This is a genomic window from Candidatus Neomarinimicrobiota bacterium (genome assembly GCA_022573815.1).
Classification (GTDB): Bacteria; Fidelibacterota; SORT01; order SORT01; family SORT01; genus JACZTG01.
The window spans coordinates 57,672-113,027 of the sequence record JACZTG010000007.1; the positions used below are offsets into that span (position 1 = coordinate 57,672).

The window sequence follows — 55,356 nt, forward strand, 5'->3', positions numbered from 1 at the left end:
CACTTTCAAAAATGCTTATCAGAAATATACTCGGAATTGCGAGAGCATTCGAGTGCGAAATAGATTCAAGAATCAAGGTTAAGCATTCTCTAAAAGAAATCCCTTCATTCAAACTCGGCACAACGTTACCCGGATTTGTAGGAGAATTTGAAACAAATTTTCAGATTCCGATTCATCTTGGGTTAGGAAATATGTCTGACAGAGGTTTCGGAAGCGTAAAATTAAAGTAAAAGTCAAGTGATTCTTCTTGCGGTGAGGGGTATAAAAACTTATATTCACCAGCTGTAAGGTAACGGAAAATGATAAAACTATCAGACAGAATAAATAATATTCAGCCGTCGAAAACTATGGCTGTAATGGCGATGGCGGCGGATTTAAAGTCGCAAGGTGTTGATCTTATTGATTTAGGCGCCGGTGAACCGGATTTTCCAACTCCTGAGCATATTAGAAACTTAGCCAGAGATGCAATGGAAGCGGGCTACACCAAATATACTAAAGTAGATGGAATTGTTGAACTCAAAGAAGCTATATCTGCGAAGTTTGAACGAGATAATTCCCTGAAATATTCTCTGGACGAAATAATCGTCACGGGAGGAGCAAAACAGGCAATCTATAATGGTATTATGGCGACTATTAATCCCGGCGATGAAGTGATTATTCCGGCTCCATATTGGGTATCATTTCCGGAAATCGTGAAAATGGCGGACGGGGTTCCCGTGATTGCGGAGCTTGACACGACCAATGGCTGTCGGAGTACAAAGGAAGCGTTTGAGAGCTATGTAACAGATAAAACAACCGCTGTAATATTGAATTCACCTTCAAATCCTGTCGGTTCGTTGCTTGATGACGATTTTATCGAAGATGTTATTGAAGCTGCACAAAAGCATAACTTGCTTATCATTTCAGACGAAACCTATGAGCGTATAACATTCGACAAGGAATATAAAAGTATCGCCTCATATGAGGGAGCATTTGATTTAACATTGACGGTAAACTCAATGTCAAAAACATATTCGATGACAGGCTGGAGAATCGGCTTTGCGGGAGGTGCGAAGAATTTGATCAAAGCAATGAGCAAAATACAATCGCAAAGTACGTCAAACGCAAACTCTATAGCTCAAAAGGCTTCCGAGGGAGCTCTAAACGGAGACCAATCTGTCGTTGAATCAATGAAAAACACCTATATGGAAAGACGAGACTTAATTTACAAGGGTCTGAGCGAACTTTCGGGAGTGGAAGTAATAAAACCCGAAGGAACTTTTTTCATATTTCCCGATATCAGCTCGTATTTCGGGAAGTCCGCTAACGGAAAAGTAATTAATAACTCAACAGATTTTTCAGAATTTTTAGTAGAACAGGCAAAAGTGGTAGTCATTCCCGGTGTGGCATTCGGTTCGGACAACAATATACGAATTTCATTTGCTTCACCGAAAAAAGTATTGACCGAAGGCGTCGCGCGAATAAGTGATGCTCTTAACTTATTGAAGTAATTACGGAGGAAGAAATTGAAAAAAGATATACATCCGGAATATAAATTGCAGACAGTAACGTGCGCTTGCGGAAATAGTTTTCAGACCCGCTCAACTGCCAACGATTTACACGTTGAAATCTGTTCTGAATGTCATCCGTTCTTTACAGGAAAACAGAAATTAGTTGACTCCGCAGGTAGAGTCGAAAAATTCCGACGGAAATATGGCATAAAAGAAGAAACAGAAGCTTAAGAGAAAAAATCATTATAATCGGGCGCCGGAATAGTTTATTTCGGCGCCTCTTTTGATATAATAAAATGGAAAAAAAGAAAAAAATACTCGTCGGTGGACAAGCGGTAATTGAAGGCGTGATGATGCGCGCTCCCGGCGCTTACTCTACCGCTGTCCGGAGAGAAAACGGAGAAATAGAGGTAGAACGGCACGAATTCACATCAATATTGGAAAGACGAAAAAAGCTGAATATACCTGTATTAAGAGGTATGATAGCGCTATTCGAAATGATGAAAATCGGTTTCGCAACGTTGCAGTGGTCAGCAGATAAAAATATGGAGGACTTGGAGCCGGATAAAGAAAATAAAGCGCCCGGCAAGCTTGCAAAAGCAGGTACTCTTCTGTTTGCCTTATCACTCGGGCTGGGGATATTTTTTATTCTTCCGCTGTTTCTGACTACAAAATTTTTTAATGTGGAAAAAGAAGCAATGGAATTCAATCTGGTTTCAGGTTCCATAAGGATCACACTCTTTCTGGTCTATATCGGTCTGATATCTTTGGTGAGTGACATCAAAAGACTATTTATGTATCATGGAGCAGAGCATAAGATGATTTTTGCGTTCGAAGCGGGATGTGAACTATTGCCATCTGAAGCGATGCCGTTTACGAGGTTTCACCCGAGATGCGGAACAAGTTTTTTGCTCATTGTGATGATAGTTTCCATTATAGTTTTTGGGATAATAGATACGGTTTTACTCGGTTATATCGGCAGAATTAACCTTGGAATGCGCTTACTTACACATTTACCGTTTATTCCTTTTGTGGCAGGAGTTGGATTTGAAGCGATTAAGCTTTCCGGCAAGTACGGCAGCACAAAGATAGGCAGAATAATAATAGCGCCGGGTCTGTGGCTCCAAAGGCTTACTACTAAAGAACCGGATGAATCACAATTAGAAGTTGCGGCGGCTGCGCTTAAATCCGCTCTCGGAGATAAATATGATGAATTCGTCGGTAATAAATTTGAGGCGGACGCTGTATAATGAGCTCGGTTCAAAATTTAGAACAAGTGTTAGAGAGATATGATGAATTATCAACTCTTCTGAGCGACCCGGCAGTGATGGCTGACAACAAACGATATCGCGACCTGGCAAAGGAGCATAGTGAAATTGCGCCAATTGCTAAAAAGGCTGAAGAAATCACAAAGCTCCGTAAGAAGATATTGGAAGACGAAGAAATTATCGAGGGAAAAGATGAGGAGCTGATAGAGCTGGCGACGGATGAACTCAAGGAATTAAACGGCTACCTAAAACCTCTCGAGGACGAAATTCGAGAACTCCTTTTACCGAAAGATCCTGATGACAACAAGCGTGCAGTATTGGAAATACGGGCGGGTACCGGAGGCGACGAAGCGGCGATTTTCGCGGCTGACCTATACCGGATGTATACGAGATATCTTGAAAGAAAGGGCACCAAAATTGAAGTCCTTTCAAGCAGTCCAACTAATATGGGTGGATTTAAGGAAGTGATATTTTCTGTATTGGAGGACAATTCATACGGTGACCTCAAATTCGAAAGTGGAGTCCATCGTGTTCAGAGAGTGCCTGCGACAGAAACAAGCGGGCGTATTCATACTTCTGCCGCGTCTGTGGCCGTACTTCCGGAGGCAGACGAAGTGGATGTGGAGATAAAACCCAACGAAATAAAGGTAGATGTATTCAGGTCTTCAGGTCCGGGTGGGCAGAGTGTCAACACTACTGACTCGGCGGTCAGAATAACTCACATTCCCACAGGGCTGGTAGTTTCGTGTCAGGATGAAAAATCCCAGCACAAGAATAAAGCTAAGGCGTTAAAGGTTTTGAGGTCTCGTTTACAGGAATTAATGAAAGAGGAGCAAGATAGCGAAATTGCTGCCGAACGGCGTTTGCTGGTAGGGAGCGGTGACAGAAGCGCAAAGGTGAGAACATATAACTTTCCGCAAAACCGGGTTACGGATCACAGGATAAATTTGACTCTTTATAGCTTAACTGAAATTATGGATGGTGATTTAGATGAGCTTATAGAGACCAACAAACGGGAAATGCGCGAGAGATTAATTCAAGAATTAGAGAAAGATAAATAATGCCTATGACGGATGCCCGACAAAAATGGAATATAAAGGAAATATTAGATTACTCGGAGGACTATTTAAAATCCAAGGGAATCGAGTCTCCCAGAGTCGAAGCAGAATGGCTTCTTTCGCACGCTTTAGGCAACAGAAGAATTGATCTATACCTCCAGTTTGACCGACTACTTTCATCTTCCGAATCAACACATTTTAAATCTTTACTAAAAGAGCGACTTGACCATAAGCCACTTCAGTACATCACCGGTGAGACAGAATTCATGGGGTTTTCATTACTGGTTGATGAAAATGTTTTAATCCCCCGCCCGGAGACAGAACAATTAGTGGAGAAAGCAATTGAGTTGCTTCAGAATGTGAACACGGCTCCGCTTAAAGTTCTTGATGTAGGAACAGGGAGTGGAAATATCGCCATCGCAATTGCTAAATTTTTACCCTCAGTTGAAGTTACCGCAATTGACATTAGCGAAGCAGCAATAAAGATAGCCAAAGAAAACGCCGAAAAAAATGGTGTAAGTGACAGCATCAAACTCCTGGTATATGATTTTAATTCCGATGGTTTCCCCGATGAAAAGTATGATATGGTAATTTCCAATCCACCGTATATTTCGATGTCAGATATGAATAATTTGCAGGATGAGGTCAAGAAATGGGAACCGGAAGCTGCATTAACTGATTATTCTGACGGCATCAAAATGATAGAAAAAGTTATAAATTTAGCCGCGAATTCAATTCAAAAAGGGGGGTATATTCTTATTGAGATTGGTGGGAATGAGCAGAAAAAGAGAGTGCAGAAATTGCTTTTGAATGCCGGTTTTTTGAACGTTTCTGTGGAATCGGATTACAATTCGCACGCGCGATTTGCCTTCGCGGAGCGGTAATAAAGGAAAAGGCTTGAGCAGGAAAGAAATAAAAGGATACATTAACCTGATTCGACCGCACAATGCCGCCATAGGCGGTTTTTCTGTTTTTATCGGAGCATTTTTAACTGGAAGCTTGGAACCTGTTTATCCTCTTATCGCCGCCTGCGTCAGCGGGTTATTACTGACGGCGGCAGCGAACACGATAAACGATTATTATGACGTGGAATCTGATAGAATCAATAAGCCGGAGCGACCGATACCCGCCGGTCAGGTAACTAAAACATCTGCCAGAAAAATAGCTATGATGCTATACATTTGTGGAATTGCAGCCGGTGCGCTCGTTAATCAGACGGCACTGATAATAGCAGTAATCGCAGCTATGCTAACGTATATTTATTCCGCCCGCTTGAAGCGCACTTCATTTTGGGGAAACCTTTTGGTAGCGTTGCTCACCTCATTGGCATTCATATATGGCGGAGTAGCAGTCGGAAGGGTAAAAGAATCATTGATTCCGGCGCTGTTTTCATTTTTTTTCCACTTCGGACGGGAGGTACTAAAAGACATAGAAGATATGGAAGGAGATGCCAAATTAGGCTTAAAAACATTCCCCTTGAAGTACGGAATCGAACCTTCTCTCAAACTTGCGGGATTTTCTTTCGGAATTTTAATCATTCTGACATTTTTACCTTTCCTTTATGAAATCTACAATCTAATTTATTTTATTGTGGTTTTACTCGGTGTTGACCTTTTGTTGGTTTACACCATGATATCCGCCCGGAGAAATTCTGGAAGTGCGAACCTGAAAAGATTGATTACGCTATTGAAATTTGACATGCTTATAGGGTTATTTTCCATGTATCTCGGTATAGCATGAGCAGTTTCGTTCATCTCCACAACCACTCAGATTACAGCTTACTTGACGGCGCTTGCAAAATTCATTCGTTAGTTGACGCAGCCGCAGAATTTGATATGCCCGCAGTTGCTCTCACTGATCATGGAAATATGTTCGGTGCGATAGAATTTTATAAATACGCCAAATCGAAGGGGATTAAACCTTTAGTGGGAATGGAGGCGTATATCGCCCCGCGCACCAGGCATGAAAAATCTTCCACACCCGGAAGAAGAGAAAAAACATCTTTTCATATTCTGCTGATCGCGGAGAATAAAACGGGTTACAATAACCTTATGAAGCTCTCCAGTTTGGCTTATTTAGAAGGTTTTTACTATAAGCCGAGAATAGACAAGGAAATTTTAAGAGAATACAGTGAGGGGTTAATTTGTTCTTCCGGCTGCCTCAACGGCGAATTGAATTATTATCTTTTAAAAGGTGATAATGATGCCGCTCTCGCAGTAGCGGAGGAATATAAATCCATTTTTAACGGGAATTACTATTTGGAAATTCAGAATCACGGGATGCCGGAAGATGAAATCATCCTGACCGAAGTCCCGAAAATTGCCGAGAAACTTAATATCCCGCTTATTGGGAGCAACGATTGTCATTATCTCCGAAAAAATCATGCGGAAGCGCATGACGTATTGCTATGCCTCCAAACAGGGAAAACTCTTGAGGATACAGACCGGCTGAAGTATAGCTCCGATAATTTTTATTTCAAAGACCCTGATGAAATGTCCGCTCTCTTTGAGAATCAGCCGGACGCAATAAAGAACACGTTGGCGTTGGCTGAAAGAGTTGATATTGATCTTGACACCAAAACATTTCATATGCCTAATTTCCCGCTGCCTGAAGGGGAAAAAACTCCTGAAAAATATTTGGAAAACTTGGTTTGGGAGGGAGTAAAGGAAAGGTATCCGGAGGTAACTTCCGAGATTAAGGAAAGGGTGGAACACGAAGTCGAAACAATTAATTCAATGGGTTTTGCCGGATATTTCTTAATTGTTAATGACTTTATCAGATATGCCAAAGAGCAAGGAATTCCAGTAGGTCCCGGAAGGGGTTCTGCCGCGGGAAGCGTAGTATCTTATGCTCTTGGAATCACAGCTGTTGATCCTTTACAATATGGATTGATTTTCGAGCGTTTTCTAAATCCCGACAGAATCAGCATGCCCGATATTGATATAGATTTTTGCTATGAGCGTCGAGGAGAAGTGATCAGTTATATTAAGGAGCGGTTCGGCCACGATTCAGTTACTCAGATAATTACATTCGGTACGATGAAAGCAAGAGCGGCTATACGGGATGTGGGGAGGGTATTGAATATGCCTTATTCCGAAATTAATTCTATCGCGAAGCTTATTCCATTGGGTCCGAATGTCACTCTTGAAGAAGCAATGCGAAAAGTGCCCGAGCTTGTTGAGATAGAGAAAATTGACGACACCCATCGTAAGTTAATCGAATATTCAAAACTACTGGAAGGGATGAGCAGGCACGCTTCTACTCATGCCGCTGGAGTGGTTATCACTCCCGGCGCTCTGTCAGATTTTGTTCCGCTGTACAAATCAGCCTCTGATGAAATCACTACTCAGTATGATATGAAGATGCTTGACTCAATCGGTCTGCTGAAAATGGATTTCCTTGGCCTGAGAACTCTTACCGTATTGCAAAAAACATTGGATATGCTTGAAGAAAAGGGAGTACATCTCGACCTTGAGAAAATAGATATGAATATCCCTGAGGTTTATGACCTCTTCACATCGGGGAATACCATAGGGATTTTTCAGTTTGAATCAGCAGGTATGCAGGATACGCTAAAAAAACTCAAACCCACACGGTTAGAAGATCTTATAGCTGTAAATGCTTTGTATCGGCCGGGTCCGATGGAGAACATTAAAGAATTTATTCAGCGGAAACACGGAAAGAAAAAGATAGAATATCTGCATCCCGATCTTGAACCTATACTAAAAGAGACTTACGGCATTATTGTTTATCAAGAGCAGGTTATGCGTATAGCCAATGAACTTGCGGGTATGACACTTGCTCAAGCAGATATAATGCGTTCAGCTATGGGTAAGAAAAAGAAAAAACTCATGGAGGAACAAAAAAAATATTTTCTCGAAAGCAGTAAAAAGAGTAATCTCGACGCTAAAATGTCGAAAGATTTGTGGACGCTGTTAGAAAAATTCGCTCAATACGGATTTAACAAGAGTCACTCTACCGCATATGCTTTCATTGCGTATCGGACGGGTTACCTGAAAGCTAAGCATCCAGCGGAATTTATGGCTGCTACTATGGCAAGTGAAATGACCGACACGGACCGGATCAAGATCTTGATAAAAGAATGTAAACGTTCCGAAATAGAGATAGCGCCTCCCGATATTTCGTTTAGCCAGACTGATTTTACGACAGGGGAAAATAAAATATTCTATGGCCTTGCCGCGATAAAAAGCGTCGGTGTAAAGGCTGCTAATTCGATTGTCGCTGCTGTAGCCGAACACGGTCCGTTTAAAACTCTTTACGAATTCGTGAAACATGTTGACTTGCGTTTAGTAAATAAAAAAGTACTTGAAGCGCTTGCCTGCTCCGGGGCGCTGGACTCTTTGGAAGGTAAACGCTCATCGAAATTTGAAAGTGTAGGCAGAGCTTTAGAATTCGCACAACGGCATCAATCTCAGCTGAGTCGTGGACAAACCAATATTTTTGACGCTGCTCCATCAGAATCTGCGGGAAATGAACTACCAAAACTTCTGGATACAGAGGAATGGAGCGAAGAAGAGCGTGTAGGGATTGAATTCGACTCTTTCGGATTTCATCTGAGAAAGCATCCACTTGAGAAGTATGAGTTAGAGCTAAAATCTTTCACGAATTATACTCCGGGAGAAGAACTTTCTAATGGGATTAATACTATCAGAACCGGAGGTCAACTAACCGAAGTCAAAGTGCATTTCGATAAGAAGAACAGACAGATGGCATTCTGTACATTGGAGGGAATAGAAGGCTCTACCGAACTGATCGTATTTCCTGATGTATATGAGCAATACAGAGAAATTATAAATAAAAAAGAAAGTCGTGTATTGGTCACCGGAAATCTTTCTACAAGGGATGAATCCGATGTGAAAATAGTGCCCAACAAATTCATTTCCCTTGATGGTTCGATGGAAACATTGACTACCTCAGTAATTATCAACGTAGATCTTTCTACGCACTCACCGGAAGCAATCGAACGTATTAAGGATTTAGCCGATAAATATAAGGGCAATATACGGATTGGATTTTCTATACGGATGGATGATAAAACGCTCGGAAATCTACTGTCAAGCAGCGTATCGGTAAAGCCGGATAAGAATTTTTTTAACGGTGTGTATGAAATACTTGGAAGCGACTCAGTCCGATTGAAGGGTTGATATTAGAAAGAAATGATAGCTTTATTGCAACGAGTCACCAGGGGCAAAGTAAGGGTAAAAGACAGTGTAGTAGGCGAAATTGGTATGGGATTGGTAATTCTACTCGGAGTCTTTCAGGATGACACAGAGAAAGAGTCCAAAATTCTTGCCAATAAGACCGAAAACTTACGGATATTCAATGACGCAGATGACAAAATGAATCTTTCATTATTGGATGTGAAAGGGGAAGCACTTGTAATCTCGCAATTTACTCTTTGTGCCGATTATAAAAAGGGAAGGCGACCGAATTACCTAATGGCAGCGGAGCCGAAAATGGCGGAAGAGCTATACTCCAAGTATATTGTTGAATTACAAGAATCAGGTACCAATGTTCAGGTCGGTGAGTTCGGCGCGATGATGGATGTGGATTTAATAAATAGCGGGCCTGTAACTATAACTCTTGATACGGAAAAATTTTCGAGAGCATAGGGAGAGAAGTGGGGAAAAAGATAAGAGTACTAATAGCAAAACCGGGACTTGACGGTCATGACCGCGGAGCGAAAGTTATAGCGAGCGCGCTTCGTGATGCCGGAATGGAAGTAATATATTTAGGGCTGAGGCAAACTCCTGAGATGATAGTAAACGCTGCGATACAGGAAGATGTAGATGTAATTTCTCTCAGCATATTATCAGGAGCGCATATGACGATCTTCCCGGAAGTACTTGACCTGATGAAACAGGAAAAAATTGACGATGTTCTCTTAACGGGCGGTGGTATTATCCCGGGGAAAGATATGAAAGAATTAGAGAAATTAGGTGTAGGTAAATTGTTCGGTCCGGGAACTCCATTGGCGGTAGGCGTTGATTATATTAAAGAATGGGTATCTAAGAACCGAAATATTTAAGAGCGGGGAATTGACAAAGACTGAAATAGATAAATTAAATAAAATGACTGCCCAGGCTTTGGAAGGCGGTGGTGAAGAGCGAGTAAAAACCCAGCACGCCAAGGGGAAGCTGACTGCCCGTGAACGTTTGGATATTTTACTTGACGAAGGAAGTTTTAATGAAATGGATATGTTTGTCAGGCACCGTTCACATGACTTCGGATTGGAAAAAAGGCGATATTTAGGTGATGGAGTTGTCACGGGTTACGGGAAGATCAATGGTAGATTGGTCTTTGTTTACAGCCAGGATTTTACCGTATTCGGCGGTTCGCTTGCCGAAGGGCACGCAGAGAAAATTTGCAAAATTATTGATCTTGCCGCGAAGGTAGGAGCGCCGATAATCGGATTGAACGATTCAGGGGGAGCAAGAATACAGGAAGGGGTCGTTAGCCTTGGCGGATATGCGGATATTTTCCTAAGAAACACTATGATGTCCGGCGTAGTTCCGCAGCTGTCGGCGATAATGGGTCCATGCGCCGGTGGAGCGGTATATTCTCCGGCTATTACCGATTTTATACTTATGGTAAGAAACAGTTCCTATATGTTCGTTACCGGCCCTAATGTAGTCAAAACCGTAACGCATGAGGAGATAAGCGCCGAAGATCTCGGCGGAGCGGACACTCATGCCACCAAAAGCGGAATCAGTCATTTCACATGTGAAGATGATACGGATTGCCTTCTTACGCTGAAGAAATTACTGAGTTACCTACCTCAAAATAATATGGAAGACCCGCCGAGATTAGAATCCGATGACCCTATTGACAGAGCCGATATGGAGCTTGATTCCATTATTCCCGAAAGAGCAGAAGAGCCATACGATATGAAAGATGTTATTAAATCGGTAATAGATGATGCGGATTATTTTGAAGTTCAAAGTGAATACGCCAAAAATATTTCTATCGGGTTCGCAAGATTAAATGGGCAATCAATTGGCATAGTTGCAAATCAGCCTGCGCATTTAGCCGGTGTTCTTGATTCCAACTCCTCAATAAAGGCAGCCCGGTTTGTACGTTTTTGCGACGCATTCAATATTCCGCTCATCGTATTTGAAGATGTACCGGGATTTCTCCCCGGAACTAACGAGGAGTGGAGAGGAATCATTAAACACGGAGCAAAATTACTGTATGCGTTCAGCGAGGCGACAGTCCCGAAGATAACCGTCATCACCCGTAAAGCGTATGGCGGAGCGTACGATGTAATGAATTCGAAACATATTAGAGGCGATTTTAATTTTGCGTGGCCTACAGCTGAAATTTCGGTTATGGGTCCAAGAGGCGCCACAGAAATTATTTTCAAAAAAGAAATTGCCGATGCGGATGATCCTGAAAAAGAAGAACAAAAATTAGAAGCTGAATATAAGGAAAAATTTGTTAATCCTTATTTAGCTGCTGAACGGGGATTTATAGATGAAATAATTCTTCCGCATAAAACAAGGCAAAAGTTAATAAGCTCTTTAGAAATATTAGAAAATAAGGTAGATTCTAATCCGAAGAGGAAGCACGGAAATATTCCGCTGTAAGCGGAGTTAAAATTTTGGAGCAACTATGAGTTTTCAAGATGATCAGGTCTTTTTAGAAAAATATCTCGACGAACATTTAAATACTGTCCTCGGACTAAGACTCGCAGAGAGGTATATTTCTACTGATAACTTAGAAGGCGCCCATCAAACGCTGACTGAGTTTCTCGAATCTAATTCCGATAACGCCACCGCAATGTTTCTGTTAGGAGAGATAGCGTTTAAGGAAGGTGACAACGAAAAGGCGCAAAACCTGTACGAAGAAACGATTCAAGCTGACCCTTCATATACTGCCGCATATCATCGTCTCGTAACAATAAGCACAGATGATAGAGATGAAGCGACCGTAAAGGATATATATGCTCTATTAAATCGCCTGAATCCTTTGGACAGTCGGGCTGCGGCAGAAGTTGGTGAGAAGGGAAGCGATGCTTCATTTAAGTCCGATTTTTCAAAAAAAGTTTTAAATCAATTCACGCTTACAACGGCTGATCCTGAAGAGAGTCTAATCAGCTCGGAAGCCTACACCGAACCCGCGAATATTCCGTTGGGTGGAGAAGATGCAAAAACTGAAATAGAGATAGAAGAGGTGAGTGACGAAGAAGGTTCATTCGATTTGGATTCGGCTGGGGAGACTGAGGAGGTTGAGTCAGCTGAATCCGGTGAAACTTCATCTGAAGATACCGGTATGACGGATTCCGAAGATTCTGACAAATTTGGAGTCCAAATAGAGCCTGATGAACCTGATAATGAAACTGATTCGGATACTTCGGAACCCGAAGAATCATCTGAATCTGGGATTGAAGAATCAGAGGAGGACAATCCCTTTGGGGTTGGCGGAGCAGATGAAGCCGATGAGAAACAATCTGAAGATGAAGAATCGGAGGAGGAACAGACCGGGGAAGAGAGTACGGAAGATTCTGAGGATGAGGCAGCTGAGGAAGAAGATAAATTAGAAGAGACCGAAGAAGATTCCGAGCAACCTGAAGATGAGACAGTAGAAGAGCCGGTAGTGGAAGAAATAGATTCAGATGATGAAACAGTGGATGAAGAAACAACTACTGAATCCTCCGATCAGGAAGAAGAACCGTTTGGAACTGAAGAATCAGAGGAGGAACAAACAGGGGAAGAAAGTTCGGAAGATTCCGAGGATATAGCAGCTGAGGAAGAAGATAATTTGGAAGAGTCGGAGTCTGCCGGTGAGGTTGAACAGGCTGAAGAAGACTCTGAAGATTCAGTATCTGACTCTGATGATACAGAAAGTTCCGATATAGATTCGATCCAAGAAGAAAGTGAAGCAGATTCAGAAGACTCGACCGAAGAGGAAGAAAAAGATTCAGATGACAATTTAGAAGAGACTGATTCGGCTGAAGAATCCGAACAGGTCGCTGAAGACTCTGAACAGCCTGAAGACGAGACAGTAGAAGAACCGGCAGAAGCCGATGAAACAGAAGCCGAAGAACTACCTGAAGAAGAAAATAACGAAGAAATAGAATCAGATGATGAAATAGCTGAAGAAGAAACAACGACAGAGGCCACCGATAAAGAAGAAGATCCGTTCGGCAGTGAAGATACTGAGGCGGAAGAATCATCAGCTGCTGAAGAAAGTCCTGATATGGATTCTTCCAAAGAAGAAGAAAGTGAATCAACATCAGGAGATTCGACCGAAGATGATGAAACAGCTGATGCAGATAAAAAGATCAGTGATTCTATTGTGGACCAAGATTCACGCGGTTTCGAGTTGCCGCCGTTCTCAAAAGAAACATTAGCGGATATACAATTAGATGATCAAGACGAATCTTCTGAATTGAACGCGGAAGAAGGCAACGATATTATAGGTCAAGATGAAGGGGCGGACGCTTTAAATATTCCTTTAGATTCTGATGATGATTCAGATAATACCGACAATTTGGAAACAACCACAGAAAATATGATTGATGATTCCGGTACTGAAGAACATAATATTCCTTTAGATGAAGAGACGGCTACTGAAGAAGCAGGGCTTGATACACCCTCTGATTATGAATCCTGGGTAGATAAAGATGTTACACCCGGGTCAATGACATCAGGCGGAAGTGATGATGAAAATAACATCAATAAAAATACCTTTGAGGGATTATTATCCGAACCGGATGTTGCTGTGGAAACTTTAGACAGTGAAAACCCGGAAGAAGAATCAGATGGAATTATAATAGAAGAAACTGAAGATTTTCAGAAAAAAATTGATAATATATATAATTTGGATGAAGAAGAGGAAATATCACCTCTTCAGGCGTGGTTTTTGGAAAAAAACTCAAGCGGGGCTGAAGAACAGGCAGACAAAGGAGAAACCAAATCTGAAAATGTCGATCCGCCGTTGACCGAACCTATGCCTGTGCCATTTAGTGAAGAGGAATCTCAAGACGGAAGTGATTCGGATAAATCTGAAGATAATGATAAAGAGTGGGACGACTTTGTCGAGACGACAAGCAAGAACAAGACAGATTCAGTGGTGGCGGACAAAACAGTGTCAAAAGATTCCGAATCCGTAGCTACAGAAGTTGACAGAGATCTTCAGAATATCTTCGATGATGTAGTAACAACAGACGGTGATGATACGGATAAGCAGGAAGATGATGCCGAAGAGTCAAAATCCGCATCTATCGGAGGGGTAAAACTCAGTAATGATCTTGCAACGTTTACACTCGCTGAGATTTATACTAATCAAGGGCAATATACAGAAGCGCTTTCTGTTTTAGATTTGCTTGAAAATAATGGAAAAGACCCTGATAAAATTTCATCAATGAGAGAGGAAATTAAGGAAAAAATAGAAGAAAAAAACAGGTAAGAACAGTGATAAATAATCGGATAGAAAAAATATTAACCTCTCTTGAGGATGCCGGTCTTGACAACTTTTACGTAACCGGTTTGATGAACGTTCGTTATGCGACAGGATTCAGCGGTTCCGCAGGTCAGGCAATTATTTCAAAAAGTAAGTCATATTTCCTCACCGACTTTAGATATAAAGAACAAATAAAATCTCAGGTGCAGGAGTACGAGCATGTAATTAAACAAAATATGCTCGAATGTTTAAAAACAGTTGATACACTAAAGGGAAAAGTACGAATTGGTTTCGAAGCGGATCATCTTTCCGTATCGGAACTGTCAATATTGAAAGAAAATTTCCCTGATGTTGAATGGATAGAAACCAAATTGATTGTGGAACGTATTGCTGCGGTAAAAGATAAAGATGAAATAAAAAACATATCTAATGCTTGCAATATAATTGACAATGTATTTCTCAGGATATTAAAAATTATCAAGCCCGGTATTACAGAAATGGATATATCCGCGGAAATTTCTTATCAGGTTAAAATGAGAGGTTCCGAAGCAGATCCATTTGAACCTATAATCGCCAGCGGACGGCGTTCTGCCTTGCCTCACGGAATATCTACGAGTAAAAAGATCGAAGAAGGTGATCTAATCGTAATTGATTTCGGGGCTACTACCGCCGGCTATGCCGGTGATATGACGCGAACAATTGTCGTAGGTGATCCGACGGAAAAACAACGTCAGGTCTATGATGCTGTTCTTGGGGCTCAAGAAGCCGCCATAAAAGCCGCGAAAGACGGGATTACCGGTTTGGAGCTTGACTCAGTGGCACGGGGTTATATTAATGGTCAGGAATACGGCGATTATTTCGGCCACGCACTTGGGCATGGGTTAGGATTGAATGTTCACAGCTGGCCGAGAGTTTCTGAGGCGAACAAAGAAAAATTACTATCCAATATGGTGGTGACGATTGAGCCGGGAATTTATATACCCGATTTCGGCGGGGTGCGGATTGAAGACGATATCGTGCTCAACAAAGATGGCTGCATTAATCTTACAAAATCCACCAAGGAGTTCATCTCCGTAGGATGATTGATCTTTCAGTTCTGATTCTTACATATAACTCTTCCTTATATATCGAAGAATGCGTTCAATCCCTTCTTAAAGAACTACTCGGGTTAAAAACAGAACTGATTTTCATTGAGAATAATTCTTCTGATAATACTCTGTCTTTAATAGAAAAAATCATCAATTCTCCAATCCCGGAGAATATTGATATAAAACTCATCAAGAATGAAATTAATAGAGGGTATGCGAGAGGAATTAATCAGGGGCTTGAAATTTCGTCAGGGAAACAAATTCTTCTGCTTCATCCTGATGTAGTTATGCAACCGGATAGTCTGAAAAATTTAATGAAAGTTTTGGAAGAGGATCCGAAAATCGGAATGGCGGCACCTCAATTTCTGTATCCAAATGGTCAGATTCAGCCCTCATGCAGAAGGTTTCCCGGCTACTGGAGCGTTATAAACGAAGCTCTCGGTCTCACGATGTTATTCCCAAAAAATAAATCCATAAACGGGTGGAAGATGGGGGATTTTAATCACACTTATCGCAAAAAGGTTGACCAGCCTATGACCGCTTGTGTATTATTGAAGCGAAAAGTATTGGATGAGGTAGGTGTTATGGACGAGCAATTCGTAATGTTTTTCAACGATGTGGATTGGTGTAAACGTATAATTCAAAAAGGGTGGGAGATTGTTTTTACTCCCGAAGCAAAAGTGATACACGTTCTTGGAGGCAGCGTAAAACAGATGCGCTCAAGAATGATATTGCAATCACACGTCGGGTTTTACCTTTATTTTGAAAAACATTTCAGAAAACCTATGCAGCGGCCGATGAATCAGCTAATGGGACTTATACTGTTTTTATCCGCACTGCCCAGGATATTGCTCCAAAATGTTCTATCTGTTTTAAGGATTAGGTAAATGGATGTCATTATACCGGATTCGGCACAAATAAGAGAAGTAATTGATCTATGGACCGAGTCACCCGAAAATGCTGCTCAGATGACAATGCGGAAGAATATAGCTGCTGTGGATGCGAAATATTCTGATACTCCCGAAGGTCTCAATCAAATAATCCTGGACACCCTGAAAGAGCGTGGAATCGAGCGACTTTATTCTCATCAATCTGAAGCTATAACGCATACGCTGATGGGCAAGAATGTGGTTGTGGTAACCCCCACGGCATCAGGTAAGACGTTGTGTTACAATTTGCCTGTTTTAAGCGAAATTTTGTCAGACGGGGGAAGAGCGCTATATCTATTTCCTACAAAGGCGTTAGCTCAGGATCAGCTTATGGAGCTGGCTCGCTGGGAAGAAAAAATCGCAAAACCGATTGACGCTTACACATACGACGGAGATACGTCCAGCGATAAACGCTCACAAATACGGGAAAAGGCAAAAATCCTTATTACCAATCCTGATATGCTTCATTTAGGCATTTTGCCTCATCATACCCGGTGGGCGACATTTCTATCGGAACTTAAATATATTGTGATCGATGAATTGCACATTTACAGGGGAGTATTCGGTAGTCATTTCGCGAATTTGTTGCGGAGATTGAAAAGGATTTCAAAATTCTATTCCGCTTCACCACAATATATCTGCTGTTCGGCAACCATAGCAAATCCTCAGGAACTTGCTCAGAATATCGTTGATGAGGATGTGGAGCTCGTTGATAACAATGGAGCCCCTTCCTCTGAAAAAGAAATTATTTTTTTCAATCCTCCTATTGTTAATCCTGAATTAGGGATAAGAGCAAATTATTTGCGAACTGCCAGAACTATCGCGCGGTTTTTCTTAAAGAATATGATTCAGACGCTTGTGTTCGCCACGAGCCGAATGAATGTGGAAATAATACTGAAATATTTGCGGGAAGACTTTGCGGGACTAAATGATTCAGATGATTTTGTTAAGGGTTATAGAGGAGGATACCTTCCCTCAACACGGAGAGCTATCGAAAAAGGACTTAGAGAAGGGTCTATAACAGGCGTAATAGCCACAAACGCTTTAGAACTCGGCATTGACATTGGAGGTCTTGACGCCTGTGTCATAGCGGGTTATCCCGGCTCAATCGCAAGTACATGGCAGCAGGCGGGACGAGTTGGGAGGAGGAGCGGAAATTCGGTTGTAATCCTTGTGGCTCGCAGCAGCCCGATAGACCAATTCATAATTAATTTCCCGGATTACTTTTTCGGAAGATCGCCCGAACATGGATTGGTTAATCCCGATAATCTCCATATTTTGGTAGATCACCTGATATGCGCCGCGTTCGAACTGCCAATTAATTCGTCTGAAAAATTCGGGAACGAAAACTTAGCGGATATTCTTCAATATTTAGAAGAAAAAGGGATACTTCATAAATCAGGAGAAAAATATCATTTCATTCAGGATAAATACCCTGCCGCAGGAATCAGCCTTAGGAATATCGGTTCTCATAATATTTTAGTCGTTGATAAAACGGAAAATGAAAAAGTTATTGCCGAGGTGGATAACAGCGCGGCTCACAGGACGTTATTTAAGAATGCGGTATATCTGCATGAGGGGAACAGATATCTTGTGGAAGAACTGGATCTTGAAAAGGGAAGAGCAACGGTCCGGCAATCCGGAGAAGATTATTATACTATTGCTATATCACAAACGAATGTAAACGTACTGGGCAGCTTCGATGTGGCTATGTACGGTTCTTCACCGGTAGAGCACGGTGAAATAGAATTGATTTCAGAAACGACCGGATTTAAAAAGGTGAAATTTTATACGGGCGAAAATCTCGGTGAGGAGGATTTGGATTTACCAATCCGCAAAATTCAAACAACTGCTTATTGGTTCACCGTCAAAGAAGAGGTCACCGATAAACTTGATTTTTCAAGAGCAGAAATCATCGATGGAATTATGAGTATCGGAAACGTGCTGGTCAATATAGCCGCATTAATTCTAATGTGTGACAGCAGTGATTTAGGAGTCAGTGTAGGAGACCGTTCTTCTGAGTGGTTCGTGAATAAACATTCAAATAAAATTCGAGTAACAAAAAATCTTGAAGAGAAAGAACGGCTGAATCTTGAGAAGATAGCCGTTTTTGAACCGGCAATATATTTATATGATAATCATCCGGGTGGAATCGGCTTCAGCCCCGTATTATTCCATGAGCATTCAGACCTACTGTTGAAATCAGCGAAGCATATTGAAAGGTGTCAATGTCTTGATGGATGCCCGTCGTGCGTTGGTCCGATGAATGAGATCGGTATGCGCGGTAAAGAAGCGGCACAGGAGCTGCTTAAAGCATTGTTAGGTAGTAAATAAGAATTGGTGAATAAACAGATATTTGAGGTAAACTAATGGATTACAGCTGTGGAAATTGTGGCAAGGATATAACTAATGTGGAGGCAGGAGTCTGTCCGCATTGTGATTCCGAGTTTGAGATTCCTGATAAATCTATTCCATGGGAGAATAGGAGCTCACTGGGTAATGTGGATGCGTTCAGCGCCACCTTTATGCTTTCAATGACGAAACCAACCAGTTTTTTTCGCAGACTTCCCGAAAAGGGCGGGTTTTTTAACCCATTAATTTATGCGCTAATATGCGGACTTGCGGGAACCCTGATCGACCTCGCCTGGCAGCTTCTCCTCCCTTCCATAGGATTTATTGAAGAAGAATTACAATCTGCCGACCAGAGCGATGAGTTTTATATCGTATTCGCATTATTATCACCTCTTATAATTCCATTAGCGCTATTAATAAATACCGGTATGCTACATTTATCATTGTTGCTTTTGGGTGTGAAGAAAAGTGACTTCGAAACAACATTCAGAGTAATTGGCTACGGCAGCGGCGCTAATCTCCTTGTGATTGTCCCGTTAATCGGCATTATAGTGGGCGTAATATGGAAACTCGCTTTAGAAGTAATCGGATTGAGGGAGGTATATTCTATTTCCTCACGGAGAGCCTTAGCTGCTGTATTGCTTCCTTTTCTAATACCAATGGGGTTATTATTCTTATCGGCTCTGATATAATCAGTGTAGAATAATGGGTAAAATCCGTATTAACAGAAATAAAGAGATTTATGGATCTGCGCGACAGGCTTGAATTACGATACGGTGAGAGGCAAAATGACACTTCTCCCAGCAAGAAGATCGAATCCTCACAAAAGAAATCCAAGTCACTTTCACCAAAAGACGATATATCCAAATATGTTACCGGTTCATTTATTCCAACCGCTGAGTGTGAGATTTTTATTGCCCGCCATACATACGATATGGATCATCAGCACGGAAAATATTCTCTTGCAGAGATAACTGATCTTGAAGGCGAGGATCTAAGAATTCTATCTACGGGTTCCACGAAAGTAAAATTTGAGTTAAACCGAATCCTGTTTCTTGATACGGAAACTACCGGACTCGCCGGCGGCGTCGGCAGTGCCGCATTTTTGATAGGCATAGGGTATTTCTACGAAAATAAATATGTAGTCGAGCAGTTCTTTATGAGGGACTATAACGAGGAAGCGGCTATGCTCAATTTGTTAGCTGAAAAGGTGACGAATTTTGATACGATAGTGACGTTTAATGGAAGAAGTTTTGACCTCCCGCTATTGGAGACACGGATGATATTGAATAGAATTGATCCCGCGTTCAGCAGGCTGAGAGACGTAGATCTTCTTCACCCGGCACGTCGGATCTGGGGTTTGCGCCTTTCCGATTGCCGACTCGGAACCTTAGAGAATGAGGTTCTGGGGTTTCAGAGGGCAGAAGATGATATACCCGGCTCATTAATTCCCGGAATATATTTTGATTATCTTCAGTTTGGAAACGCCGATAAACTTTATAAGGTATTTTATCACAATGAAAAGGATGTGGTATCTATGGTGGGTTTACTTCATAGCGAGTACCGATACTTTGCTGATCCTACGAAGGAAAAAGGGATGAAGCCGCTTGACTTATACCAGATGGGAAAATATTTCGAGCGAAACCGCGAATGGACTATGGCTTTAGCCTGCCTGGAAAAGGCATCCCCCAACTTGAATGATAGATACAGGATTGATTCGTTGATTCGTTTATCGATGATTCATAAGAGAAATGAACGCTGGACAGAAGCGGTAGGTATATGGAAAGATTTGATCACAGAGGATAATCCATTTACCTTACAACCATTTGTAGAATTAGCGATGTATTACGAACATAAAGAAAAAAACAGTGAAGCAGCTTTGAAGTATTCCACAAATGCGTTAGGAAAAATCTCCCGACGACGCAATAAAGACATATTTGCGCTCGAACATCGTATTGACAGGCTAAATAAAAAATTAGAAAGAAAAACCGCTAAGTGAAGATTATTTTGTCACTTTTTATGTGGATTTGGGGGCTGTCCCTATTGTTATTATTGTTGATTATGGCAAACGTGCTGATGTTTCTACCGAAAAAATCCTATGATCCGATTCTGAAATGGATGGCGAGAAAACTATTACTGTTGATGGGTATTCGGGTCAGTGTGGATTTTAAGGAAGAATTAAACCGATTCGGCACATATTTATTCATGGCGAATCATGTAAATATTTTTGATCCTCTTTTGTTGTATGGATATATCCCCACATTTGTACGCGGAGTTGAGCTGGCAAGTCATTTTAAGTGGCCTTTTTACGGATGGACACTTTCCAGAATGGGACATATACCTATCAATCGAGTAAACGCCAACAGCGCAATGAAAAGCCTGAGAAGAGCGGCAGAGTACCTGCATAAAGGCGTTTCGATTGTGATATTGCCCGAAGGTCACAGAACATTGGACGGTAAAGTTGCGAACTTCAAAAGGGGTTCATTTATTCTTGCAAAAGATGGAGGAAGGGACATAGTTCCTGTTGCCATTATGGGAGCGCTTGATATTAACCGTAGAGGCTCATGGTTAATTTCTCCCGGTAAGATAACCTTAAGATTCGGGAAATGTATTGCGGAGCAGGATTTTCGTTCGCTTGGAACTTATGAACTAAAAGAAAAATGCCAAAATGCGGTTAAAGAACTAATAGACTAAATAGAATTATTCTGCCAGACTCAGTGTCTTAATTTTTCCGAATGCTATTGCTGACAGAGATTTAAATTTTTCTCTGCTTTTATCGTCTGTCTTGATTATTTCCCATTGAGATTGTGATATAAGATACTGACCGTCTACCGGCGCGCATCCGAAATCGCAATCTTCAGGATGGGGACACACCACCAGGTATGCTCTGTTATGCTCACTATCCGCTACAGGAGTCAATTTCTGTTCCGTCTGTTAAAGGGTTTATACTCTTTAATTCCTTGGCGTAAAATACTTCATAAACAGAAAAAAATCAATATTAGCGGTGAGACTTTTATCTGAAATAAGATAACCCGATATTCAAATCAGAAGAGTAATCTTGACTTATCGTAAAAAAAACAATATCTTAACACGGTTCAATGTCTAAAATTAATCAGGAGACTGTTATGAGTAATTACGTGATTACGCTATTTTGGGTAAATCTCATCTTCGTAATGGGTATTTACTGGCACACGCTGAAGATTAACAAAAATATCCGCAAATTAGTCGAACATTTTGAATCAGAAAGCGGTTCAGGAGAATAATCGCAGTTAATTATTTTTTAGAACTAAAATAGATGGACAATAAAATAAGATTGTTGATGAACGCTCATGACGAGCTACAGGATCAGGTGCGGTTTGGCGACAGTAAAGCATTAGCGAGAGATTTTGCCACTCAAATTCATGTGCTTTCAAGAATTAGCGTAAAGAAATATGCCAGCATAAGAAAAAGTATAACATATTTTGGAATTTCCAATATATGCTTTTGGGGGGCGATACTAAGGGCAAGTCTGATTTAGTTTACCAGGGAATAATTTTTCTCTTTTTATAGAACATACCCGTTGGGCTGTCGTCAGGTTGCGTAGACAGCCACACTATCGTATCTGCGCCTTCTTCAACCGATAAAGAAGCGCCGGCACCTCCCATCTCTGTCTTCACCCAACCCGGATCAACCGAATTTATCTGAATATTATGGGAGTCGGTTTCGTTCGCAAGCACTTTTGTAATAGTATTTACGGCTGTCTTGGAAATTCTGTATGCAAGGTATCCGCTTCCCATATCGGCAAATTGTCCCATTCCGCTGGACATATTTATTATCCTGCCGTAATTATTTTTTATCATAAGCGTAATAATCTTTTGTGAAAGTAGAATAATGCCGTAAACATTAGTTTCAAGGCTAACCTGCAATTCCTGAATTTCTAACGATAATCCCGAACTACGCGCATCAGGAATAATAGCGGCGTTATTAACCAATACATCAATCCTGCCGAATTCCTCTGCGACGCGGTTATAAAAAGTATCAATGCTTTCGGCAGAGCTCACATCAAGCTCATAAAAAGTAACGTCTAATCCTTCACTCTGTAATATTTCCGCGGATTCCATGCCCTTTTCGCTATTCCGGGCGGTGAGAAGAACTTTAAAGCCTTTCTTGGCAATGTCACGGCAAACTTGGAATCCGATTCCTCTATTTCCGCCGGTTACGACCGCAATTTTCTTATCCATTAATAACCCTTTTATTATTCGTGTATAAATTTTACCAAAAGAATGTAATTATTTAGGACAATTTATCCAATCGGCATTACTGAAATGTCTTGACCGTATAAATGCTCTGAACTAAACTTGCATTAAATCAGATATCCTTAAATATATTAATAGTATGCGAGAAGAAAATAAAAAAAATAGACGTGATTTTATTAAATTAGCGGGTCTTGGTACAGTCGCTCTTTATTTGCCTATTAATCCATTTCAATTTGAATTCAATTCGTCAATTTTCAAACCGCCGAGGCTGAAAATAGGAGACACCATAGGAGTGGTAAGCCCTGCCGGTCCCACTTTTCATAAAAATGATTTGATCGAAGTAAGGCAATCACTTTCGGCTCTCGGGTTAAAAGTGAAGTTTGGTAATCATGTTCTCAGCAGACACGGTTATTTGGCAGGTAGCGACAGTGAAAGAGCGGATGATTTCAACGCTATGATTCGTGACGAATCAGTAAATGCTATTATGGCGATGAGAGGTGGTTGGGGTAGCAACAGGATATTGAACTTAATTGATTATGATGCTGTGATTCAAAACCCGAAAATAATTATTGGATTCAGTGATGTAACATCCCTCCTTTTAGCGATTTACGCCAAGACCGGTATGATAACTTTTTACGGTCCGGTCGCTACCTCAAAGTATGGAAAGTTTACAACCAGCTGGCTAAAAGAAATTCTTTTCGAAGCAAAATCCCCGACTTTAGAAAATCCGTTGTTGAAACCCGACGGTTCCATCAACCACAATCATTTAATAAGAACTATAAATAGCGGAACTGCGCGGGGGAAATTGGCTGGAGGTAATTTGACAGTTATAAGCTCAATGGTCGGCTCCGGTTACTTACCGGATTGGGATGGCAGCATTCTATTTTTGGAAGAAGTAGGTGAGAAAATATACCATATAGACAGGATGCTTGTTCAGCTCAAACTTGCCGGAGTATTTGATAGGTTGTCAGGTATTATCTTCGGAAAGTGTGTAAAATGCGATCCGTCTAAAACCACTCTTTCTCTTTCCCTTGAAAAAGTATTCGATGAGATATTTATTCCTCTAAAAATCCCTGTATATTCAGGCGCGATGATCGGTCATATTGACCGAATATTTACCATACCCATAGGTCTAAACGCTCTGATGGACGCTGATAAAGGCACGATAGAGCTTTTGGAACCTGCGGTTTTTTAACAGTAATCGAATTGGAGAGTAAGAATCACCGAACTATTGGATATGATTCCGAAGTTTCTTATCTTAATCAACATTAATAAATCTATTTATGCCATAACATACTCAAATTGAAAGGCAGCAGAATGAAAATTTTTAGCACCGCTCTTTTGGCACTGATTTTACTTATATCATGCGTCAATATGGATTCAGTGGATACCACCGCGAATTCATTCAATAATGCAGTGGTCAGATTGCAGGCGACCGAAGGAAATTCCGTGTCCGGAGTTATATGGTTCGGTAAAGTTGTCGGGGGAGTCAAAGTTACAGGAACTATTGAGGGCTTGCCACCCGGAGATCATGGCTTTCACATACACCAATTCGGGGATTGTAGTTCTACAGACGGTAAATCAGCAGGGGGACATTTTAATCCTGACGGAGTAAATCACGGAGCGCCTACGGACGATCTGCGGCATGTTGGAGATCTTGGTAATATTACAGCAAATTCTGATTCAGTAGCTGTATTCGAATTTGTGGACGCTACGATAACAATGGCAGGAGGCAATTCTATATTGAGCAGGGCGGTAATAATCCACGCCGGTGAGGACGATTTAAATTCACAGCCCACAGGCGCGGCTGGCGCGCGATTAGCATGCGGAGTTATTGGAATAGCCAATAAATAGGATTTCTAATCACTGATTAAGCTCCTTAATCCCTGCTACGACTTTCTCAAAAGAGTAGGTATTCAATGATATTCATTGGTAATTAACGGTCATTACAGTTATATAAGGGAATTAGGACAATGATTGTCGCAATTAAATTAGTAATAACGTATATTAGAATGAGATGGAATTGAGGAATTATTTAAAGTGACGACGGCAGAGCAGATTAGCAATTTGGATAGCGCAGCCGAGCCTTCCGAAATGTTACCGAAGGAGTTTCTGCTAAAGTATCCATTATTAAACATAATCGGAAATACGCCTTTGGTAGAAATTGCTGTTTTTAAGGAAGAATTTCCGAATATCAATATAATGGCGAAAGCAGAATGGAGAAATCCGGGAGGATCACTCAAAGACCGGCCTGTCCTGCTGATGCTTGGAAAGGCGCTGCTTTCAGGTGAATTGAAAGAGGGTCAGACGATTCTCGACAGTTCTTCCGGAAACGCAGGAATAGCGTATGCGATGATAGGGGCTGTTTTGGGTTTCGATGTTGAGATAATTGTGCCGGGAAACGCAAGTCGTGAAAGAATTGAGCGAATGAAAGCACATGGCGCTACTGTGATTACCACCGATCCGCTAGAAGGATATGACGAGGCTTTACGTGAAGTTCATCGTCGTTACGACGAGAACCCCGATAAGTATTTTTTTGTGGACCAATATAAAAATGATAATAACTGGAAAGCGCATTATTATGGAACGGCAAATGAGATAATTCAACAAACTCACGGCGATATCACGCATTTTGTATCAGGAGTTGGAACCGGGGGCTCGATAACCGGAATAGGGCGGAGGTTAAAAGAATATAATCCCGACATAAAAATTGTAATGGTGGACGCTGAGCCTTTTCCCGGAATTGAAGGATTGAAACCGTTGGATGAACCTAATTCAATCATCCCCGAGATATTTGATTCCACCCTTGTTGATGAAAAAATCAAGGTACAGGCAGAAGATGCAAAAGGTATGACCGAAATGCTGGCAAAGAGAGGGTTCTTCCTTGGGCAATCGTCAGGGGCATACCTATACGCTTGCGGAGAAATGGCAAAAAATGTCAGTGAGGCAAATATAGTGACTCTTCTGCCGGATATAGGCGAACGGTATTTCAGTACCGGTCTATGGAGTTAGAAGATGTCCATATTTCTGAATCAAGATATTATTGAACGAATGGAAAAGCATGCGACTACTACATTTCCCGATGAATGCTGCGGCTTCATGTTTGGAGGATTTAGTAACGGGATTGTCAAAGTTGAAGAAATTTCCCGGGTAATAAATGCTCATCCGGATTCTAAGGCAAGACGGTTTTTAATCTCGCCTGAAGATTATATGAATGCCGAAAGTTATGCTGACGAAAATGGTTATGCTCTTGTGGGTGTCTATCATTCTCACCCGAATCATCCGGCGATTCCTTCCGAAATTGACAGGCAGGCGGCGCTACCGGGATTTTCATATATTATATTTTCAATTATGGATGGGAAGCCGTCTGATGTTACGGCATGGGAGCTTGTGGAAGATAGGAGTGAATTTCGAGCCGTGGAAATAGAGAAAGAAAAGGAGTAATAAAATTGAAGGTTGATATACGAATACCGTCACCATTGCGGAGATATACCGCCAATCAGGCGAAAGTGGAGATCGAATTGGATGGAAATAGTGTCGCGGAGGCGCTTGATAAATTAGTAAAAGAATTTGACGAACTGAAAAGGCACCTTTATGATGATGAAGGTTCGCTTCGAAATTTTGTAAACATCTACCATAACAGCGAAGATGTACGGTTTACCGATGGACTTCAAACAAAAGTATCCGAAGGAGATGAACTCTCCATAATACCCGCTATAGCTGGCGGTTCGACAGTTACGCTTGATAATTGGGAAATTATGAGATACAGCCGACATTTGATAATGCCGGAAGTAAACATAGACGGACAACAAAAACTCAAAGCAGCTTCGGTGCTTCTCATTGGCGCCGGAGGATTAGGATGTCCGTCCTCGCTATACTTGGCGGCAGCGGGAATCGGAAAAATGGGAATAGTGGATTTTGATGTTGTGGACGAATCGAATCTGCAAAGACAAGTGTTATATGGAACTTCGGATGTTGGAACGCCGAAATTAGAAGCGGCGGAAAAACGGCTTAAAGACCTTAACCCGAGAATTGAGATCGAGACTTACGCCGAACGTTTCAGTTCAGAAAACGCAAGAAGAATTATATCACAATATGACGTCGTAGTGGATGGAACAGATAATTTTCCGACTCGCTATCTTGTAAACGATGCCTGTGTGCTTGAGGGGAAGCCGAACGTTTACGGGAGTATATTCAGGTTTGATGGTCAAGTATCGGTTTTTAATTACGAAGACGGCCCATGCTACAGGTGTTTATACTCTGAACCGCCACCACCCGGACTCGTACCTTCGTGCGCGGAAGGAGGCGTCCTTGGAGTATTGCCCGGAATTGTCGGCACATTACAGGCGACCGAAACTATGAAAATTATTATTGGAATGGGTAAATCATTATCGGGTAAGCTCCTTTTAATAGATGCATTAAACATGGATTTTCGAAAACTAAACATCAAAAAGAATCCCGATTGCAAAATATGCGGTGAAAACCCTGAAATAACCGAATTGATTGATTATGAAGATTTTTGTGGTGTCGTGGAGAGCGAGGAAGATAAATTGGATGGAATTAAACAGATAACACCTGTTGAATTGAAAAAGAAAATTGATGAAGGAGACGATATTCTTCTTCTTGATATTAGAGAAGATATAGAAATAAAAATTTGCAAAATAGAAGGCAGTGTTCATATTCCGATGCAGGAAATACCCTCAAGGCTGTCGGAGCTTGATATGCACCGTGACATCGTTATCTATTGTAAAAGTGGCGAGCGCTCATATTCGGTAACAAATTTCCTGAAAAACTCGGGATTTAGCCGAGTAGCGAATCTATACGGAGGAACCCTCTCATGGGCGGATACGGTTGATCCTACAATGCCAAAATACTGAAGAAAATATCGCTTAAAATATATAACCGATACCGATTCATATTTGCATTAAGAAAAAATGCGATTATTGTCGTGTTTATTACATATCATTAAAACGTTCTGTCGTTTATTAAGCTGTTATTAATAATAAACGTAGGAATAAAACAAAATTCTTATAAGTGTATTCGTAATATCGGCTTTCGTATATATAAATCTTAACCTGAATGGGTCAAATGGCTAATCCGTTTAAAGCTTTTATGAATATCAAGAAAGAGGAGTTGCCTCTTTCTCTCTTAATGTTCAGCTATTTTTTCTTAGTTATCACATCCTTTTGGATTCTTAAGCCGCTCAAGAAAACTCTTTTCATAACATATTATGACCAAACGGGAGTTGATATTCTGTTTTGGCACCTAAGAGGTTCTCAAGCGGAGCTTATAGCGAAAGTGTTAAATATGTTTGTGGCGTTTGCTGCCGTGGTGGTTTTTACATGGCTTGCTCGTAAGTATCGTCGTCAGCAACTGACCTATATATTTTCCGGAGTTATAATTTTCGCATATGTGATTTTCAGTTTTTTAATTGAAAGCCCCGGTGATTTAACTATCTGGACTTTCTATCTGTTTGGAGATCTCTTCAGCACATTAATGGTGGCGACATTTTTTGCGTTTATGAATGATAGCGTAACATCCGATGCCGCAAAACGACTTTATGGTCTTGTAGGATTGGGCGGCGTGCTTGGGGGAGTCGTAGGAACCACTTTTGTAAGAGTTTGGGTCGGTAGCGTAACGCCAAGAACATGGTTGATGATTACTCTCGTAATAGCTTTGGTGATAATGATAATAGCTAGATACGCCGGAATACTGGTTGATCAAAATCCTCCTGATTCTCTGGAAGAAAAATCAACTGCCGCAGAAATTGAGGTTAAATCAGAAAATCCCGCGATAGAGGGAGCAAAACTTGTTTTCAGTTCAAAGTATTTATTGGCAATAGCAGGTATCGTTGGTCTCTATGAAATCGTATCAACTATAATGGACTTTCAGTTTACTGCAACAATCGAACATTATCTTGACGGTCCGGCAATAGGCAGACAATTTTCATTGATATTCAATATTACGAATTTCGTGGGGATGTTCGTGCAGCTCTTCCTTACAAGTTATATCATGACACGATTTGGTGTTAAAACCGCGCTGATGTTTCTTCCGATTGTTATAGTTGTAGGTTCCGCCGGGTTTATCGCTCTTCCGATACTATGGACTGGAAGCCTTCTGAACACAGTAGACAACGGATTCAGTTATTCCATAAATCAATCGGCAAAGGAAACATTGTATGTTCCCACTACAAGGAATGAAAAATACAAAGCAAAGGCATTTATAGATATGTTTGTTCAACGGTTTGCTAAATCAATAGCAGTCTTGTTGAGCCTTGGTATAACAATGGTATTCACCGATTTTACAAGTGTTAGATGGCTATCTTTGGCGATATTAGCTGCAGTGATCGCCTGGCTGTTTATCATTCGTTATGTAGGAAATGAGTTTGACAAATTATCTGAGACAAATCAGAATACGTAAAACTATCATACTGACAGCCTTGTTTTTTGCTATTATCCCGTCTGAAAATTCATCGGCTCAGGACACAACATCAGCAGACTCTAAAGAGAGCGTAATATTAATTTCTCAAAATGTCAGGGGTGTGGAAAGAGAAAGACGGTCAGCCGATTATACATTACGCAAGGCTATAGTGAAAGGTTTATATTTACCACGTGAAGTGGTAAGAGGAATTCTACTCTCTACCGGAAAGAGTGTGATAGTCATTTCTGAGGATAATTTCATAGCACGTGCCGAAGATTTTTTTTCGTTTTTGATAAGAAAGTCGGATGGTACCCCAGTGTACTATTGTCTTCCGGCTTCTCTCCATACTACGGATTGAATTTATTCTATCGGGATGACAGTAAAAGCGTCCTTTTAGGCGGAAGATACAGAAATCGATTCAAATCCGAATTGCACGCGAAAGTAAATTACAACGGCCTAATAAATGATAAAGTTTGGCAGATAAGCCTGCTCTCACTTTCAGACAGATTTAACGATCAAATATTTTTCGGATTTGGAGCAAATCCGGTAACCGATAGCAGAAATAATTTTAAGGTTACCAGCGAAGAATTTGGAAGATATTTTCAGGAAAGAATTAAGTTTCAAGCTGTTCTTGGATTCAGGCCGTCTGAAAAATTAGAATTATTTTACACTTCATTTTATCAAAAACGAAAAATCGGAAATTCCGGAATCAGCGGATTAACCATTGAGGATGTATTTGATGTCGCCTTGCTTCCGGGTGTGGGTGTTGAAGGAAAACAAATTTATAATGAGACTGCATTTAAATACGATACAAGAGAATTTAAAAAAAGCATATCCTCGGGGAAAATGCTCAGCGGATACCTTGGTTATTCACAGGGTGTTGATGGAGACAAAAGTAAATTCATACGAATGGGCTTTGATGTGGCAGCATTCATCCCTGTCATCAAAGATAATAGGATTATAGTACCAAGACTGATTGTGGATAAAATAGAAAATTTAGATGACGAAGTGCCGATTTCATTTACTGAATACCCCCGACAACGGGCGTTTCGCGGTGTATCCACCCGAAAACTTATCGCCACGGACAATATATCTTTTATTCCGTCACTGCAATATGAATGGCCGCTGGCTTACCAGGTCTCGGGGCAGCTGTTTACAGATTTCATTATTGTATCGGAAGACTTGAGTAGTTTGACTTTTGATAATGCTCGCTGGGCAATCGGATTCGGTTTGGTAACGCATCAAGGGAGAAGCGAATTTGGGAAAATAGAATTTGCTTATGGCTCTGAAGGAGTGAAGTTCCTGCTCGGGTTTGGCTCTCCCTTACATAAAAACGAACGTACAGACTGGAAATAATTTTGAGTGTCTTAAATTGAAATTAAACCAATGTGCAAAGATAGCCGTCTTGACGATAATGACTTTGACACTATCGTCGTGTGGACATTCCATAAAGTTCGCTGACTTGGCTCCGGTTACAGATTCGCATGACGACAATCCCATTGACCTTCCCGAGTCGAGTGATTTTGATATGAAAAACTACGTATTTGAGGTTCTGGTAGAGCGTCCGGCAATAAACGCGTTGGATGTATCTCCGGTAAAAGAATCCGGGGATGTGAACTCGATGGATAATGTGCCCACCTCGAGCTGGTATGAGCCGCGATTAGGATACAAGCGGATATCGCCTGAAGAACTCTTACGCGGGCCTGAGGAAGTTGGACCTCCGGTAGCGCCACTGACGGTAGCAAAAGCGAAAACCGGCGGCGGAAATCCCGGATTTATAATTGAAGACAGTAGGGGCGAGCTCTACTTAATGAAGTTCGACCCTCCTGAATTCCCTGCTATTGAAACAACAACGGCACTCATAGTAAATAGATTATTTTGGGGATTCGGTTATAATGTTCCTGAAGATTATCTCTACTTCTTTGCGCCGGAAGAATTGACTGTAAAAAAGGGTAGCGCTATTACCCGGGAAGATGTTGATTTGGTGTTATCTAAGGTCGCTCCCCCTATTGACGGTCAATATCGAACTACGGTAAGCTATTTTATTAAGGGAAATATTCTTGGTCCGTTATCTCAAGTTGGGGTGAGGAAAGACGATAAAAACGACAGAGTAAACCATGAGAATCGAAGAGTATTGCGAGCCTTGAAAGTTTTTGGAGCGTTCACAAATCATTCCGATATGCGCATTGATAATTCTTTGGACGTGTATGTTGGCGATGAAGGTAAGGGGTATGTTAAACACTATCTATTGGATTTCGGTGAAGCGTTCGGCGGGCACGGCGCCGAGCATGATCGGATGTGGGACGGATTTGAACATTTATACAGCGTAAAAAAGATCTTCAGAAATATCGCAACGTTGGGACTGGTGATAGAAGATTGGGAAAACTTGAAATATACTAAATGGAAATCGGTGGGAGCATTTGAATCTGAGGCGTACGATCCCGCAACATGGAAAGAAACATGGCCTTATGAGCCGATAAGAATAAGCAGGCGAGCAGATGATTATTGGGCTGCTAAAATTTTAGGAGCGCTAACGCGTGAGCATTTGGAAGTTTTGATTAAAGAGGCACGATATCCGGAAGAAGCCGCTGCTGATTATATGCTCAAAACTATTTTGGAGCGTCAGAAGAAAACCTTGCGGTATTTTCTATATAATGTAACGCCATTAGAGTATCGTGGAATACGAAGCGGATCGATACAATTTGAAGATATAGGTAAAACAATTTTAGGGAACGAAAACAGTCCGGCAGAATATCAGACTCATTTTTATGACTCAAATAGTAATCAAATCGGTAATCAAATTAATGTTATATCCGATAAATCATTTTTTTCGATTCCACTTGATAGAGAAGTAATAATTAATTCTAAGGGGTATTTCAGAGTTGAAGTGCAGCTAATTCTAAACGGAAGGAAGAATCCCCCTCCGGCTCAATTTCATTTTATCACCAGGGCTGATAACAAGCCAAAATTAGTAGGGGTAGTCCATTAATAGTTTTATTATTTTTTATCCGGACGATCTGAAACTAACAACGAATATTCGGAATCAGGACTATAAAGAAAATGGTAGAATCAGAAGCAGATGAAAAAAGAGTATAAAACTTTTTGTGCAGTTTATTTTGTCACTTTGTATATATTCTGATAATCGGCGAAGCCACTAATTTTAGTAGGCCAAGGGCCCTTGATTAACTTGATTTCAGAATAAGTTTCGGAATCCTCTGACTTTTCATATTCTTCAGTGACCTTTTCAACAAAGCTGCCATTCATAATTATCTCCTGGCTTTCAGCAAGCGACGCCAGGCGCGCGGTAAGATCAATATCTTTGCCGTATACATCTACGGTATCAGGAACAAAAGTAATGTCATACGCATCAGAACAAAATGTAACGCCAATCTTTACCTCTCTTAGATTCGGTTCATCACTCGAAATGATATTCCAAAGCGCATGAAAGAGCGTAAGCGGATTTTCGTCTTTCATATTATCCTCGGGAATGAAGAACATAAGCGCATCGCCGAGACTCTTAATGGGATTGAACTTCATAAATAGATTACCCATAATATTTGCAAAAGTATTATAAATAAAAATAATCCACTTTGAGAGATCAATATCTTTGAGTTCAGTGGAACCGGCGATATCTATGATAAAGCAATACCCGCTCATCGGCTTCAGCTGGAGAACCTTTTGCGGCAGGTCCTTATCAAATGGATTTATGAACAAGCTCATTTTATTGATTTTAAATTTAACAATTTGAGATTAAAAAGAAAGAAATAGCGAGTAATAAATCGAGGGCAGGAGAAATATTTTATAGATTAGAAGATAAAATCTGTATTGTTATCAAGGCATCGTTTCTGAAGACAGTTCGTCTTTAAGCTTTTTGGCGTCAAGTATCATTGAATAAAGATCGTCTTCTGAAAAAGGTTTTTGAAGTGTGAAATCAACTCCGTTCTCCTTGATCTTTTCAGATTCTAAATTCAAAGCCCATCCTGTTAGAAGAATTACCGATACGCTGCGATTCATTTTTTTAATACGTTCGGCAACTTCCCATCCGCTCATGTCGGGCATACCAAGATCGGTTATAACAATATCGAAATTTAAATTTTTAAACAGTTCCAAGCCCTTTTCTGTCGAAGAACTCGTGGTGATTTTGTGGCCCTGGTCTTCTAAAAGTTCTTCCAACATATCAAGAATATACTCTTCATCATCAATAATGAGAATCTTGCTTTCATGTTTATCGAGAATTTCATCCGTTTCTTCCGCGCTGGAGCCTTTTTTAACAGATGGCAGAGAAATTACTATTTTTGAGCCCTTTCCGATTTTGCTCGTTGTTTCAATAGCTCCCCTGTGCCGTTTTATGACCCCATATACTTCGCTCATGCCGAGGCCGGTTCCTTTAACACCTTTAGTTGAGAAGAAGGGGTCAAAAATTCGTTCAATAGTGTCCTCGGTCATGCCGATTCCTGTATCTTCAAATTCAATCAAAATTTTATCGGCTTTCTTTTCCGCGCGAATTGTGAGAACTCCTCCTTCGGGCATAGCATCAACAGCATTAAAAATCAAATTTGTAAATGCGCCCTTAAGATCTGAGGGATCGCCTAATACATAAAATTGTTCATCAATTTCTACTACCGGTTCTATAAGTACTCCCTGCATTTCCGCATTATCCCGCCATTTAGGTCTGGTTAACGCAAGCACTTCCTCAATAATTTCTTTTACATCAATAGGAATAAATTTTTCATCGGTACGTAATCGCGCAAAATCCTGCATTCTTTTGACAGTGGCACTGCCATCCTGTGCTGCCAATTCAATCATTGAGAGATTCTTCAGGATGCGCTTATCGTTGGTTTGTCGTTTAAGTATCTGAACCCTACCGAGTACCCCTGTGAGAACGTTGTTAAAATCATGGGCTACACCGGAGCTAATTTGCCCGAGAGCGGCTAATTTTTTTGATTGAGTGTATTTCTCATCTATCTCTTTTGATTTAGTCATATTTCGACTCATAAGTACAAATCCCTCAATTTCGCCGTCTTCAGAAAGAATTGGATAAGTCCTTTCCTCAAAATATTCGTCGAACCGTTCGTCGTAGCTTTCAAGAGGAATTACATTTCCATCCTGAATGGTTGGTTCAAGAGGGCAGTCAGCGCACTTTTCGTCTTTTCCGCGAAATTTGCTGAAACAAGTGTTGCCGACTAAACTTTTACCCTGTCCCAAAACTATATCTGCCGGTTTATTGGAATAAATGATATTGAAGTCTTTATCACATAGCGCGATATATTCCGTGATACTATCGAAGATAGTAGTTAGATGATCCTTCAATCCCATGCCTCCCAAAATAGCCTAAATAAAAATAAATTGCGTTAAATAATTACGTATAAATAAATTTTCGGGCTGAAAGTAATTAATTCCTTCAGCCCGAAAACATTTCCTAACAAGTATCAGCTAAGTAGTATATCTTTCACTCACACATCAAGCTGTGTAAGCTGCTAACAACTCCTTTGCCTGAGATACTCTTACATCCGCATTAATCCTCTTAAAGCAGGAGATTGCGGTCTGAGCGCTTTCTTTCGCTTTGACGATTTCTCCGCCCTTCATACCATAGAGTTTCGCCATTTCCATCATGGTTTCACCCAGGTTCAGCGAATCGTCATAATCCTCGTTAATCCGCTTACTATTTTCGAGGTACGATAGTGCAGTGTCATACCGTTTGTTCTCGCGATTTATTATGCCGAATATCTTATAAACTTCGGCAACGCTGAGACGCTCTCCCAATCCTGAGAATATTCTGAAGGCGGTTGTAGCCAATGCAGTACCGGCAGCAAGATCGCCTATTCTGCAATAAAGTTCCGCCTCTTCAAGATAAGACAGTCCTTTAGAATATTGATCATTTGCCGAAGTCGCTAATTTTATACTCTTCTGGAAGTGCTCCAATGCCTTGTCAAATTCTCCGCGAGCTTTAAATATAATAGCGATATTAATATATAATCTTGCTCGTTCTGCATCGTCGCGTTTTCTTCCTATCAAAGAGAGAGATTCTTTATAGCACTTCATTGCTTCATCCCACATTCCTCTTGTGCTGTAAACATTACCGAGATTGACATTAATCTTTTTAAGCAATTCATTCAACCTCGAAGCTTTGGCAATCGCTTTTGCTTCTTTTAAATGTTTCTCTCCTTTGATGATTTCACCCTGTCTTACTAAGGTAGAACCAATAGAGCTTTTAACGTGCGCTCTTCCCTGATTGTTTTTTGATTTCGTAAAGAGATCAAGACTCTTTGTATAATGTCTGAGTGTAGTAACCCAATTATTCCTATAGAAAGAGATATCTCCAAGACGTTGATGAGCCTTTGCAAGCAGAAGGTCTGTGCTGAATTTCTTCAGTTTTGTTACTACCAAATGCAAAAGCCGTTGGGCTCTTTCCATCTGGCTGAAACTGATAGAAACTTCGGCTACATCGAATAGAAATTCTACGTATTCCTTCTCTTTCAAGTACTCAGCAGCGTTCAGAACAATTGTATCGAAATCAATTACCCTGAAAATCTCTTGCTTTTCCGCGGAAAGCAAGGCTTCAGGTGGTATTCTTCGCCAATTGTTCTTTAGCAGGCGTTCCCTTTCTGTCCTGAGCGATCTCATTTTGTTGGCGAAAGTCTTTCCGCATCTGCGGTTAGCCAACTCGGAGACCTTCTCAATGAACAGCTGAAGGGTTTTTCCGTTTATAGTTTCCATGACATTCCTTTAAAGTTAAAGTTTTGATTGATAAGACAGTATAGTCTGATCTTCAAACTCAATATTATAAACTCCATGCGTATTGAGTGAAGTGATCGACTTGTACTGAAACGGTCTTATGCTTTTCATCAATAACCGCACCCTCAACCTCGACCCATAATCCGGTTGTGTCGTCATACCAGAGCACCTTCAGAGTATTAGGATCGCCATCAAAATTGAGAACGTCATAAGATAATGTAACGGTAACGTCAAGCTGGAAACTTATATTTGGCAAAAATTCCACAGAAGCTCCACATTGATCATTTTTATCAATGCAAAGTACTTCTACGGATATTTCTGTATCCACTGCTAATGCGTTTGCAGGAATTTTAACCTTGTTACCAAAAGTTCTTTTACCTCCTACACTGCCTCCCTTATGCGCTTGGATAAGTTTAATCTGATAAGCTGTTTTATTTAAGGAGTGAAGATCACTCACGATATCAGCATTCCAGGAAACCAAATTTAATTGATCAGTTGGTATTCCATTCTGCTGCGCAGCTGATTGATTGTTTGTTTTCCCTTCAGGAGCGGTAAGCAAATCGCTGCTACAGCCCATTAGAGAAACTGCGCCTATAATCAGAAAACCGATTATAGGGACCAGTTTGTTCTTTTTCATGGTGTCACCCTATTTGTTTTGTGTTTGTCCCAAATATCCTCTATAAATTTTATTGATAAACAATAACCAGCTCTGCTCAGTGCAAAGCTTGTGCCAATCAATGCGTACCGCAAAAATTAAATTCTAACTAAGGATGGGATCTTACGGCTGTAATATAGTGAAATATTAAGGCTAAAGCACTATAAAAAATTAATTAATTTCGATTTTTATTGCTGAAGTAATGTGGAGAGAACAACTGTTATTAGGTTGATATGACAGGAATGGTTTATATAGACCGGTTTATTTGATTGGCAGTAATCAGGTAAGGCTAAACTTTTTCATTCGATATTTTATGGTTTCCCTTGAAATACCTAACAATTTCGCCGCTTTTGTCTGGTTTCTATTGGTTGATTCGAGTGCCTTTAATATTAATGATTTTTCAACATCTTCAAGGGAAATACCCTTTTCAGGAAAGTCATTGATGATGAAATCCGCTGATATGCCATCTTTAGATTGAGAATGCGCCGTTGAAGAAACAAATATATTGATGCTGTCACTGGAAATATATTCTCCTTTTTCAAACAGGACGGCTCTTTCCATTACGTTTTTTATTTCTCTCACATTTCCGGGCCAGGAATAATTCATAAACAGTTCTTTCACATCAGGTAAAATACCTCTGATATTTCTTTTGAATTCAGTATTAAAAACACCGACAAAATGTTCAGCGAGCAATATTATATCTTCGTCCCGTTCTCTGAGCGGCGGAAGCTCAATCATTGCCACATTCAGTCTATAATACAGGTCCTGCCGAAATTTGTCATCGGCTACAAATTGTTCTAAATTTCGGGATGTAGCGCTAATAATTCGAGTGTCAACAGATATTACTTTGGTTCCGCCAACTCTTCGGAAGACCTGTTCCTCTATAACTTTAAGCACCTTAGATTGCAGGCTGACACTCATATCGCCGATTTCATCCAGGAAAAAAGAACCTTCATGAGATAATTCTACAAGACCTTTTTTCTGTACTTTTGCATCTGTAAATGCTCCCGCTTCATGCCCAAAGAGCTCCGCTTCAAGAAGCGTCTCTTGAAATGCGGAACAGTTAACTTCAATAAATGGCTTTTTCGCCCGATTGCTGTTGTTATGAATGGCACGCGCAACTAGCTCTTTTCCTGTTCCTGTCTCCCCCCTTATCAGAACTGTTGTTTTAGGAGATTGTGCAACATCGCGGACAAATTCAAAAATTTTCTTAATAGCTACACTGGTACCGATAATCTCGCCGAATCCTAATCTGGTTTGCTCTTCCTTGTGGAGATATGCCAAATGTTCATCCATCTTTCTCGCAGAAACAGCCTTTTGGACGATTATGGAAATTTCATCCATATCAAACGGTTTTTTGATATAGTCACGTGCGCCGAGTTTAATTGCTTTAACAGCAGTTGAAACATCCGCATGTCCCGTAATTATCACCACTTCGATATTTTGCGATCTGTCCTTAACTTTTTCAAGCAGCTCAAGACCATCAATTCCGGGCAGACGAAGGTCAACAAGCATTATATCGGGGGTATCGTGGCTCAAACGGGATAAAGCATCTTCCCCGGTGGAAAACGTATTGATATCATGGCCTTCAAGTTCAAGAAAATCCTTAAGATTTTCTCGAATTATGTTATCATCATCAATTATAAAAATAGAAGCCATTGATTGTTCCGGTTTATTTGATACATATTAAGATAATATAGTTATAAAATGGGTCAAATGCAACAGCGTATATAAGTTTTTAGATAAATGACACTCAAGCGAGGCATTTTATGATTAACATTGTAACATCATCAAGGAATATATCTTCACCGGAAAATTCCTTAAGACTTGCTAATACAAGATTGATAATTTCATTGCCGTCAAGATTTTTGTTACTCGCTACCAGCTGCGATAATCTTGACTCTCCAAATTCCACTTCATTTTCATCGAATGTCTCCGTAACTCCGTCTGAGAAAAGCAAAAGAATATCACCCCGGGAAAGCCGCATAGATTCATTCCCATAAGGGGTGTCCGAAACAAAACCCAGGGGAATTCCTCCGGTCTTTAAATATTCGGAAGATCCATCGTTTTTTATCAGCAATGGAGGATTATGCCCGGCATTGCAGTACTTGACCGATCCATCCTGAAATTGGAGAATTCCCGAAAAAAAAGTGATGTACTTGGTGGATGGAGTAGAGTTAAATATATGATTATTAAGTGATGAAGTCAGATCAGCGATTTCAGCGCATGCCGCCGCTTGAGACCTGAAACTCGCTTGCAGGCTTGCCATAAGAAGGGCGGCTGAAATTCCCTTTCCGGATACGTCACCCAAAGCAAAGTAAAGACCTTCATCATCCACCACCATAAAATCGTAATAATCTCCGCCTACAGCCTGGGCGGGAATGTTGATAGCGGCAATTTCATAGCCTGGAGTATCAGGCAGTGAAAGTGGAAGCAGTTTTGTTTGAATGTCACGGGCAAGATCAAGATCTTCTTCTAATCTTCTTTTCTCTTTTGCTTCGGCGTACAGCCATGCGTTTTCTATAGCAAGCGCTGCCTGAATAGACAGATCCTCCAAAAAACGCGCATCGTCCTTAGAAAATTTTCCGCGCTTACTGTTCAAAGCCTGGAAAACGCCTATCAACTTATGTTCTTTATTAAACATCGGGGAACAAAGAATTGTATTTGTAATGAATCCGGATAATTCATCCACACCTTTATAAAAACGATCGTCGTTCTGCGCGTCGTCGATTATTATACTTTTCCCTTCTTTCGCTACTGTTCCGGCAATACCGGAGCCAAAAGCGAGATCAATATTCAGATATGTGTCTTCAAGATAAGCGGAATGGAGTTCTTGCTTGACCTCGTCTCCCAAAAATATTGTGGCCTTTTCTGCCTGTAATTCTTCCATAGCTATTTTTCGGATACGCTCCATCAGCAGATCTAAATCGAGTGTGGTATTCATGAGTCTTGTGGCTCTAATGATAGAGGACAAATGGTCAATTTCTCTTTGAAGAGATTCTATATTCTTATTATTTTTCAGAAAAGCTTCCGGCGTGGCGAGTTAGCTTATTTAGAATCGGCATAGTCCACTACATGCGTTTTGGCTGTTCGTTCACGAATAAGATCGACTACTTTTTTGTGCTCGGTATGATCGCGGTAAATTTCAAAATCTTCTTTACTCTTAAACTCGGAATAAAGTAGAAGGTCATTCGAAGCCGGGGAATCACTAATGTTAATGCCGATTTCATATTTTAAGATCTGAGGAATCAACTCCGGTAATTTTTCAAGAGAAGATTTAATTAGCACTGCATTTTCGATGCTGTTGTTTCCGGCTGCCGAATCTTTTAATTCCCACATAACGATATGCTTAAACATATTTCACCTTGCTAATTAAAATACACTAATTATTTGAAAAACAAGCCATTTTCTCTAAGATCAATCTGTTAATAGATTACGGCATAATCCTCAAATTGTTTTTTCTTAAGGACAGGCACTTTCGCATCCTCAGCGGGAAAACCAACAGGTATAAGCAAAAACGCCCGTTCGTTTTCCGGCCTGTTTAATATTTTTTCAAGGAATCCCATAGGGCTCGGTGTATGTGTCAGAGCAACCAAACCGGCATTGTGAACGGCGGTTAATAAAAAACCGGTTGCTATTCCAACTGACTCGTTGACATAATAATTCTTAGTGCGCTTATCATCATCAATTCCATATACCTGCCTGAATACTACTATTAAGTATGGGGCATCCTCCAGAAATTCTTTGTGCCAGTCGGTTTCGAACTGATTAAGATCATTTAGCCATTCATCAGGGAAGCGGTGATCATAATTCTCTTTTTCTTCTTTTTCTGCGGCTGTCCGGATTTTTTTCTTTAGTTCAGGGTCTTTAACTATAGCGAAAGTCCATGGCTCTTTATTGGCTCCGGAGGGAGCCGCAGCGGCTGATGATACAATGTTTATAATAATTTCTTCAGCAATAGGATCGTTTGAGAAATCTCTAACACTTCTACGGCTATTCAATGAATTCAAATAAATAGAAGACCGCTTTGACATTTCATCATTCGAAAATCGGCTATATTGTAATCTACTTAACATCATTTAAATCCTCAATTGAGTAAAATTAAGCCTGCATTATTTAAGTGAGATAAAGTTATCTCAAATAAAGAATTCTACAAAGATAAATATCGGAGAGAAGCCGTTTAATCACAGTAACATTTAAAAATACGTGATGGAAGACGATGTGATACAAAGCAAAAAATGTCGGAACTTTTAATAGAAAAGATAGTAGAAGTAATCGTATGTCAAACGTAGAATGTTAAAGGAGAATAAACAATAGATGGTTACTAAAATACTGATAATATTAAGCTTGTCTGCGTTATTTCTTACAAGCGCAGGGTGTGAATCGGATGACGCTGTCGTGGCACCCGGTGATAATAATACCACATTAACAAGGGCAGGCATTTCCCTCTCAATACAGGGCACAGCGCCAAGTACGAGTTTAAGTAAAGGAATCTCAAACTTTAGCGCGGCAGATTCCGTAATTCTGTCGGTTAAAGACGTAGCTGGAATTGAAATAGGTACTCTTACTCTGACAGACGCCCGGTTAGCGCTTAAAGATATTAAGCTTAAGGCAAAAGATGAAGATGAGGATGGCGAAGAGGAGTCTGAAGATGAGGAAGACGAAGAAGATGAAAATGAGAATATAAAATTCAAAGGTCCATATGTAGTTGACCTTATTACCAATACCGTCAGCCCATCGCTGGACACTATCTCGATAATCGCAGCCACATATACCGAAATAGAACTAAAGCTACATAAGATTAAAGGCGGCGAGAAAGATGATGACAGCACCACAGTGTTAGTGGATGAAAGCGATCCGTTATTTGGCAATAGTATCTATCTAGAAGGCCTTTATACCGGCGCTACGGCAGATAGTCAAGTCACCAATATTCCGTTTTTTCTCTCGTTCGATTTTGATGAGAAATTTTTATTATCGGGATCAGATTCAACGTTTGCGGATACCTCTCTCGGATTTGATATAGTTGAAGGAGCTGTAAATGAGATTATAATCGCCTTTCGACAGGCAAAATGGTTCGCATTCGACGATATAGAAACTAACCGCGATATGTTAGATTTTAATGATTTAACTCTTTCACAGGATTCCACAGGTCAGGCGATTATTATTCTTGATAAGGATGAAGATGGCGATAACAAAAAAATCCGAAGGGTCATCAAAGATAACATAAAAGAGTCTGCTGATTACGGGAAAGACAAAGATAAAAATGGAAAGTTAGAGTCGGATGAAGACGATGATCCGGATGAAGATGACGAAGATGATGACTGATCCGATTTTGATATGAAAATCAGATAATTGATTTCATGAAAAGAGCAGCCACCGGCTGCTCTTTTCTTTTCCTCTTATGAAACTTTAATACTGAATGTGTGGGAATGACTTGAATCGGTCGTGGAGGTAACAATTATAGTTTCCATATTAGCGAGCTTCACAAAATCGTTTTCAGTGAGTGTAATTTTGTGAGTATGGCTTGAGTTTCGTGAGGTAGTAATCGTCAGATCCATTGTAGGCGGATTGTCAACATTTGCGAGAGAGACAGAGACAGAATGGGTATGACCTGAATTCAATGTTGAATTTATAGTTATAGAGTCCGAACTGTCACCCGCAGGAGCTGTCACATCGTCTGAATCGCCGTAAGCGTCGCATCCGATTTCTGTAATAATCAGCGGGAGTGAAAACAGAGCTCCGGCTTTAACTATGAAGGTGCGTCTTTCCATAATTTACTCCAAATATTTTGTACGGCTGAATATGCTACTAAGGTAGTATAGCTATCGTAATAAATCAAGAAACAAAAAATATGTTGCTGCAAATTACTCAACTGAGCAGCAGATGAATAAATCATACCGTTCAATAGTTTGACTCTTCTCTTAGTTAAATTTATATTCAGATGCTTTATATTAACTATTTAAACAGGAAATCTATTCTATGAGTTTGATAAAAGAAATAAAAGCGATTGAGGTATTGGATTCGCGCGGAAACCCAACGGTATCCGTTGACGTAATCTTAGAAGATGACTCAGTCGGGAATGCAATTGTACCCTCAGGAGCATCAACAGGAGAGCATGAGGCTCTCGAATTGAGAGATAATGATATTTCACGCTATCTCGGAAAGGGAGTTCTTTCTGCCGTTGAAAACGTAAACAGCGCTATCGCCCGGGAAGTAATTGGAATGGAAGCGACGGAGCAGGAAGATATTGACAATCGGATGATTGAATTGGACGGAACAGAAAACAAGAACGTTCTTGGGGCGAACAGCATATTAGGCGTTTCAATGGCAGTGAGCAAGGCAGCGGCGATTTCTTTAAATCTTCCACTCTATGAGTATCTTGGAGAGGGTGATGAATATATTCTGCCGGTTCCGATGATGAATATACTCAACGGCGGTCAGCACGCCGACAATAATGTTGATATACAGGAGTTTATGATTTTTCCGGCGGGAGCGGAATCATTTTCAGAAGCGCTTCGAATGGGCGTGGAAACATTCCACCATTTGAAGAAAGAACTTTCATCACGAGGACTTGCTACGGCAGTTGGCGATGAAGGAGGGTTTGCACCGAATTTATCTTCTAATGAGGAAGCAATTGAGATTATTTTAGAAGCAGCGGAAAAATCGGGACACACTGTCGGCGAGAAGTTATTTTTAGCGATTGATGCCGCTGCATCCACATTTTACAACGCGGAAGAAAATAATTATTTTCTTGAATCCGATGATAAGAAATTAGAAACCGAAGAGATCATTGATTATTACGATGATCTGTTGAGCAAATATCCGATACTTTCAATAGAGGACGGTCTTAACGAAAATGATTGGGAAGGCTGGAAACTTATGAATGAAAAACTCGGTGATAAGGTTCAACTGGTAGGCGATGATCTCCTTGTTACAAATTCTACTTTCTTGCAAAAGGCGATTGATGAAAAGTCCTGTAACTCAATACTTATAAAACTAAATCAGATCGGGACACTAACAGAAACTTTACAAACTATTGAATTAGCCAAGTCGAATGGATTTAGTTACATTATATCACATCGCTCCGGCGAAACGGAGGATACGACGATAGCTGATTTGGCGGTAGCTACAGGTTCGGGGCAAATAAAAACAGGTTCGGCTTCCCGTTCCGACAGGGTTTCGAAATATAACAGACTCCTGCGAATAGAAAATGAATTAGGAAATGCCGCAAAATTTATCGGACTTAGCGGGATTATCAGGAGCAACTAATCAGACTGAATTATTCAAAAGGATTTTGTTATTAAACCATCTGAGCCAAGATTCGATCTCAAGCAAATATTCAGGATTATAAAAAAATTATTCCTTGTGGCAGTTGCGGCGGGGATTTCAATTGCATTCCTGTTTAATGACAGGGGCCTGATTTCATGGTATAGATATACTCAAGAGAAAAATAGAATTGAGGCGGAGCTTGATTCTTTGAAAGAAGAAGGAGTAAGGCTTAGAGAAGAGATAGAAAAGCTTAAGTTTGTTCCCGAGTATATGGAAAAACTCGCACGTGAAAAATATGGGATGGCGAAAAAGGGTGAAAAGGTTTATAAAGTCGTTCCGGAGGGAGATAATATTACGAAGGAGTAATCCTATTTCAGCAAAGTTTTCAATCGTTTTAACAATAGTACCCTATTTTATCAGCGCCCTGTTCTCTTCATCTTTATTGGGACAATCGCAATCGTCCAATATCTTAGGTATCAATTTTCCTGATTCAAATTCTGTTAACTATTCACTTAGAAATAATACAAGTGTGTGGCAACTTGGCTTAAGCCATGAGGGAAATTACGCTTCGGGATTTTTCAGCGTCAAAGAATTTTTTGAGACTACACGGCTTGAGTTCGGAAACACAGAAGCACGCTGGAAGGATAATCAGAAATTCAGAGTGAGATATGATATTCCTTTGACTGCGAAATCAAAGATTTCAACAGAAATGTTTTCAAGCGTCTTTAAAGACCGACACACAGGATTGTTCAACGACACGCAAACAATTTATTTTCAGCTCGGCGTAAATGATGGGTCCTTCCCATTTACCAATCTAAAGGTGGCTGGAGGGCCAATTTGGGATTCCAGAAGGGAACAAAAAGACTCCGGATTTAAGTTCGTTTCATCAATAAGGAGAAGGAAACAAAATATTGAGGGATGGAATAGTGAAATTGATGCGGGAATTATCGGGGAACGTTTTCAGCAAAGAAAAAACCAATCGCAAAACGCAGCGATTAAATTTTCTCGAAATTTTTATGAAGCGACAAGCGATTCATTCTATATGGATATCAGAGAGAAAAGGCAGGATTATTTCATAAATAAAGCAGGGGAGATAGAAACGCGAACGGAGAAATTGAGCGGATTTGGAAATAATCTTCGATACAGAATATCAGATGGAGTTACGTTCAGATGGGCGACAAAATTTCGGTTTGCACAGACTGAATTTGAATCACCGCAACAAGATATAGGAGAAGTGAGTCGACGAAGAATAAATGATTCGGCCGAAAACCAGCTCAGCGTGTCGTTCGGCAATAATAAATTAAAAGGAAGAATCAACGCCGGATTCAGGAGTAACATACAAAAGTATTCTGTTTCTTCTTCACTGACAGACGTAAATCTCCCACTGTTATCACCTGGCAATGAATCAGGCTCATTAATTTTATCATCATCTCTAAAGTTTAATCCTACGATAAATGATTCGATCGGGTTTTTCGCATCATCGAACCGACTACGATATGACACACCTGACAGTAATAATTTCGACGACAGAGATGAACTTAGATTGCTGTTCGAGACCGGATACGAACATCGTTTCGGCGATGATTTTCGAATCAAATTGAAAGCGACTATGAATTTAGACCATATTGTGTACTTATTCGGGGAGAGAAGCGCGGATAATCACTGGAACAGAATATTTTTATTATCATCTGAAATGATGATTATATTTTCGTCGAAAATCAAAACAAAACAATCGTTCGTGGTATTGGCTAATTATTTTGATTATGATTATGATGACGAAATCTTACCTGTCAGATCGTTAGTTCTAAGAAATTTTATTCACAGACAGCTTACAACCATTGAATTAAAAGAGAATTTGAGCTTTCAGTTGTCTTCCCGATTTGAGTTGGAAGAAGACGGGAAGCTGGTCTGGGATAAATTCTTGGAGCAACGGGTAGGGGAAAGGAGGATTACGTCCGTGGAAGCAAATCTATCGTACCGACCGATGAAAAAGATGCTCATTCTGGTAGGGATTACCCGATCATCACGCACGGAAAAGAGGTTCCTCAATTTCCTTAGTAAGGGAGAGCGGGTTAGAAATCTTGTAGGGATCGGGCCGGTATTTCGTATGTCTTATAAAGTAGAAAAAAATAAAACTTTTAGCATAAAAGGAAGAATTCAGAGAGTTAAAAATATATCAGGGGACGTTTATTACACAAAATCCGTGAGGGTTATAGGTACTTTGCTCCTGTGAGAAAAAGATAGAATGCCCGGTTACATTACTTCTCAGTGGAGCTGTTTTGTAATATCACTTATTCTCCCGTATCTCCTTCTTATAAATGAGGCAGGTGGAGCATTTGAAGAGCGTTTACTCTCCGCAAGGGCATCAGCTTTAGGAGGCTCGTATTCTGCCCTTCCATCTGACCAATTAGCCCTATTCGGAAACGTGGCTAATCTCACGAAACAGAGCCAATTAAATTTCAGCGTGATCTATTCGCATCCCTTCGGTCTAAAGGAATTATCCCAATCAGGCTTGGCAATGGCAATACCTTCAAGATTCGGAGCTTTTGGATTGTCAGCTTCGAGATTCGGATTTTCTCTATACCGAGAAAATTTGTTATCAGTTGGATATGCAAAAAATCCTTTTAAAAATATATCTATCGGAATTTCTCTAAATCTAATGGAAGTAAGAATAAAAGGCTATGGAGTCGGAAGAAGTATGAGTATGAACTCAGGAATTTTGGCAGAGTTAAAAGATAATCTTATTCTTGGTCTTACCATTCGCAATCTAAATTCTCCAACTGTCAGCGCAGGTGAAGAATCGCTACCGCCGAGTATGCGGTTGGGATTGTTATACCTTCCGGCAAGTAATTTTAAGGTGATTACAGAGTATCAAAAAGAGAGAGGCTTTAGTGATATACTTCGGGTTGGCGCCGAAATAGAACTGTTCCCATCACAGTTTTTGAGGTTAGGTGTTTCGAACAATCCCTCGATTATTTCTATGGGGTTCGGGCTGACATCAAAAGGAATCACGATAGACTATTCAGCAGTCACGCATCAATTCCTCGGCACCACACAAAACATTTCATTCGGTTTTACATTTTGAACCGTTTCCAAATATTGGCTGTATTGATATTTTTAGTATTAAAAACGGGCTTGCTCTTTGGTCAGGATTTTGAATTTGAAAATTACATAAATTCTGATACTGAAATAGAAGGAGCGTCTGATCTCTATGATTACCTTGAAGAATTTATCAGAGATACGATAAATTTAAATGAAGATTCATTGGAAAAATTGAGTGAGAATCCTCTTATAGACGCCTCCACACTGAAAAGAGTAAAGGCTTTTAGAAATCAGGGAGAACTATTCAACGATGCACGAGACATAAGATCTTTACAATTGGAACGAGAACAAGAAGATTTATTGATTTCAATTTCGGGGTTCGGCTTTAAGAAACCTGAGCTTGAACGGGTTACTATAAGAAATCGGGTCATACGAAATTCATCCGATAACGGTTTGCAGGTATTTCCGTATAAGTATTATACAAGAGCGGCTACTCAACTAAAAAATGGATATTCAGCAGGCGTATTGATCGAGCGCGACCCTGGCGAAAAAGAATTAGTCGATTATTTTTCGTTTTACTTTGCCGGTAAAAACAGGAATAATGAATATAATAAAATTATCGGGGATTACTCATTAGAGATTGGTCAAGGATTATTGTTCTGGGGAAATGGAAGCTTTATAAAGGGCGGCAATCCAATTCTGACAATGAGAAAGCAGGCTAAGGGAATACTGCCCTACAAATCGGCTGTGGAGACAAGAAATTTAAGAGGAGTTGCAGGAAGTCGGCAATACGGTAAAATAAAAACGTTGGCATTTGCTTCGTTACTGAATCGGGATGCCGCGCTATCAGATTCGGGAGATGTATTGAACTTTAGAGAGAGTGGCTTGCATAGAACTGAAAGTGAAATTGCGGGAAAAAACAGTGTTCGGGAAATGATAATAGGTTTTAGGAGTGAATGGAATACGAAAAAATATAAAATCGGTGCTAATTTCGCGATTGTTGATTACGACACTGAAATAAATCCGTTAAAAACGCCTGATAAAATAAACGACTTTGCCGGAAGCGAATATAAATCATTGAGCGTTGACTATAATATCAAGCACAGCTATTTCAGCCTATTTGGTGAGGTAGCCGGCAGCAATGGAGGAAAGACAGCTCAAGTCCATGGAGCGATGGCTGTATATGAGAAAGCGCAAATAGGAATTCTTTACCGGGATTATGAAGATGGGTTCAGAGGAGTGAGAGGAAATCCTTTCGGCGCGGGTGATAACGAAAAAGGGATTTATGCAGGAATAAAACTGAAACTGAATAAGATAACAACGTTTTCCGGATTCCGAGATTTGTACAAAAGACCATGGGTTACGGCAACCATCGGAACGCCGAGCCGAAGGGAAGATTATAGGTTGGAGCTTAACCGTCAAATAAACAGAAGTAATTCAATTTCTTTAAGAGCCTGGGGGGCAAATAGGGAAGAGAATCAATTTCAAACGGATGAATTTGGAATCGAAAGAAAGATTGTGCAAAATAGGAAAAGACAAAATTTTAGGCTGAAGTTGAAACACCGGTTTTCATCAAATAGGACTTTAAACTGGCAAATTGAACGGATAAGTGTTGAACAGGGAAACTCAACTGAATATGGTTATCTTTTATCTTCATCCATCGGTATGAGTCTGTCAAACAGAATAATGCTCAGACTCGCAGTAACATTACATAACACGGATTCTTTTGCTTCAAGAATATATATTTACGAACATGACTTTCCGGGTGTACTGAGAAATATCGCAGTTTACAATAAAGGATACAGATTTATGGTTCTTGCAAGCAAAGATATTTCAACTTATTTTTCAGCGTCCGTAAAATTGGAGCGTTACAGCAGGAGCGCGCAAAACGAGAGCACGGAAGAAACAAGGATAGGATTTCAAATTGATTTATCTATTTAAAAAAGTATCACTCGCCATCCTTTTGGCTTTTATCTTTATTGGCGAATCGAACGGCTCGGAAATCAAAGTTGTGTATTCAAATGATCCGGGAAGAATCGAAATCTTGAAAACAATCGAGAAGGATAATATTTCGTTTGTGAGCGGGATTGACATTGCTCGACTGCTTGAAGCACGCACATTTTATTCGGCAGAAAAGAAAAAAATGGACATCAAGTTTAAGCAGTGGCGAATGAAACTGTCTGCTTACAGTTCGTTTGTGTTATTGGAAGATTTGAGTGAGGACCATAATGGAGATGATATTCTTCACTTTCCCGTACCTTCATTATCTTCAGAGAATGATATTCTTATTCCGGTAATACCTCTTATGGATATTCTTAGCAAAATAATGAATGAAAAGATTAGCTACAGCAAAGAGTCGAATATACTCGAAATAAAGACTGCACTGGAAAACATAACAGGGGTTCAGCTGCTGGAAAAAGCGAACGGTACGCTGATAAAGATTTCCACTACACGTGAATTTCCGCTGGATTCTTATCGAGCCTGGGTAAATAAGGAATTAGGCTGGCTGTATCTGACGATTGTTAATGGAGTAAGTGATTCATTGGCAATCAGCAAAACGATACTTCGCGGAGCGGTGATAAAAGTGGTGCCGGTTCAAATGGAGGAATCTACTCAGCTATCATTCAAATTGAAAGGTGAAGTGGAGAACCCTGAAATATATCAAACTACCGATCCGCATCAGATAGTAATATCATTAAGAACACCGATGATAATTAGCAGGAAACAAGTAGAAGAAAACCTGCATAAAGATAGTGAGAGATGGCTTATTGATACGATAGTTCTCGATGCGGGGCACGGAGGAAAAGATCCCGGCTCTATCGGACCTACAGGCTTAAAAGAAAAGGACGCTGCCCTTAGTATTGTAAAAAAAATTGGGAAATTGATTCAGAAAAAATTAGGTGTAAAAGTTGTGTATACACGTTATGAAGATGTGTTCGTTTCATTGGAAGAAAGAGGGAAAATAGCAAACAGGAACGAGGGGAAATTATTTATCAGCGTGCATCTGAACGATTTTCCTAAGAACAGGAAGGTTAGAGGATTTGAAGTATACTTTCTCCGACCCGGAAAAACTGAAAGCGCGATCCTGGTTGCTGAACGTGAAAACTCAGTAATCCGGTTTGAAGAAAAGGAAAACGCGGAGAGGTATAGTAAGTTCGCGAATGAAAAACTAATTTTAGCGTCCCTTGCGCAAGCGTCTTTTATGAGAGAATCGGAGGACTTAACGGCGATGATAGAAAAAGAATTAAGAAAGAAAATTTCATCGCCGAGCAGAGGAGTAAAGCAAGCGGGATTTTATGTTTTAGTGGGAGCTTCTATGCCTCATGCTTATGTAGAAGCGGGGTTTCTTTCCAACCGAAAAGAGGAAAAGAATTTAAAATCCTCGAAATATCAGCAGAAAATCGCCGAAGCGATTTACGAGAGCGTCCGAAAGTTCAAAAGAAAATATGAACAACTGATAATATCATCAAATTGAAGGTTTAATTGAACGATAAACCTATAGGGATATTTGATTCGGGAATTGGGGGATTGACTGTAGTTCGAGAAGTATCACGGCAGCTTCCGCAGGAAAATATACTATATTTCGGCGATACCGCAAGAGTGCCCTATGGCTCAAAAAGCCCCAAGGTAGTACAATTATTTGCCCGGCAGGACGCTTCTTTTCTTTACGATAAAGGTGTGAAATCCATAATTATCGCTTGTAATACTGCCTCGGCAGAGGCTTTCGATATACTCCAGGACGATTTTGATATTCCTGTCATTGGAGTTATCAATCCCGGAGCGCGGGCGGCGTCTGAAAGCACAAAAAATGGAAAAATAGGTGTGATAGGCACACATGGTACAATCTCATCAGGCGCATATAAAAAGGCGATTCAGGATATTGATAAATCTATTGAGGTAACAGCAGCAGCCTGTCCGCTATTCGTGCCGCTCGTGGAGGAAGGTTGGGAATCTAAATCTACCACAAGGGATATCGCACGGGAATATTTATCTCCGCTGATAGAAGGGGGCATAGATACTCTAATTCTCGGTTGCACACATTATCCTATTTTGAAACCGGTACTCCAAGAAATAGTGGGCGATAAAATTATATTAGTTGATTCAGCTGAAGCAACAGCCGGCGAGCTAAAGCAGATACTTGATGAACAGGGATTGGGGAATTCCTCTCAAGAGAATACCGATAAACATAGTTTTTATGTATCCGACTTTCCATTTAAATTCAAAGAGATGGCGGAGCGGTTTCTGGGAAAAGAGTTGGCCGAAGTTGAACTTGTTCCTCTCGAAGTTATAGAGTCGCACGCAACCAACTAAAAAAATCGAACTATGCGTACCTCAGAATACGATAGGACACTTCATTATCTGTTCGGACTAAGAACCTTTGGAATTCATCTTGGGCTTGAAATCTCCCGATCGTTAGCAGAAAAAGTTGGTAATCCACAAAATCAGTACCCCGCTGTCCACATTGCAGGTACAAATGGAAAAGGCTCAACCTGCTCTCTTATAGAATCAGTCTTGCGCGAGAAGGGTCTAAAAACAGGTTTATATACTTCTCCACATCTCATTGACTTCAACGAACGGATAAAAGTTAACGGCGTGCCTATCAGCGATGAAGCGATAATTGAGTATGCGGAAACATTAAAAGAAAGCGTTGAGAAGAGTGGAGCGTCATTTTTTGAAGTCACAACTGTCATCGCGTTAAAATATTTCGCGGATATGGAAGTTGATATCGCTGTTGTGGAAACTGGATTGGGAGCGCGGTTAGATACAACCATGCTCGTAAATCCGGTGATAACCATTATCAGTTCCATAAGTATTGATCATGCGAAGTATCTGGGCGATACAATAAAGAAAATCGCTAAAGAGAAATCGTTTGTTATGAGAAAAGGTGTCAAGTGTGTTGTTTCAAAAAATTCAGAAGAAGTATTAGAAGTCATCAAACAGCATGCCGAAGAATCAGACGTTGAAATTTTAATGGCTTCAGGAGTTTGCACTGTTTCAAAGGTAATCTTTAGAGACGATGGGCTCACCTTTGACGCAGAAATCGAGAATATCCCGATGAAAGATATTTCTGTTCCGTTAATGGGAGAGCACCAGATCGAAAACATCCAATCCGCTCTTGCGGCGCTACGCAATATGCCGGGTTTGTCATTAGCTGAGGAAGAAATACGGAACGGTTTTAACAATGTATCTGTTCGGGGTAGAATGGAAATAGTTTCTAAAGATCCGCTTGCGATTTACGATGTCGCTCACAATCCGAATGCCGTAAAAAATTTATTTAAAGCATTGAATAAACATTATCCGACAAAACGAATCGTAACGCTACTGGCGCTGCTAAGCGAAAAAGACCATAAAAAAATAATAAAGGAGCTCTCAGGTAAATGCACAAAACTCATCTGCTCTGAAATTCCCGGTCATGACTCTGTTTCTGCATCAAACCTTTCTGATGAAGGTAATAAGTGCGCAATTGATTCGGTTAAAATTCTTGAATTTGATGATGCATTACAAAGCGCATTGAACGCAGTGGATAAAGACTCTCTACTGATAATATTCGGTTCACATTACTTTGCAGAAAATATCTATACTAAATTCAGTTCATTTCTTCAGAAGAGAGACAGACCTGAGATAAAAGCGTTGACATGATGAATCTAACTATTTAATTTTCGTCGCTGTAATGCTCCTGTAGCTCAATTGGCAGAGCACCGGACTCTTAATCCGTAGGTTGAAGGTTCGATTCCTTCCGGGAGCACCAATAAAAGCCCTTGTAATGCTTATATAGTAGCCGTTACAGCGGTTTTTATGTATCATTGCTAAATTCCAGAAAAACAGCATAAAACGCTCAAATTGGCACAAAGTGAGTAATATTTGGACACCAAAATTGGCTGTTTTCGAGTTAGAAGTGGATCATTTTGTAACTAATCTCACTCTTCTAAATCAACTTAGTTAAAAGCTTTTATTAGCTTCCATTTTAATCCAAAAACTCCGCTTTTTAAGACAACTTTTCAGCTTTAACGGATTCAGATGTTAATGATACGGTTCGTTACTGGCTCGACAAAAATTTTAGAGTTTGAGCTTCATCTGAAGTCGAGTGATTTTGTTATTTTTCGCAAATACCAAAGTTAACTAACCTGCACAGGCACAATGCCAGAAAACGGATTATCTAAGCATGCGCGATTCGTCCACCCATGCGGGCATGTTTAAACGCCCACATCAGTGCTCTTGTCCCGAGCTGATAAACATGACTCACATTATATTGGCAGGTTGAAAGACAATGCGGAGTGCATTCTTTCTTCTGCTCTTTTAACTCATCGTGGTCAAGTCTGAAGCCCTCGGAAATGTTTCCCCAATCCTTATTTGCATTTGATAGGGGAAAGCAGGGTGAAAGCGTGCCATCAGCTTTTATAAAGACAGAGTTATGACCGGCTCGGCATTTCCAATCAACAGCCTGGCCGCGCATAAATTTCTTCATATCCTCAAGATGTTCTATGACATTCACCATTGGATAACCCATCCTGCACCTTTCAATGACCCAATCTAATACCTGGTCAACTGATTCCCAGTGTTCCTCACGAATGTAGGTATCAGTATCCTTATGCTTGTAATGAGGCTGTTCCATATAGGGCGCCTCGTTGATATGATAATCTGTCGCTATACCATATTCATGAGCGATCTCTGTTAGTTCTTTGACGTCAGCCAGGTTCTTACTGGTGATATTGATGTTCAGGACTATAATGTATCCATATTTTTCTTGTTGCTTGACGAGATACTCAAATTGCGGTTCTATATGCTCGAGAGCTTTTGGAAGTCCCTCAATTTCCTTCACGCAGTCAATTGCAAGATTTATTGCTGCGATTCCGGTTTTGCCGATTTTATCGATGAATTCCTCCGTCAGGAGTCTGCCGTTGGTAGGCAAATATACGAATAATCCTTGATTTGTAGCATACTCAACTAATTCGAGTATAAAACTCCGACGAATGAGAGGCTCGCCACCCATAAGAGCCAGCACACGGCAGCCGGTTGACTTGAGCCAGTCCACAGATTTTTTAGCGGTTTCTATCGACATTCCTTTTTTAGTGTTATCATAAGCCCAGCAGTAATGGCAGTCAATGTTACACTTCCACTCGGTATATAAATAACCAAGCACCGGTCTGAATTTAGACGCGTAAATTCTTGACTGCGCATACGGAACTACCCATCTGCGGACTGCCCGGCTTCCATTTTTGATTCTATACTTAAGCGTTTGAATTCCAATTCCATTCATCTTATTCCACCTCTATGGTTAATGTGTGAACTGATCCGATATTTTCTTGATAAAATACTTGAATCCGTTCAGGATGTGATTTATTAAAACAAGAAGATTCTGAGATCTGGCGAGAGGTTTCTTCAATCATTTTTGCCTTCCAGTGATGATATCCGTTTTCCATTCCCCTCCCGGCTCCTGTTAAGTAAGATGAAAGTAAACAGGATAAAAAAATGTAGCCATCAATACAATTCAAATTATAAAGAGAGTATGATAACTTTGACCTCTATAGATATTTCAAATACCAAAATTTTTCTCCAAGAGCTTCAAATCGAGTTTATCCCCATTACCGATATGAGGTCCGTATATACTATACAACACCTCTATTTTAATAATGTAAAAAAATCGGGACAAACAAACCGTAGAAAAATATGGTCACCGTGGGGTCACCAGTCTTCTATAGCGGTTGGTATTAAAGAGATGGCATAGGACTCTTAATCCGTTGGTTGAAGGTTCGATTCCTTCCGGGAGCACATTAACTCTGATATTTCTTTGTAATGTAATTTTAATTAAGATTACATTAAGCCAATGAGCACAGTTAGAATACGAAATTTTACTATAATGCTGGGGAGTATGCTCTTCGTTCTGACTGGCGTGGGTATCTCTCCCGCAATGCCGGGAATGAGTGATTATTTCAATCATCTGCCCAACTCAGAATTTCTCGTAAAACTCACGCTAACGATGCCTGCGCTTGTAATCGCAGTCGCAGCCCCATTTGCGGGTATACTGCTCGACAGATGGGGGAGGAAGCCGGTTATATTATTTTCTCTGATACTGTATGGCTTTGCGGGGAGTTCCGGTTTCTGGATGGAGACATTGTCAGGAATACTTTTAGGACGAGCACTATTGGGGTTAGCCACAGCGGGCTTGATGAGCGGGATAATTACACTTATCGGCGATCTCTATGAAGGAGAACAGCTCAACAGGTTTATGGGTTATCAAAGCGCGGCACTCGGAATAGGTGGACTTACTTTTTTAACGCTTGCAGGTGTTTTGGCGGATATAGGGTGGAGATATCCGTTTCTGATTCATCTACACGCTTTTTTGGTTATTCCCGGAGTAATCCTCGCCGTAAAAGAGCCGAATATCGGAC

General features: G+C 40.5%; 52 protein-coding genes and 1 tRNA gene (1 of these 53 cut by a window edge). 40 read left to right on the top strand and 13 right to left on the bottom strand.

The window, feature by feature from the left end; genetic code table 11:
• From IIB39_04525 to IIB39_04610, 18 genes are all read left to right on the top strand, one after another.
• On the top strand, positions 1 to 230 hold the final stretch of the coding sequence (locus IIB39_04525) for a hypothetical protein (protein ID MCH8927966.1). The gene continues 427 nt to the left of window position 1, outside the view; only the last 230 of its 657 coding nucleotides appear in the window; the start codon falls outside the window, past its left edge; the stop codon is at positions 228 to 230.
• A gap of 69 nt (positions 231 to 299) precedes the next feature.
• Entirely contained in the window at positions 300 to 1,490 is a 1,191-nt protein-coding gene (locus IIB39_04530; protein ID MCH8927967.1) for a pyridoxal phosphate-dependent aminotransferase, read from the top strand.
• Positions 1,491 to 1,505: 15 nt separating this feature from the next.
• On the top strand, positions 1,506 to 1,721 hold the full coding sequence (gene rpmE / locus IIB39_04535) for a 50S ribosomal protein L31 (GenBank protein ID MCH8927968.1): 216 nt from the start codon (positions 1,506 to 1,508) through the stop codon (positions 1,719 to 1,721).
• A gap of 65 nt (positions 1,722 to 1,786) precedes the next feature.
• Entirely contained in the window at positions 1,787 to 2,740 is a 954-nt protein-coding gene (locus IIB39_04540) for a DUF1385 domain-containing protein (protein MCH8927969.1), read from the top strand.
• The gene (gene prfA, locus IIB39_04545) at positions 2,740 to 3,819 is read left to right on the top strand and encodes a peptide chain release factor 1 (GenBank protein ID MCH8927970.1); all 1,080 of its coding nucleotides are present in this window, start codon (positions 2,740 to 2,742) and stop codon (positions 3,817 to 3,819) included. The genes IIB39_04540 and prfA overlap by 1 nt, the downstream gene beginning before the upstream one ends.
• On the top strand, positions 3,819 to 4,700 hold the full coding sequence (gene prmC, locus IIB39_04550; protein ID MCH8927971.1) for a peptide chain release factor N(5)-glutamine methyltransferase: 882 nt from the start codon (positions 3,819 to 3,821) through the stop codon (positions 4,698 to 4,700). The genes prfA and prmC overlap by 1 nt, the downstream gene beginning before the upstream one ends.
• A 13-nt stretch (positions 4,701 to 4,713) precedes the next feature.
• Positions 4,714 to 5,556 (top strand): geranylgeranylglycerol-phosphate geranylgeranyltransferase, encoded by an 843-nt coding sequence (locus IIB39_04555; protein MCH8927972.1) that lies wholly within the window; start codon positions 4,714 to 4,716, stop codon positions 5,554 to 5,556.
• Positions 5,553 to 8,981, top strand: a complete 3,429-nt coding sequence (locus IIB39_04560; protein MCH8927973.1) for a DNA polymerase III subunit alpha — start codon at positions 5,553 to 5,555, stop codon at positions 8,979 to 8,981. Before IIB39_04555 ends, IIB39_04560 begins: the two co-directional genes overlap by 4 nt.
• A gap of 12 nt (positions 8,982 to 8,993) precedes the next feature.
• Positions 8,994 to 9,449, top strand: coding sequence for a D-tyrosyl-tRNA(Tyr) deacylase (locus IIB39_04565; GenBank protein MCH8927974.1), 456 nt, complete (start codon positions 8,994 to 8,996; stop codon positions 9,447 to 9,449).
• An 8-nt stretch (positions 9,450 to 9,457) separates the two neighbouring features.
• A complete protein-coding gene (locus IIB39_04570) occupies positions 9,458 to 9,865 on the top strand; it encodes a cobalamin B12-binding domain-containing protein (protein MCH8927975.1) in 408 nt (135 codons plus the stop codon).
• Positions 9,866 to 9,908: 43 nt separating this feature from the next.
• On the top strand, positions 9,909 to 11,423 hold the full coding sequence (locus IIB39_04575) for an acyl-CoA carboxylase subunit beta (GenBank protein ID MCH8927976.1): 1,515 nt from the start codon (positions 9,909 to 9,911) through the stop codon (positions 11,421 to 11,423).
• Positions 11,424 to 11,448: 25 nt separating this feature from the next.
• A complete protein-coding gene (locus IIB39_04580; GenBank protein MCH8927977.1) occupies positions 11,449 to 14,247 on the top strand; it encodes a tetratricopeptide repeat protein in 2,799 nt (932 codons plus the stop codon).
• A 5-nt stretch (positions 14,248 to 14,252) separates the two neighbouring features.
• Complete coding sequence (locus tag IIB39_04585; GenBank protein ID MCH8927978.1) at positions 14,253 to 15,323, top strand: aminopeptidase P family protein; 1,071 nt, start codon at positions 14,253 to 14,255, stop codon at positions 15,321 to 15,323.
• Positions 15,320 to 16,216, top strand: coding sequence for a glycosyltransferase family 2 protein (locus IIB39_04590; GenBank protein ID MCH8927979.1), 897 nt, complete (start codon positions 15,320 to 15,322; stop codon positions 16,214 to 16,216). The genes IIB39_04585 and IIB39_04590 overlap by 4 nt, the downstream gene beginning before the upstream one ends.
• 81 nt (positions 16,217 to 16,297) lie before the next feature.
• The gene (locus IIB39_04595) at positions 16,298 to 18,592 is read left to right on the top strand and encodes a DEAD/DEAH box helicase (GenBank protein MCH8927980.1); all 2,295 of its coding nucleotides are present in this window, start codon (positions 16,298 to 16,300) and stop codon (positions 18,590 to 18,592) included.
• A gap of 35 nt (positions 18,593 to 18,627) precedes the next feature.
• Complete coding sequence (locus IIB39_04600) at positions 18,628 to 19,302, top strand: YIP1 family protein (protein MCH8927981.1); 675 nt, start codon at positions 18,628 to 18,630, stop codon at positions 19,300 to 19,302.
• A gap of 50 nt (positions 19,303 to 19,352) precedes the next feature.
• Positions 19,353 to 20,609 carry a ribonuclease H-like domain-containing protein gene (locus tag IIB39_04605; GenBank protein ID MCH8927982.1) on the top strand — a complete coding sequence of 419 codons (1,257 nt, stop codon included), beginning with the start codon at positions 19,353 to 19,355 and terminating at the stop codon, positions 20,607 to 20,609.
• Positions 20,610 to 20,686: 77 nt separating this feature from the next.
• Positions 20,687 to 21,304 (top strand): 1-acyl-sn-glycerol-3-phosphate acyltransferase, encoded by a 618-nt coding sequence (locus IIB39_04610; protein MCH8927983.1) that lies wholly within the window; start codon positions 20,687 to 20,689, stop codon positions 21,302 to 21,304.
• A gap of 6 nt (positions 21,305 to 21,310) precedes the next feature.
• Here IIB39_04610 and IIB39_04615 read toward each other — a convergent pair whose 3' ends face one another.
• Positions 21,311 to 21,529 carry a hypothetical protein gene (locus IIB39_04615; protein ID MCH8927984.1) on the bottom strand — a complete coding sequence of 73 codons (219 nt, stop codon included), beginning with the start codon at positions 21,527 to 21,529 and terminating at the stop codon, positions 21,311 to 21,313.
• Between the two features lie 206 nt (positions 21,530 to 21,735).
• Here IIB39_04615 and IIB39_04620 point away from each other — a divergent pair, with 206 nt between their 5' ends.
• Both IIB39_04620 and IIB39_04625 read left to right on the top strand, forming a co-directional pair.
• Positions 21,736 to 21,873, top strand: a complete 138-nt coding sequence (locus IIB39_04620; GenBank protein ID MCH8927985.1) for a hypothetical protein — start codon at positions 21,736 to 21,738, stop codon at positions 21,871 to 21,873.
• A 32-nt stretch (positions 21,874 to 21,905) separates the two neighbouring features.
• Positions 21,906 to 22,127, top strand: a complete 222-nt coding sequence (locus tag IIB39_04625; protein MCH8927986.1) for a hypothetical protein — start codon at positions 21,906 to 21,908, stop codon at positions 22,125 to 22,127.
• Position 22,128: 1 nt separating this feature from the next.
• On the opposite strand, the gene IIB39_04630 is transcribed toward IIB39_04625, so the two are convergent.
• Complete coding sequence (locus IIB39_04630; protein MCH8927987.1) at positions 22,129 to 22,830, bottom strand: SDR family oxidoreductase; 702 nt, start codon at positions 22,828 to 22,830, stop codon at positions 22,129 to 22,131.
• Between the two features lie 154 nt (positions 22,831 to 22,984).
• Here IIB39_04630 and IIB39_04635 point away from each other — a divergent pair, with 154 nt between their 5' ends.
• From IIB39_04635 to IIB39_04675, 9 genes are all read left to right on the top strand, one after another.
• Complete coding sequence (locus IIB39_04635; GenBank protein MCH8927988.1) at positions 22,985 to 24,040, top strand: LD-carboxypeptidase; 1,056 nt, start codon at positions 22,985 to 22,987, stop codon at positions 24,038 to 24,040.
• A gap of 122 nt (positions 24,041 to 24,162) precedes the next feature.
• Positions 24,163 to 24,699, top strand: coding sequence for a superoxide dismutase family protein (locus tag IIB39_04640; GenBank protein ID MCH8927989.1), 537 nt, complete (start codon positions 24,163 to 24,165; stop codon positions 24,697 to 24,699).
• Positions 24,700 to 24,939: 240 nt separating this feature from the next.
• Positions 24,940 to 25,857 carry a cysteine synthase family protein gene (locus IIB39_04645; GenBank protein MCH8927990.1) on the top strand — a complete coding sequence of 306 codons (918 nt, stop codon included), beginning with the start codon at positions 24,940 to 24,942 and terminating at the stop codon, positions 25,855 to 25,857.
• A 3-nt stretch (positions 25,858 to 25,860) separates the two neighbouring features.
• Positions 25,861 to 26,289, top strand: coding sequence for a M67 family metallopeptidase (locus IIB39_04650; GenBank protein MCH8927991.1), 429 nt, complete (start codon positions 25,861 to 25,863; stop codon positions 26,287 to 26,289).
• Positions 26,290 to 26,294: 5 nt separating this feature from the next.
• Positions 26,295 to 27,722 carry a molybdopterin-synthase adenylyltransferase MoeB gene (gene moeB, locus IIB39_04655; protein ID MCH8927992.1) on the top strand — a complete coding sequence of 476 codons (1,428 nt, stop codon included), beginning with the start codon at positions 26,295 to 26,297 and terminating at the stop codon, positions 27,720 to 27,722.
• 211 nt (positions 27,723 to 27,933) lie between these two features.
• Positions 27,934 to 29,265 carry an MFS transporter gene (locus IIB39_04660; protein ID MCH8927993.1) on the top strand — a complete coding sequence of 444 codons (1,332 nt, stop codon included), beginning with the start codon at positions 27,934 to 27,936 and terminating at the stop codon, positions 29,263 to 29,265.
• The gene (locus IIB39_04665; protein ID MCH8927994.1) at positions 29,231 to 29,623 is read left to right on the top strand and encodes a hypothetical protein; all 393 of its coding nucleotides are present in this window, start codon (positions 29,231 to 29,233) and stop codon (positions 29,621 to 29,623) included. Before IIB39_04660 ends, IIB39_04665 begins: the two co-directional genes overlap by 35 nt.
• The gene (locus IIB39_04670; GenBank protein ID MCH8927995.1) at positions 29,590 to 30,621 is read left to right on the top strand and encodes a hypothetical protein; all 1,032 of its coding nucleotides are present in this window, start codon (positions 29,590 to 29,592) and stop codon (positions 30,619 to 30,621) included. The genes IIB39_04665 and IIB39_04670 overlap by 34 nt, the downstream gene beginning before the upstream one ends.
• Positions 30,622 to 30,679: 58 nt before the next feature.
• The gene (locus IIB39_04675) at positions 30,680 to 32,254 is read left to right on the top strand and encodes a hypothetical protein (protein ID MCH8927996.1); all 1,575 of its coding nucleotides are present in this window, start codon (positions 30,680 to 30,682) and stop codon (positions 32,252 to 32,254) included.
• Positions 32,255 to 32,376: 122 nt separating this feature from the next.
• On the opposite strand, the gene IIB39_04680 is transcribed toward IIB39_04675, so the two are convergent.
• From IIB39_04680 to IIB39_04715, 8 genes are all read right to left on the bottom strand, one after another.
• Positions 32,377 to 32,985, bottom strand: coding sequence for a hypothetical protein (locus IIB39_04680; GenBank protein ID MCH8927997.1), 609 nt, complete (start codon positions 32,983 to 32,985; stop codon positions 32,377 to 32,379).
• Between the two features lie 111 nt (positions 32,986 to 33,096).
• The gene (locus IIB39_04685; GenBank protein MCH8927998.1) at positions 33,097 to 34,575 is read right to left on the bottom strand and encodes a response regulator; all 1,479 of its coding nucleotides are present in this window, start codon (positions 34,573 to 34,575) and stop codon (positions 33,097 to 33,099) included.
• A gap of 150 nt (positions 34,576 to 34,725) precedes the next feature.
• Entirely contained in the window at positions 34,726 to 35,982 is a 1,257-nt protein-coding gene (locus IIB39_04690; GenBank protein ID MCH8927999.1) for a tetratricopeptide repeat protein, read from the bottom strand.
• A gap of 64 nt (positions 35,983 to 36,046) precedes the next feature.
• Positions 36,047 to 36,637, bottom strand: coding sequence for a hypothetical protein (locus IIB39_04695; GenBank protein MCH8928000.1), 591 nt, complete (start codon positions 36,635 to 36,637; stop codon positions 36,047 to 36,049).
• Positions 36,638 to 36,934: 297 nt separating this feature from the next.
• Positions 36,935 to 38,314 (bottom strand): sigma-54-dependent Fis family transcriptional regulator, encoded by a 1,380-nt coding sequence (locus IIB39_04700; GenBank protein MCH8928001.1) that lies wholly within the window; start codon positions 38,312 to 38,314, stop codon positions 36,935 to 36,937.
• A gap of 94 nt (positions 38,315 to 38,408) precedes the next feature.
• On the bottom strand, positions 38,409 to 39,599 hold the full coding sequence (locus IIB39_04705; GenBank protein ID MCH8928002.1) for a SpoIIE family protein phosphatase: 1,191 nt from the start codon (positions 39,597 to 39,599) through the stop codon (positions 38,409 to 38,411).
• A gap of 104 nt (positions 39,600 to 39,703) precedes the next feature.
• The gene (locus IIB39_04710) at positions 39,704 to 40,012 is read right to left on the bottom strand and encodes a Dabb family protein (protein ID MCH8928003.1); all 309 of its coding nucleotides are present in this window, start codon (positions 40,010 to 40,012) and stop codon (positions 39,704 to 39,706) included.
• A 68-nt stretch (positions 40,013 to 40,080) separates the two neighbouring features.
• Positions 40,081 to 40,734, bottom strand: coding sequence for a nitroreductase family protein (locus IIB39_04715; GenBank protein ID MCH8928004.1), 654 nt, complete (start codon positions 40,732 to 40,734; stop codon positions 40,081 to 40,083).
• A gap of 238 nt (positions 40,735 to 40,972) precedes the next feature.
• On the opposite strand from IIB39_04715, the gene IIB39_04720 reads away from it, so the two are divergent.
• Positions 40,973 to 41,980: a hypothetical protein gene (locus IIB39_04720; GenBank protein MCH8928005.1), complete on the top strand. Its 1,008-nt coding sequence runs from the start codon at positions 40,973 to 40,975 to the stop codon at positions 41,978 to 41,980.
• Positions 41,981 to 42,054: 74 nt separating this feature from the next.
• Here IIB39_04720 and IIB39_04725 read toward each other — a convergent pair whose 3' ends face one another.
• Entirely contained in the window at positions 42,055 to 42,426 is a 372-nt protein-coding gene (locus tag IIB39_04725) for a hypothetical protein (GenBank protein ID MCH8928006.1), read from the bottom strand.
• 208 nt (positions 42,427 to 42,634) lie between these two features.
• On the opposite strand from IIB39_04725, the gene eno reads away from it, so the two are divergent.
• The 9 genes from eno to IIB39_04770 all read left to right on the top strand — a co-directional run bounded on the left by eno (position 42,635) and on the right by IIB39_04770 (position 52,715).
• Positions 42,635 to 43,924: a phosphopyruvate hydratase gene (eno, locus tag IIB39_04730; GenBank protein MCH8928007.1), complete on the top strand. Its 1,290-nt coding sequence runs from the start codon at positions 42,635 to 42,637 to the stop codon at positions 43,922 to 43,924.
• 96 nt (positions 43,925 to 44,020) lie between these two features.
• Complete coding sequence (locus IIB39_04735) at positions 44,021 to 44,290, top strand: septum formation initiator family protein (GenBank protein MCH8928008.1); 270 nt, start codon at positions 44,021 to 44,023, stop codon at positions 44,288 to 44,290.
• Positions 44,238 to 46,157 (top strand): hypothetical protein, encoded by a 1,920-nt coding sequence (locus tag IIB39_04740; protein MCH8928009.1) that lies wholly within the window; start codon positions 44,238 to 44,240, stop codon positions 46,155 to 46,157. Before IIB39_04735 ends, IIB39_04740 begins: the two co-directional genes overlap by 53 nt.
• Positions 46,158 to 46,169: 12 nt before the next feature.
• Positions 46,170 to 47,009: a hypothetical protein gene (locus IIB39_04745; protein ID MCH8928010.1), complete on the top strand. Its 840-nt coding sequence runs from the start codon at positions 46,170 to 46,172 to the stop codon at positions 47,007 to 47,009.
• Positions 47,006 to 48,907 (top strand): hypothetical protein, encoded by a 1,902-nt coding sequence (locus IIB39_04750; GenBank protein MCH8928011.1) that lies wholly within the window; start codon positions 47,006 to 47,008, stop codon positions 48,905 to 48,907. The genes IIB39_04745 and IIB39_04750 overlap by 4 nt, the downstream gene beginning before the upstream one ends.
• Entirely contained in the window at positions 48,891 to 50,441 is a 1,551-nt protein-coding gene (locus IIB39_04755; GenBank protein MCH8928012.1) for an N-acetylmuramoyl-L-alanine amidase, read from the top strand. The genes IIB39_04750 and IIB39_04755 overlap by 17 nt, the downstream gene beginning before the upstream one ends.
• An 8-nt stretch (positions 50,442 to 50,449) precedes the next feature.
• A complete protein-coding gene (locus IIB39_04760) occupies positions 50,450 to 51,277 on the top strand; it encodes a glutamate racemase (protein MCH8928013.1) in 828 nt (275 codons plus the stop codon).
• A gap of 12 nt (positions 51,278 to 51,289) precedes the next feature.
• Entirely contained in the window at positions 51,290 to 52,606 is a 1,317-nt protein-coding gene (locus IIB39_04765; GenBank protein ID MCH8928014.1) for a bifunctional folylpolyglutamate synthase/dihydrofolate synthase, read from the top strand.
• A 33-nt stretch (positions 52,607 to 52,639) separates the two neighbouring features.
• A tRNA-Lys gene (locus IIB39_04770) sits at positions 52,640 to 52,715 on the top strand.
• 408 nt (positions 52,716 to 53,123) lie between these two features.
• Here the strand turns inward: IIB39_04770 and IIB39_04775 are convergent.
• Complete coding sequence (locus IIB39_04775; protein MCH8928015.1) at positions 53,124 to 54,224, bottom strand: radical SAM protein; 1,101 nt, start codon at positions 54,222 to 54,224, stop codon at positions 53,124 to 53,126.
• Position 54,225: 1 nt separating this feature from the next.
• Complete coding sequence (locus tag IIB39_04780; GenBank protein MCH8928016.1) at positions 54,226 to 54,387, bottom strand: hypothetical protein; 162 nt, start codon at positions 54,385 to 54,387, stop codon at positions 54,226 to 54,228.
• 437 nt (positions 54,388 to 54,824) lie between these two features.
• On the opposite strand from IIB39_04780, the gene IIB39_04785 reads away from it, so the two are divergent.
• On the top strand, positions 54,825 to 55,356 hold a 532-nt coding region (locus tag IIB39_04785), incomplete at its 3' end, for an MFS transporter (protein ID MCH8928017.1).

What these genes read in the sequence shown, in the direction of transcription:
- IIB39_04695 (MCH8928000.1), bottom strand. Translation starts at nt 36,637, where the DNA reads ATGAAAAAGAACAAACTGGTCCCTATAATCGGTTTTCTGATTATAGGC.
- IIB39_04595 (MCH8927980.1), top strand. Translation starts at nt 16,298, where the DNA reads ATGACAATGCGGAAGAATATAGCTGCTGTGGATGCGAAATATTCTGAT.
- IIB39_04690 (MCH8927999.1), bottom strand. Translation starts at nt 35,982, where the DNA reads ATGGAAACTATAAACGGAAAAACCCTTCAGCTGTTCATTGAGAAGGTC.
- IIB39_04775 (MCH8928015.1), bottom strand. Translation starts at nt 54,224, where the DNA reads ATGAATGGAATTGGAATTCAAACGCTTAAGTATAGAATCAAAAATGGA.
- IIB39_04640 (MCH8927989.1), top strand. Translation starts at nt 24,163, where the DNA reads ATGAAAATTTTTAGCACCGCTCTTTTGGCACTGATTTTACTTATATCA.
- IIB39_04610 (MCH8927983.1), top strand. Translation starts at nt 20,687, where the DNA reads ATGTTTCTACCGAAAAAATCCTATGATCCGATTCTGAAATGGATGGCG.
- IIB39_04650 (MCH8927991.1), top strand. Translation starts at nt 25,861, where the DNA reads ATGTCCATATTTCTGAATCAAGATATTATTGAACGAATGGAAAAGCAT.
- prmC (MCH8927971.1), top strand. Translation starts at nt 3,819, where the DNA reads ATGCCTATGACGGATGCCCGACAAAAATGGAATATAAAGGAAATATTA.
- eno (MCH8928007.1), top strand. Translation starts at nt 42,635, where the DNA reads ATGAGTTTGATAAAAGAAATAAAAGCGATTGAGGTATTGGATTCGCGC.
- IIB39_04715 (MCH8928004.1), bottom strand. Translation starts at nt 40,734, where the DNA reads ATGATGTTAAGTAGATTACAATATAGCCGATTTTCGAATGATGAAATG.
- IIB39_04600 (MCH8927981.1), top strand. Translation starts at nt 18,628, where the DNA reads ATGGATTACAGCTGTGGAAATTGTGGCAAGGATATAACTAATGTGGAG.
- IIB39_04580 (MCH8927977.1), top strand. Translation starts at nt 11,449, where the DNA reads ATGAGTTTTCAAGATGATCAGGTCTTTTTAGAAAAATATCTCGACGAA.
- IIB39_04620 (MCH8927985.1), top strand. Translation starts at nt 21,736, where the DNA reads ATGAGTAATTACGTGATTACGCTATTTTGGGTAAATCTCATCTTCGTA.
- IIB39_04565 (MCH8927974.1), top strand. Translation starts at nt 8,994, where the DNA reads ATGATAGCTTTATTGCAACGAGTCACCAGGGGCAAAGTAAGGGTAAAA.
- IIB39_04705 (MCH8928002.1), bottom strand. Translation starts at nt 39,599, where the DNA reads ATGAATACCACACTCGATTTAGATCTGCTGATGGAGCGTATCCGAAAA.
- prfA (MCH8927970.1), top strand. Translation starts at nt 2,740, where the DNA reads ATGAGCTCGGTTCAAAATTTAGAACAAGTGTTAGAGAGATATGATGAA.
- IIB39_04720 (MCH8928005.1), top strand. Translation starts at nt 40,973, where the DNA reads ATGGTTACTAAAATACTGATAATATTAAGCTTGTCTGCGTTATTTCTT.
- IIB39_04630 (MCH8927987.1), bottom strand. Translation starts at nt 22,830, where the DNA reads ATGGATAAGAAAATTGCGGTCGTAACCGGCGGAAATAGAGGAATCGGA.
- IIB39_04560 (MCH8927973.1), top strand. Translation starts at nt 5,553, where the DNA reads ATGAGCAGTTTCGTTCATCTCCACAACCACTCAGATTACAGCTTACTT.
- IIB39_04765 (MCH8928014.1), top strand. Translation starts at nt 51,290, where the DNA reads ATGCGTACCTCAGAATACGATAGGACACTTCATTATCTGTTCGGACTA.
- IIB39_04675 (MCH8927996.1), top strand. Translation starts at nt 30,680, where the DNA reads ATGACTTTGACACTATCGTCGTGTGGACATTCCATAAAGTTCGCTGAC.
- IIB39_04530 (MCH8927967.1), top strand. Translation starts at nt 300, where the DNA reads ATGATAAAACTATCAGACAGAATAAATAATATTCAGCCGTCGAAAACT.
- IIB39_04625 (MCH8927986.1), top strand. Translation starts at nt 21,906, where the DNA reads ATGGACAATAAAATAAGATTGTTGATGAACGCTCATGACGAGCTACAG.
- IIB39_04700 (MCH8928001.1), bottom strand. Translation starts at nt 38,314, where the DNA reads ATGGCTTCTATTTTTATAATTGATGATGATAACATAATTCGAGAAAAT.
- IIB39_04660 (MCH8927993.1), top strand. Translation starts at nt 27,934, where the DNA reads ATGGCTAATCCGTTTAAAGCTTTTATGAATATCAAGAAAGAGGAGTTG.
- IIB39_04780 (MCH8928016.1), bottom strand. Translation starts at nt 54,387, where the DNA reads ATGGAAAACGGATATCATCACTGGAAGGCAAAAATGATTGAAGAAACC.
- IIB39_04540 (MCH8927969.1), top strand. Translation starts at nt 1,787, where the DNA reads ATGGAAAAAAAGAAAAAAATACTCGTCGGTGGACAAGCGGTAATTGAA.
- IIB39_04645 (MCH8927990.1), top strand. Translation starts at nt 24,940, where the DNA reads ATGTTACCGAAGGAGTTTCTGCTAAAGTATCCATTATTAAACATAATC.
- IIB39_04605 (MCH8927982.1), top strand. Translation starts at nt 19,353, where the DNA reads ATGGATCTGCGCGACAGGCTTGAATTACGATACGGTGAGAGGCAAAAT.
- IIB39_04680 (MCH8927997.1), bottom strand. Translation starts at nt 32,985, where the DNA reads ATGAGCTTGTTCATAAATCCATTTGATAAGGACCTGCCGCAAAAGGTT.
- IIB39_04725 (MCH8928006.1), bottom strand. Translation starts at nt 42,426, where the DNA reads ATGGAAAGACGCACCTTCATAGTTAAAGCCGGAGCTCTGTTTTCACTC.
- IIB39_04745 (MCH8928010.1), top strand. Translation starts at nt 46,170, where the DNA reads ATGCCCGGTTACATTACTTCTCAGTGGAGCTGTTTTGTAATATCACTT.
- IIB39_04590 (MCH8927979.1), top strand. Translation starts at nt 15,320, where the DNA reads ATGATTGATCTTTCAGTTCTGATTCTTACATATAACTCTTCCTTATAT.
- IIB39_04635 (MCH8927988.1), top strand. Translation starts at nt 22,985, where the DNA reads ATGCGAGAAGAAAATAAAAAAAATAGACGTGATTTTATTAAATTAGCG.
- IIB39_04575 (MCH8927976.1), top strand. Translation starts at nt 9,909, where the DNA reads ATGACTGCCCAGGCTTTGGAAGGCGGTGGTGAAGAGCGAGTAAAAACC.
- IIB39_04710 (MCH8928003.1), bottom strand. Translation starts at nt 40,012, where the DNA reads ATGTTTAAGCATATCGTTATGTGGGAATTAAAAGATTCGGCAGCCGGA.